This is a genomic window from Pseudocitrobacter sp. 73 (genome assembly GCF_008369545.1).
GTDB classification, from domain to species: Bacteria; Pseudomonadota; Gammaproteobacteria; order Enterobacterales; family Enterobacteriaceae; genus Pseudocitrobacter; species Pseudocitrobacter vendiensis.
Window position 1 is genome coordinate 229,717 of sequence record NZ_VTZO01000004.1, and the last position, 57,671, is coordinate 287,387.

Below are 57,671 nucleotides of genomic sequence, written 5' to 3' on the forward strand. Positions count from 1 at the left end.
CGGTCGGCGAAGGTCAGCGGCAACACCGTGCGGCTTTACGCAGGCGCGGGCATTGTTGCCGGGTCGCAGGCCGATTCAGAATGGCAAGAAATAGAAAATAAAGCAGCGGGGCTGCGTTCTTTATTGTTCTCTGAGTAGAACATTAACGACTCATATCAAAATCTCATTGTTTCGTATTATTTATACTGAGTCGCAATATTGATACCGGACAAACATATGTCAGTAAGCGCTTTCAACCGACGCTGGGCGGCGGTGATCCTTGAAGCTTTAACCCGTCACGGCGTGCGCCATATCTGCATCGCTCCGGGGTCACGTTCCACACCGCTCACCCTGGCGGCCGCTGAAAACCGTACATTTATTCATCACACGCATTTTGATGAGCGTGGGCTGGGTCACCTGGCGTTAGGGCTGGCAAAGGTTAGTCGCCAGCCGGTCGCGGTGATTGTTACCTCTGGAACGGCGGTGGCGAACCTCTATCCGGCGCTGATTGAAGCCGGGCTCACCGGGGAAAAAATCATTCTGTTGACCGCCGACAGGCCTCCGGAGCTGATTGACTGTGGGGCAAATCAGGCGATTCGTCAGCCGGGCATGTTTGCTTCACATCCCACAGAAACGCTTTCTTTGCCGCGTCCGAGCCAGGATATTCCGGCTCGCTGGCTGGTCTCTTCGATTGATCACGCGTTGGGCTCGTTGCATGCGGGCGGCGTACACATTAACTGCCCGTTCGCTGAGCCGCTGTATGGCGAAATGGACGACACGGGCCTCGACTGGCAGCAGGCGCTGGGCACGTGGTGGCAGGAAGACAAACCCTGGCTGCGTGAATCGCTGCATCTTGAAAGCAATAAGCAGCGCGACTGGTTCTTCTGGCGGCAAAAACGCGGCGTTGTGGTTGCCGGGCGCATGAGTGCGGAAGAGGGTAAAAAGGTTGCCGAATGGGCGAAAACGCTCGGCTGGCCGCTGATTGGCGATGTCCTTTCGCAAACGGGCCAACCGTTGCCCTGTGCGGATTTGTGGCTGGGTAATGCGGCGGCAGTGAGTGAACTGGCGCAGGCGCAAATTGTGGTGCAGATTGGCAGCAGCTTGACGGGCAAACGCCTGTTGCAGTGGCAGCAGGCCTGTGAGCCGGAGGAGTACTGGCTGGTGGATAATCTCACCGGGCGATTAGATCCGGCACATCATCGTGGTCGCCGACTGGTATGCGAAATAGATCATTGGCTGGAACTGCATCCGGCAGAAAAACGCACGCCGTGGTGCACGGCGATCCCGCGTCTCGCTGAACAGGCATGGGATAACGTCCGCGCCATTAGCGAAACTTTCGGCGAAGCGCAACTGGCACATCGCATCCGCCATTATTTGCCGCAGCAGGGGCAGCTTTTTGTCGGCAACAGTCTTGTGGTCCGGTTGATTGACGCGCTAAGCCAGCTTCCTGCCGGGTATCCGGTCTACAGCAATCGCGGGGCCAGCGGTATCGACGGCTTGATCTCAACGGCGGCGGGCGTGCAGCGCGCCAGCGCCAAATCAACCCTGGCGATTGTGGGCGACCTCTCCGCGTTATATGACCTCAACGCGCTTGCGCTGCTGCGCCAGGTTTCTGCGCCTTTCGTACTTATCGTGGTGAACAACAACGGCGGGCAGATTTTCTCGCTGCTGCCTACCCCGGTGGAGGAGCGAGAACGCTTCTACGCCATGCCGCAGAATGTGCATTTTGAACATGCGGCGAAAATGTTTGGCCTGAATTATCATCAGCCGCAGGACTGGGCCGCACTTGAAGCCGCGCTCGATAAAGCCTGGCGTACGCCCGCCACCACGGTGATTGAACTGGTGGTGAACGACACCGATGGCGCACAAACCCTGCAACAGCTGCTGGCGCAGGTCAGCCATCTATGATGTTAAATGCCGTTGCGCGCGAAGGCGATGCCGGGCAACCGTGGCTGGTATTCCTGCACGGTTTCTCCGGTGATTGCCGTGAGTGGCAAACGGTAGGCGAGGCGTTCCCACGCGCCTCGCGGCTTTATATTGATTTGCCCGGTCACGGTGGTTCTGCCGATTGCCGGGTAACCCATTTCGCCGACGTGAGCGCGGCGCTGCAGGCAACGCTACTTAGTTACAACATCCTCAACTACTGGCTGGTGGGTTATTCGCTGGGCGGACGTATTGCGATGACGTTTGCCTGTCAGCATCAGTGGCAAGGATTGTTGGGCGTGGTGGTTGAGGGGGGGCATCCGGGGCTGCAAAGCGCCGAACAACGGGCGCAGCGCTGGCAATCGGACAATCACTGGGCGCAGCGTTTTGCCTGTGAACCGCTGAACCAGGTGTTTGACGCCTGGTATCGGCAGCCGGTCTTTGCCAGCCTGACGTCTGCGCAGCGCGACGCACTGGTGGCGCTACGACAAAACAATGACGGCAGCGCGCTGGCGGCTATGCTATTAGCAACGTCGTTAAGCGTGCAGGACGATCTGCGCGATGCCCTGCGCGATCGTAACTTCCCATTCTGGTATCTCTGCGGCGAACGCGACAGCAAATTCAGGGCCATAGCCGATGAGCTTGCCGCGCCTTGCCATGTAATTCGTAACGCCGGACACAACGCGCATCGGGAAAACCCCGAGGGCGTGGTGGCGTGTCTGGCGCAGATTGTGCATCTCTGACTATAGGACACACTATGATCTATCCTGATGAAGCTATGCTTTACGCGCCGATTGAATGGCAAGACTGTTCTGAAGGCTACACCGACATTCGTTACCAGAAATCCGCTGACGGCATTGCCAAAATCACCATCAACCGTCCGCAGGTGCGTAACGCGTTCCGTCCGCTGACCGTTAAAGAGATGATTCAGGCGCTGGCCGATGCACGCTATGACGACAACATCGGGGTCATTGTCCTGACGGGCGAAGGTGACAAAGCCTTCTGTTCCGGGGGCGATCAGAAAGTGCGTGGTGACTACGGTGGATACCAGGATGATGCAGGCACGCACCATCTGAACGTACTCGATTTCCAGCGCCAGATCCGCACCTGCCCGAAACCGGTAGTCGCGATGGTGGCAGGCTATTCCATCGGCGGCGGTCACGTACTGCACATGATGTGTGACCTGACGATTGCGGCAGAAAACGCCATCTTCGGTCAGACGGGCCCGAAAGTGGGCTCCTTCGACGGCGGCTGGGGCGCATCCTACATGGCGCGTATTGTCGGGCAGAAAAAAGCGCGTGAAATCTGGTTCCTGTGCCGCCAGTACAATGCTCAGGAAGCGCTGGATATGGGCCTGGTTAACACCGTTGTGCCACTGGCTGACCTCGAAAAAGAGACCATTCGCTGGTGTCGCGAAATGCTGCAAAACAGCCCGATGGCCCTGCGTTGTTTGAAAGCGGCGCTGAACGCCGACTGTGATGGTCAGGCGGGCCTGCAGGAACTGGCGGGTAACGCTACGATGCTGTTCTACATGACCGAAGAAGGTCAGGAAGGGCGCAATGCGTTTAACCAGAAACGCCAGCCTGATTTCAGCAAATTTAAACGGAACCCGTAATGCGGTACGCGCAGGTTTACCGCTGGCAGATACCGATGGACGCGGGCGTGGTACTGCGCGAACGGCGGCTAAAAACCCGCGACGGATTGTTTGTCTGGCTCCGTGACGGCGAACGCGAAGGCTGGGGAGAAATCTCCCCACTTCCGGGTTTTAGCCGTGAAACGCTGGACGACGCGCAATCCGCATTACTCAATTGGGTGCAAAGCTGGCGACAGGGCGCTGAGACCCCGTTGCCGGACCTGCCCTCGGCGGCGTTTGGCATTAGTTGTGCGCTGGCGGAACTGGACGACACGCTGCCGATGACGGCAGATTATCGTGCTGCGCCGCTGTGTACCGGCGACCCGGATGAACTGGTGCTGGCGCTGGCAGATATGGCCGGCGAAAAAGTCGCGAAGGTGAAGGTCGGACTGTACGAGGCGGTACGCGACGGCATGGTGGTTAATCTGCTGCTGGAAGCGATTCCCGATTTGCAGCTGCGGCTGGATGCTAATCGCGCCTGGACGCCGCTCAAAGCGCAGCAGTTTGCCAAATATGTCAACCCGGCATTCCGCGATCGCATCGCGTTTCTCGAAGAACCGTGTAAAACACGTGATGATTCACGCGCGTTTGCTGCGGAAACGGGCATTGCTATCGCGTGGGATGAAAGCCTGCGCGATGACGATTTCCGCTTCGAAGCTGAGCCCGGCGTGCGCGCGGTGGTGATTAAACCGACTCTCACCGGTAGCCTGCAAAAAGTGCAGGCGCAGGTGGCGGCGGCGCACGCGCTGGGGCTGACGGCGGTCATCAGCTCTTCCATTGAGTCGAGCCTTGGGCTGACGCAGCTGGCCCGTATTGCGGCCTGGCTGACGCCGAATACGATCCCGGGCCTTGATACCCTCAATCTGATGCAGGCGCAGCTGATTCGCCGCTGGCCGGATAACCCGCTGCCGTGCCTGGACATGCTGTCGCTGGAGCCGTTGCTGTGAGTTTTTCTACCTGGCCCTGGCGTGACTGGCGAGAGCAGCGGGGCGTTGCGTCTGCGCTGCGCCTCGACAATGAGACGCTTCACTGGACGCAGTTGTGTGAGCGAATCGACGCGCTGGCCGCCGGTTTTCAGGCGCAGGGCGTACGCGATGGTGACGGCGTAGCGCTGTGCGCGCGCAACCGGGGGGAAACGGTGCTGGCCTGGCTGGCATTGTTACAGTGCGGGGCGCGTGTTTTACCGCTTAACCCGCGTCTTCCCACCTCGCTGATTAACGCCTTACTGCCGGGGTTAACGCTGCGTCACGTGCTCAACCTGGAAAACAGTGAGATTGCCTACTCACTGCCGCGCCTCACGCTGCAAGAATCAAAGGGTTACCATGATATTGGCTGGCGACCTGAACGACTGGCATCCATGACGCTCACTTCGGGCTCCACGGGCCTGCCAAAAGCGGCGGTACACACCTGTGCGGCGCATCTTGCCAGCGCACAGGGTGTGTTAAGTTTGATTTCGTTTTCTGCAGATGACTGCTGGCTGTTGTCGTTGCCGCTGTTCCATGTCTCCGGACAAGGGATTTTTTGGCGCTGGCTCTATTCGGGCGCGCAGATGGCGGTGAGCGAGCGACCACTCGCTCAGGCGCTGCAGGGCTGTACGCATGCCTCGCTAGTGCCAACCCAGCTTTGGCGTTTGTTGAATGATGACCAGCCACTGTCGTTGAAAGCCGTGCTGTTAGGCGGCGCGGCCATTCCTGCCGACCTGACCGAACAGGCAAGCGCGATGGGTATCCGTACCTTCTGCGGCTACGGTCTTACCGAATTTGCCTCTACCGTATGTGCGCGTGAAGCTAACGGCGGCGATGATGTGGGAACGCCGCTTGCCGGGCGTGAGCTCAAACTGGTGAACGGTGAAGTCTGGCTACGTGCGAAAAGCATGGCCTCGGGCTACTGGCGGGATGGCGCGCTTGTGCCGTTGGTCAATGCTGAGGGGTGGTTTGCCACGCGCGATCGCGGCGAGCTCCGTGACGGGAAGCTCTTTATCATCGGACGTATGGATAACCTTTTCTTTAGCGGCGGGGAAGGTATCCAGCCGGAAGATGTCGAGCGAGTGATTGTGGCGCATCCTGCGGTTTCGCAGGTATTTATTGTTCCGCTGGATGACCCTGAGTTCGGACAGCGCCCGGTCGCGGTAGTGGATTGTGAAAGCGATGTCGAACTTTCTGTGCTGGCGACGTGGGTGAAAGGTAGACTGGCGGGCTTCCAGCAACCGTGTCACTGGCTGCGGTTACCGGAAACGATGAAAAATAGCGGAATTAAGGTCTCTCGCCATCAGTTACGAGAGTGGGTTGCGCAAAAATTAAAGTAGCCCTTTCAGCGTCAATGTCTTGCGAGTAGCGACGTTCAGATCGTAGCTCGCAAGATCTTCCTGTTTCACCCACGCGTAATCCTGAAACTCATCGTTCAGTACAATCTCACGGTTGGTGCTGACGCAGTCGAAAATCAGGTAAATCATATAGATCTCTTCCTGATGGCCATCGGCGTAGGTTTTGGTGCGCACGTCGTCGCTAAAGGTCCACGGTGTAATGTGGCTTAACACCAGTTTTTCCCCGAGTTCTTCGCGAATTTCGCGACGTAGCGCCTCTTCAATTTTCTCGCCGGGCTCTACGCCGCCACCCGAAAGCGCCCACTGACCGGGGAAGACGCCACGATCGTCCGCCATTTTGCACAGTAACCAGGCGCCATTATTTTGAATGAGCGGGCATACAATCGTTCTTTGGCGCATAAGTAAATCCTTATATAAGACTGAGTTAATCCTATTGTACGTTTATAATCGTCAGTAATTTGCGAGGTTTCTCCGGAACGAGAGAAAAGACCGCATTAAAGTCCACATTCCCTCACCTTGAGTAATACTTTCAAGTCGCAATTACTTACAATTTGAAGAGTGATCGCCCTTTTAGTTCATGGATTTGGCGATATTCAGCAGTACAATTCGCCTGATTTTTGGTAATTCACACTGTGCTTGCGGGAAAGGATTAAAATGAAAAAGAGCATACTATTTGGCCTGATGGGGATGCTGTTGCTCCCGGTTGCGGCAAATGCAATCAGCATTAGCGGCCAGGCTGGCGAAGAGTATACCAACCTTGGCGTCGGCTTTGGCACCGAATCGACGGGCCTGGCGCTGAGCGGTAACTGGGCGCATAACGACGATCACGGCGATATCGTGGGTGCGGCATTGGGAATGAACATTCCATTAGGGCCGTTCATGGCTACCGCGGGTGGCAAAGGTGTTTATCTGAGCCCGAACTACGGTGATGATGGTTACGCGGCGGCGGTTGGCGGCGGGTTGCAGTGGCAAATTGGTGAACGCTTCCATCTGTTTGGTGAGTATTACTACTCGCCGGACTCGCTTTCCAGCGGCGTAAAAGATTACGAAGAAGCCAACGCGGGTGGTCGTTTTATGCTTATGCGTCCGTTAAGTGTGGAAGCGGGGTACCGCTATATCAACCTCGCCGGCAAAGATGGCAATCGCGACAGCGCCGTGGCGGATGGCCCATACGTCGGCGTCAGCGCTAACTTCTGATTCTCCCCGGCGCGGCACTCTGCCGCGCCAGTTTTCTCGTTTTTATTCCTCGCCTTGCGCTATAGTAAATCGTCCTCTTTTACTGGAGAAAGCGATGATAAACGTAGAGATGCTGTCTACGGGCGATGAAGTCTTATACGGGCAAATTGTGGATACCAATGCGGCCTGGCTTGCTGATTTCTTATTTGAACAAGGTTTACCGCTTTCCCGGCGTAACACGGTGGGCGACAAACTCGATGATCTGGTGTCGATTCTGCGCGAGCGCAGTACTCAGGCTGATGTCCTGATTGTTAACGGCGGTCTGGGGCCGACGAGTGATGATTTAAGTGCGCTAGCTGCGGCAACGGCGAAAGGCGAATCACTGGTACTGCATGAGCCGTGGCTGGCGCAGATGGAGAAATTCTTCAAAGAGCGTGGCCGCGTGATGGCGCCGAGCAATCGCAAACAGGCGGAAATTCCTGCCAGCGCCGAGTTTATTGATAACCCGGTGGGTACGGCCTGCGGTTTTGCCATTAAGCTCAACCGTTGCCTGATTTTCTTCACCCCTGGCGTGCCGTCTGAATTTAAGGTGATGGTTCAGCAAGAAATTTTGCCACGCCTGCGCGCACGTTTTGAGATCCCCGAGCCGCCGCTGTGTCTGCGACTCACCACGTTCGGGCGTTCTGAAAGCGATCTCGCGCAAAGTCTCGATCACCTGACGCTGCCTGCGGGCGTATCGATGGGCTATCGATCATCGATGCCGATTATTGAACTCAAGCTGACTGGCCCGGCGAGTGAACGTCAGGCAATGGAAGCCCTGTGGCCGGAAGTGAAAGAGGTGGCGGGCGATAGCCTGATTTTTGAAGGCACCGAAGGCTTGCCGAAACAGCTCTCTCGCGCATTGCAGGATAAGCAGTTGAGCCTGACGCTGAGCGAACAGTTTACCGGCGGGCTGCTGGCGCTGGAGCTGCAACGCGCGGGTGCGCCGCTGCTGGCCAGTGAGGTGATTCCATCGCAGGAAGAGACGCTGGCGCAAACGGCACGGTGGGCGGAAGAGCGCCGCGAAAACCATTTTGCCGGCGTAGCGTTGTCGGTGACCGGGCTTGAAAACGAGCATCTGAACTTTGCGCTCTCCACCGCAGAAGGTACCTGGGCGCTGCGTGTGAAGTTCAACACCACGCGCCACAGCCTGGTTGTGCGCCAGCAGGTTTGCGCCATGATGGCGATGAATATGCTACGCCGCTGGCTTAACGGGATGGATGTCGCCAGCGAACACGGCTGGATTGAAGTGGTGGAGACGTTGAAGGTATAGCGGTGTGGCATTGCCGGATGCGGCTCCACCTTATCCGGCCTACAGATTTCGCATAAACCGGTAGGCCTGATAAGCGAAGCGCATCAGGCATTGTGCAGGTGGCATTGCCGGATGGCGGCTCCGCCTTATCCGGCCTACAGATTTCACATAAACCGGTATTGTGCAGGCGGAATTGCTTATGTCGATAGCGCTTGTGCCAGCAGCGTAATCGGATGTTCGCAGCGCTTGCTGGTTGACATCTCGATTTGCCATTTACAGGTTTCGCAGTCCGTTACCACAATATCTGCGCCGCTTTCCTCGATCTGGCGGAACAGCGGCGCGCCGACGGCCTGCGAGGTGGGGTAATTCTCCGACTTAAAGCCATAGGTGCCCGCAATGCCGCAGCACTGGGAATCGAGCACCGTAAGCTCCAGCCCTGGGATTTGCCGCAGCAGCTCCAGGGTGTAGAGCGTCCAGCCCATTTTCTCCATATGACACGGCGTGTGATATACCACCTTCAGCGGCAACGGTTTAAGCGGCAGCGTTTTCCCTTCGTCCAGTTTTCGCCACAGCCAGCGTGTAGCCAGGTCGATATGCTCGCGCAGGCCGCCGTTATCAACATTCAACAGATGCGGATATTCATCTCGCAGCGTAAATGTGCAGGTTGAGGACGTCGCGATAACGGGCAGCGATTTATCCTCAATGGCCTCGCGCAGTGACGCGACGTTGCTTTGCGCCTGCTTGCGCGCCTTATCGGTGAAACCGTTCGCAATCAACGGTACGCCACAACATTTCTCTTTACTCAACAACTGAACGCCCGTTCCCAGCGCATTCAGCACCTTAATTAAATCTTTGCCCAATTGAGGATGGTTGTAGTTGACGTAGCAGCCGTGGAAAAAGGCTACCTGCTCGGCAAACTGCGACTGCTCTTTTGCCACGCTGCGATACCAGCGGCGGAAGGTACCGAAGGAGTATTTCGGCAGCGTGCGGCGATGATCAATTTTTAGCGCCGCATCAAGCAGATGACGCACGGGTTTCAGCCCCGTCGCCGCATTCACCAGGGGGGCAAACGGCGTGGACATCTGCCCCATCAGGTCCGTATGGCTGAGTATGCGGTTACGCAGCGACGGGGTGGTGACGTCATAGCGCGCTCGGGCGCGCTGGATGATATCGCCAATTTTGACATCAGACGGGCACGCCACTTCGCAGCGTTTGCAGTTGATACAATATTTCAGCGCCTCATCATACAGTGCGCCGTCTTTCAGGCGGAGCCGTTCGCCGTCCGGGCCCGCTTGTTTCGGCCCAGGATAGCGCGGATTCACCCGACTGATTGGGCAAGCTGTCGTACAGGCAGTACATTTGATGCAATTCTCGAACTGGCCGCTACTCATGCTTCACCTCCTGTCAACAGGGTGATTTGCTGCGCGGCATGAAGCGCCGTCACCGCACACACACCGCCGCCGCAGCCCTGAGCGATGGCATCGCAGCCGCCCAGTACTGAACCAATCACAAACACATTTTCCAGTTGCTGGCCGGCAATGGCCGGGCGCAGCATCGCATCGGTCGCGACGCCAAACTGTTGCCATGGCTGAGAGTCAAAGACATCAGGGCGATACCATAATGCGCGGGTGGCCATCTGCATCACGTCAAGATTAAGCACCGGTTCGCGAATCGTATCTCGACTTGCGACTAACCCATTACTGAAGAAACTGCCGCTCGCCAGCACCACGTAGCGTGCACGTAGGGGAATGTCGGCGTGATTGCGCGTCCAGACGGCGGTGGCGTGTTGATTCTCCAGCGTCACCTTTTGCACTTCGTCGCCTGGCATCCAGACGCCGCCTGCGCGGATAAACTGCCGTTGAAGCTGTGCCTGCAAACGCATGCCGGGCACGGAGGGTGGCAGCGTAGGCAACAGATGTAGCGCACAGCTGAGCTTTGCGCAGAGCCAGTCGTACAGCTGGCTATCACTGGCGCCGAAACAGGCCGGAAGCCACAGGGCATCGTAACCCTCCGCCAGCGGAGCGAGCGCATCGTACAACGGTTGCCACTGTTCCGGCTGGTCCAGCAGGCGAGCGATGTTTGCCGCGCGGAATTCGCTGGCGTTTTCGCGCAGTACATCCAGCTGCGGCAGGTCGATTTCAACCGTATCGACGTCAAGACCCTGTTTGCGTAATGATTCGGTGGCAAGCGGAGCCTGAAAATCGAGAAACCCGGTTATTCCCACAACGCGGACTTTACTGGCTGCTGGCGGGAAGAGTGGTGTCTCGCGAGGACTGAGCCAGGCGCTGCGCAATAAACCCAGCGGGGTCACACGTTGATGTGTTTGCCCTGCGTCGCCCTGAAAGTCGATACCGCAATCGTTGAAAAGCGCTTGCGCCTGACGGGCGTATGACAGGACGTTTTCGCAACCCACTTTGTTGTAAGGATGCTCAGGGGCTAGCCGTGTTAATGCCTGCAAGCCGAGATGAATATCCTCGACCGGCTGCCCGTCGGGCAACATGCTAAGGAGATCCAGCGAACCCGAGGCGAAGTTCAGCGCACTTTGCCCGCGGCTGACAATGGCACAGCGCAAACCTTGTGACTGCAGCGTTAACCCGCACAGTAACCCGGCCAGACCGCCGCCGATGATAACCGTATCAAATTTCATCCTGATGCTCCTTTTGCAGCCCACACAGTCCCTGATAGACCCAGCGAGTCAGTTCGCTTTCGCGCAGCGCATCACCCCAGGCGATAGGCTGCACGCCTTTCCAGCGCTCATTGAGGAAATCTGAGAGCTGTTTTAGCGACTGGCTGGCATTGGTGGCGTGAAAACGGGGCAGCAGCCCCGCCGCGCGGCAGGCGCACAGTTCGCCCTGACAGGTACCCATGCCGACGCGGGTTCGGCGACGCAGATCGAGCAAATTGCGGACATTCAGGTTTTCTACCGCGTACTGTACTTCGCCTGCCGTCACGGCTTCGCATTCGCATACCAGGCTGCGATGCAGACGGTTGTCGCCGATCCAGCCCGGCGTGCGGTCACCGTGGCGATAAATCACGGAACCGCGCAGCGGCGCAGGCAACGAGATGATGCGCTGGAGTGTTTTCTCCTGGCTTTCCCGCGAGCCGGGGAGTGGGGTAGTGGCGGTGGTACACGATGTCGTGTTGCCCACTTTGCGACACACCGCATCGGTGGCCCATTCGGCCATCAGGCGATAGGTCATCAGTTTGCCGCCGGTGATGGTTATGAAACCTTCCATGCCGTCGCGCTCCGCGTGATCGAACAAGACTATGCCACGGCTGACGTTGCGCCCGGTCGGGTCATCATCGCAGGCAACTAACGGGCGTACGCCCGAGTATGCGCGCAGAATACGTGTGCTGCCCATGCGCGGCGCCAGTTTTTCGCCTTCGCGAATCAATGTATCGACTTCCTGCGCGGTAACGCGGTTGTCGTCAATTTCGTCGTAATCGATGTGCATGGAGGTGGTGCCAATCAGCGAAATGGTATCGCCTGGTACCAGAATGTCGGCATCCGCAGGCTTGCGGCAGCGGTTAATTACGTGCTGGTTGATACGGTGATCGAGAATGAGTAGGGACCCTTTGGCAGGGAACATACGGATGCTCAGATCGGCATATTCGGCGATGCGTTGCCCCCAGATCCCGGCGGCGTTGACCACCACCTGCGCACGGAGTTCTCGCGTTTCATGTATTTGATGATTGTGCAACCGCACGCCGCGCACGTTCGCGCCATCGCGAATAAGCCCGATGACTTCATGCCCGGTGAGGATGTCCGCACCGTGTTCGCGCGCATCCAGCATATTGGCTGCGGTAAGCCGGAAGGGATCAACGGTACCATCCGGGACTTTTACCGCGCCTGTCAGCGCCGGGTTAACGCCCGGTTCGATGCGTCGCGCTTCCTGTGGGTCAATCGCCTGCGCGTCAATACCGGCGCTGGCACAGGCATGTAAAAAGGTGGCCTGAAAGTCGAGGTTGTCTTCCGGCAGGGTGATAAACAGCCCGCCAGTGGGTTCGATACAGTGGCGGGCGATATGTTTCAGGATGCGGTTTTCGCTGATGCATTCCCGGGCCGATTCGCTATCGGTGACGGCATAGCGTGCGCCGCTGTGCAGCAGACCGTGGTTACGCCCGGTTGCGCCGGTGGCGATGTCGTGACGTTCAACCAGCACGACCCTGAGACCACGTAGCGCGCAGTCGCGGGCAATTCCCGCGCCGGTTGCGCCACCGCCGATGATGATCGCATCGTACTCCCCTGATTGCTGCATTCTCCTGCCCCTACATAACAATATCCTTGTCTTCAGTAAGCCATAATTTACAGGGAATTTGTTTGATGCTGCGCACATTCGAACTTATTGCTTTCGTTTTCGCGCATTTCACCTGTGAAAATGAGATGAACGGATAAACGCTAAGAGCTTTGACAAAGCTATTATATGATTAACTTTTGGTAATCTTTAAGCGTTAGCGGGCGAGGCAAGTAATGGCTGTATCAAATGGACTGGATGAATTTAATCAGTGGTGGGCAACAGAAGGCGACTGGGTTGAAGAGCCAAACTACCGCCGCAACGGGATGAGCGGCGTCCAGTGTGTTGAGCGTGATGGTAAAAAACTGTACGTGAAGCGCATGACGCAGCATCTGTTCCGTTCGGTTCGCTATCCGTTTGGTCGCCCAACCATTGTGCGTGAAATCGCGGTGATTAAAGATCTGGAAAAAGCGGGCGTTATCGTGCCGAAGATCGTTTACGGCAAAGCGATGAAAATTGATGGTGAGTGGCGCGCGTTGTTGGTCACCGAAGATATGAAAGGCTTTATCAGCATTGGTGACTGGTATCACCAGCATGCCGTTACGCCCTTCCCGGACGACGTGCGCGAAGCCATGCTGAAAGCCGTTGCTGTTGCCTTCAAAAAGATGCACAGCGTGAATCGTCAGCACGGTTGCTGCTACGTGCGTCATATCTATGTGAAAACCGAAGGGACGGTGGAAGCGGGTTTCCTCGACCTGGAGAAAAGCCGTCGTCGTCTGAGCCGCGAAAAAGCGATTAAACACGACTTTTCACAACTGGAAAAATATCTCGACCCGATTCCGAAAGCGGACTGGGAAAAGGTGAAAGCGTACTATTACGCGCTGTAATAAAATGGCCGCCCAAGGGGCGGCCATTTACATTTCTATCTCAATATCACCCTTCGCCCGGCAACAGCAGGGCAAAATTTCCCCTGGCTGGATGAACGCCAGCGGTTCCGTCAGCCAGTCGACCTGGCCTGCAACCAGACGCGTGCGGCATGAACCGCAGTAGCCTTCACGGCACTGATACTCAACTTCAACGTTATGGGATTCCAGCGCGGCCAGCAGGGAAGGGTGTTCATCCTGGCACAACAACTGTGTGCCAGAGATGCGAAGGATAACGCGGCTCATCAGAGCTGGAAATCACTCAGGTCGTCGGTGTTGACTTCAGAATCTATCTGACCGACCAGGTAAGAACTGACTTCCACTTCCTGCGGTGCAACCTGTACGTTATCGGACACCAGCCAGGTGTTGATCCACGGGATTGGGTTAGAGCGCGTCTGGAATGGCAAATCTAAACCTACCGCCTGCATGCGGATGTTGGTGATGTATTCCACGTACTGGCAAAGAATGTCTTTGTTCAGGCCGATCATCGAACCGTCGCGGAACAGGTAATCTGCCCACTCTTTTTCCTGAAGGGCTGCTTGTACAAACAGGTCATAGCACTCCTGTTTGCACTCTTCGGCGATTTCAGCCATTTCCGGATCATCGACGCCGCTGCGCAGCAAATTCAGCATATGCTGAGTGCCGGTCAGGTGCAGCGCTTCATCGCGGGCGATCAGGCGAATGATTTTGGCGTTGCCTTCCATTAGCTCACGTTCTGCGAACGCGAAGGAGCAGGCGAAGCTGACGTAGAAGCGAATGGCCTCCAGCGCGTTAACACTCATCAGGCACAGGTAGAGCTTTTTCTTCAGTTCGCGCAGGCTGACGGTGACGGTTTTACCGTTCACAGAATGCGTGCCTTCGCCCAGCAGATGCCAGTAGCTGGTCATCTCGATCAGTTCGTCGTAATAGCTGGAAATGCCTTCCGCGCGTTTCTGAATCTGCTCGTTGGTCACAATATCATCAAACACAATCGCCGGGTCGTTGACGATATTACGGATGATATGAGTGTAAGAGCGGGAGTGGATGGTTTCAGAAAACGCCCAGGTTTCTACCCAGGTTTCCAGTTCCGGAATAGAAATCAGTGGCAGCAGCGCGACGTTCGGGCTACGGCCCTGAATGGAGTCGAGCAGGGTCTGATATTTCAGATTGCTGATGAAGATGTGTTTTTCGTGTTCCGGCAGCGCCTGGTAATCGATACGGTCGCGAGAAACGTCAACTTCTTCCGGACGCCAGAAGAAGGAGAGCTGCTTTTCAATCAGCTTTTCAAAGATGTCGTATTTTTGCTGATCGTAGCGGGCCACGTTGACCGGTTGGCCGAAGAACATCGGCTCTTTGAGTTGGTCATTTTTCGTCTGTGAAAAGGTGGTATATGCCATGAATGTGTCCTGTGGTTTTAATGCCCCCTCACCCTAACCCTCTCCCGGAGGGAGAGGGAATGGCTCGGTGCGCTTTTCACCCTCTCCCTCCGGGAGAGGGCCGGGGTGAGGGGAATATCATTATCAGATCTTGCACGCGCCGCTTTCGCAGCCATCGTCCTGAATAGACGGCACCAGGTCATCCTGTGCATCTTCAGCCCCGTCGCGGGTGTTCTGATAATACAGGGTTTTCACGCCAAATTTATAGGCGGTGAGCAGGTCTTTCAGTAACTGCTGCATCGGCACTTTTCCTGACGGGAAGCGTGACGGGTCGTAGTTGGTGTTCGCAGAAATCGACTGATCGATAAATTTCTGCATGATGCCCACCAGTTGCAGATAGCCGTCGTTGTTCGGCATATCCCACAGCAGTTCATACGCGTCGTGCAGGTGTTCGTAGTCCGGCACAACCTGACGCAGGATACCGTCTTTCGACGCTTTAATGCTGACGTAGCCACGCGGCGGCTCGATACCGTTGGTCGCGTTGGAGATCTGCGACGATGTCTCGGATGGCATCAGGGCAGAAAGCGTAGAGTTACGCAGGCCATGCGTCTTAATCGACTCACGAAGCGCTTCCCAGTTCAGGTGCAGCGGCTCGCTGGTGATTGCATCCAGGTCTTTCTTATAGGTATCGATCGGCAGAATACCTTTGGCGTAAGTGGTTTCGTTGAACCACGGGCACGCGCCCTGTTCGATAGCCAGCTCGTTAGAGGCTTTCAACAGGTAGTACTGAATGGCTTCGAAGGTTTCGTGCGTCAGGTTATTGGCGCTGCCGTCGGAGTAACGTTTACCGTTTTTCGCCAGCCAGTATGCAAAGTTGATGACGCCAATACCCAGCGTACGACGTCCCATCGCGCCGCGTTTGGCAGCCAGAATCGGGTAGTCCTGATAATCAAGCAGCGCATCCAGCGCACGCACCGCCAGTACGGCAAGTTCTTCCAGCTCGCTCAGATCCTTAATCGCACCCAGGTTGAATGCAGAAAGCGTACAGAGAGCGATTTCACCGTTTTCGTCGTTAACGTCGTTCAGCGGTTTGGTCGGCAGCGCGATTTCCAGGCACAGGTTAGACTGGCGCACCGGCGCAATCGCCGGGTCAAACGGGCTGTGGGTGTTGCAGTGGTCAACGTTCTGAATATAGATACGGCCGGTAGAAGCACGTTCCTGCATCATCAGCGAGAACAGCTCAACCGCTTTCACGCGTTGTTTGCGGATGCTGTCGTCGTTTTCATACTGCACGTACAGGCGCTCGAACTCGTCCTGATCGGCGAAGAACGCATCATACAGACCTGGGACGTCAGACGGGCTGAACAGCGTGATGTCGCCGCCTTTCAACAGACGGGTGTACATCAGTTTGTTGATCTGTACGCCGTAGTCCATATGACGCACGCGGTTGCCTTCGACGCCACGGTTGTTTTTCAACACCAGCAGGCTTTCCACTTCCAGATGCCACATTGGGTAGAACAGCGTTGCCGCACCGCCGCGCACGCCGCCCTGAGAGCAGGATTTTACTGCCGTCTGGAAGTGTTTGTAGAACGGGATACAGCCAGTGTGGAAGGCCTCGCCGCCACGAATCGGGCTACCCAGCGCACGGATACGACCGGCGTTGATACCGATACCGGCACGTTGGGAAACGTATTTCACAATCGCGCTGGAGGTGGCGTTGATGGAATCCAGGCTGTCGCCGCACTCGATCAGTACGCAGGAGCTGAACTGGCGAGTCGGGGTACGCACGCCGGACATAATCGGTGTCGGCAGCGAGATTTTGAACGTGGAGACCGCATCATAGAAGCGTTTCACATAGCTCAAGCGGGTGTCGCGCGGATAGTTTGAGAACAGGCACGCGGCAACCAGAATATAAAGGAACTGCGCGCTCTCGTAGATTTCACCGGTCACGCGGTTCTGTACCAGGTATTTGCCTTCCAGCTGTTTGACGGCAGCGTAAGAGAAGGTCATGTCACGGTCGTGAACAATGAACGAGTCCATCTGCTTGAACTCTTCTTCCGTATAGTCTTCCAGCAGATGATTGTCGTATTTACCCAATTCAACCATTTTCAGTACGTGGTCGAACAGCTTCGGCGGCTCAAACTGGCCGTAGGCTTTTTTACGCAGGTGGAAAATGGCCAGACGCGCGGCCAGGTACTGGTAATCCGGTGCGTCGCGGGAGATCAGATCGGCTGCGGCTTTAATGATGGTTTCATGGATGTCGGAGGTTTTGATCCCGTCATAGAACTGGATGTGAGAACGCAGTTCAACCTGAGAGATAGAGACGTTTTCCAGACCTTCAGCCGCCCAGTCGAGCACGCGATGGAGCTTGTCCAGGTTGATGCGCTCAGTACGGCCATCACGCTTAGTCACCAGCAGACTCTGATTCATGTATGTAGTACCTGTTTGAGTTATCTCCGCAATAGTGCCACCTGAACAACCTGTAGTGAGGTACGTCACAGCGAACACTATATATAGGGGGTGTGTTTACGATTTACTGCAAGATAGTGTGAAAATGGGTCGCTTGCAAGTGCATAACATTGTGGATAAGTCAGGGGGAGAAAACGGGCTCCGGCGCAACTTAGGTCACACAAGGTGTTCAGGAAAGTCAATGGGAAGAGAAAAATTTGTTAAAAATATCTGTTCGTTGATTTCTTGAACGCCTGAATAACACCGCTTATTGATCCAGTCGATTTACTGCCTGTTCATTATGCATTACTAAAATTGATTTTTAACCTGTTTTTGATGCAAAAAAGTGACGCTCATTGCAGTTGTTCATAATATGAACGTATGTAACCGTGTGTTATTTTTCATCAGCCGTTTACTTAAACAGCAAATGTTAACAAGATGTTTATCATGTTTGGCTGTCGGTACAAAAGAAATCTGCACATTAAAATTGCATATATTATTTTCGACTTTTGCGCTCTCCGGTGTAGATTTGCTTAATTTCTTTTTAAATATAATTAAATGCGGCGCGGTAATTCTTATTGTAGTCGTTATTATTTTTACAAATCTTTGTTTCGCTTATTTGTGAGTCCGATTTTAAATGAATTTCTGTATTGACCCATCGGTTTTGGATTATGCGAAATAAAAAAAGGCGAGTTTTTAGAAGGAAAGGATACCTGCTGATACTGCCCCCTGTGCTGGCCTGGCCAGTGATACAGGCGCAGGCGGTACAGACATGCCAGGGAGACCAGGTCATCACCAGTTGTCAGACCAGCCGCCAGAGTCTCTCTGGGGGTAATGCGAACTGGCGCGTAGCCGATGACCAATGGCTCATCTTCGAGGGTGCGAATGAAAACACCAGCGGCGGGGCGGTTTTCCTTGCCGGAGGGGCGAGCTTCAGCGCCGCACCGGAAAATAATAATGGAATGACGCTCTTTGCCAACAACCATGTGAGCGGAGAATATAATAATGGTGGGGCGATTTTCGCTAAAGAAAACACGACGATTAATCTTGACCACGTAATCTTCAGTAATAATATTGCGGGCGGTTATGGCGGGGCTATCTATTCCGGGGGCACGAACGATAGCGGTGATGCGGATCTCATTGCCACAAATACGTTCTTCACCGGGAATATTGCCAACGATGGCAAAGGTGGGGCAATTTATTCTATTAATAACAGCAACTATTTTAGCGATGATGTATTTGATAATAATCAGGCCTATACATCAACCACTTATAGTGATGGCGATGGTGGTGCGCTGGATGTCACGGATAATGAAAGTGATAAATCGCATTTTTCTGGTGTAACTGTCATTAATAATTCCCGCTTTACCAATAATGTGGCGGAAGGAGAAGGTGGCGCAATTTATACTAACAGTGTAAGTGCTCCTTATCTTATTGATATTTCTCTTGATGAAAGTTATGACCAAAATGGCGGTGTGCTGGTTAATGATAACAACAGCGCGCAGGGTTATAGCGGGAGCACATCGGCAGCGGCAGGCGGTTTTATGTATACCGGTCATAGCGCCGTGGAATTTGATATTGCAGCCAATAAGACCATGGTGATTGGCGATATCGATAATGATGGCGCCATTGACTCTATTTCCGGGAACGGGCTTGTTGTTAAAGAGGGGGCGGGAGAACTGGTACTGAATGCCGACAATAATAATTATACCGGCCAAATGGCCATTCAAAATGGCGAGGTAACGCTTGGACGGAGTAATTCGATGATGAATGTGGGCGACTCACATTGCCAGGATGACCCGCAAAACTGTTACGGGTTAAAAGTGGGCAGTCTCCTGCATCAACAGAATCAGGCTGAATTGAATGTGGGAGATACCCAGCAAACTTTCGTGCACTCCCTTACGGGCTTTGAAAACGGAGTACTTAATATTGATGCCGGAGGTAATGTTACCGTCAACAGCGGTATGTTTGCCGGTACGATTCAGGGCGCGGGCCAGTTAACTGTCGCGCAAAACGGAAGTTATACGCTGGCTGGCGCCCAATCGATGGCCTTAACCGGTGATGTGGTGGTGGAGAATGATGCCGTGCTCTCCCTTGTGGGAAATCAAAATGATTTGCAGGCAATGCAGGCCAATCCGCAAGCGATTGTGTTAAACGGTGGCGTCCTGGATCTTTCTGATTTTACAACCTGGAACGGAAATGACGCCCCCGATGATGGCCTTGAAGTCAGCGGAAGCGGGGGGACAGTGATTGGTCGAAATGATGTCGTTGATATCAATGGCGGGGATAATATTCATATTGGTGGCGATGAGGGCGCTGATGACGGCGTCTACGTGGTAATAGAGGCTGGCGACAAACGTGTCACTCTGGCGAATGACAATACCTATCTGGGAAATACGCAAATTGCCTCGGGCATCCTTGAGGTCAGCGATAACACCCAACTGGGCAATACCGATTACAACCGCTCACTGATTTTTACCAACCCTCAGCAGCACAGCGAAATGGACGTCACCGCCGATGTCGATACTCGTTCAGCAACCGCGGGTCACGCAAGAAATATCGAAATGCGCGCCGATGGTGAAGTCCGGGTGGAAGACGGTGTGGATACCCAGTGGGGCGGGTTGATGGCCGACAGTACGGGCGCACACCAGGATAGCACCAGCACGTTCACCAAAACCGGCACTGGGACACTTGAACTGACTGCCAGCGGTACGGCGACGTCGGCGGTGCGGGTGGAAGACGGAACGCTGAAAGGCGATGCGGTAGACATCATTCCCTATGCGTCCTCACTGTGGGTCGGTGAGGGCGCAACCTTTGAAACCGGGAGGGATCAGGATGTGCAATCCATTGACACGACTTCCTCCGGTAGCGTCGATATTACCGACGGTACCGTGCTTCGCCTTACCGATCAGGATACTGCCAGCGCGTTAGATGCCTCGATATTTAGCGGTACGGGGACGCTGGTGAATGCCACTGACGGCGTAACGCTGAGCGGTACGTTAAACACTAATCTTCAGACCGACAGCGTCACCAACCTGGCTGGAGTGACTGTGGACGGCAATCTGACCAATACCTCTGGCACCATCAGCATGGCGAACGGTACGGCGGGCGATACGCTGACGGTCAACGGTGATTATATCGGCGGCGGCACGCTGGAGATGGACAGCGAACTGGATGGCGATGAGTCAGCCAGCGATATGCTGGTGCTTAACGGTAATACCTCCGGCAGCACGACGGTGGTCATTGACCCCATTTCAGGGATTGGTCAACCGACCGCTACTGGCATTAAAGTTGTTGATTTTGCCGCTGACCCTGGCAGCTACCAGAACGAGGCGCAGTTTAACCTGGCAGGAAACGGCTATATCAATATGGGGGCATATGACTACACCCTCGTTGAAGATAACAATGACTGGTATCTGCGTTCACAGGAAATTGTGCCACCGGCTCCCCCTGCCCCTCCTGTGCCTCCAGCACCTCCAGTACCACCCACGCCGCCCGCACCTCCGGCTCCTCCGTTGCCTCCCGAACCGGATCCAACACCTGATCCAACGCCGGACCCTTCTCCTGCGTTCCAGCCTGTGCTCAATGCCAAAATGGGTGGGTATCTGAACAACCTGCGCGCGGCCAACCAGGCATTTATGATGGAACGCCGCGATCATGCGGGTGCGAACGGGCAACCGCTTTATCTGCGGGTCGTGGGGGGACGCAATAATTACACTGCCGCAGGCCAACTGGCGCAGCATGAAGATTTTTCCACCGTGCAACTGAGTGGCACTCTCATGACGCGAAAGGTCGGTGATGATGGAGAGTGGTTGCTGGGTGTCGTAGGGAGCTACAGTGATAATCAGGGCGACAGCCGTTCAAAGGTAACCGATACCCGGGCCGACAATAGCAACCACGGCTATGGCGTAGGTATCACCTCGACATGGTATCAGCATGGCCGCGACCAGCAAGGGGCCTGGCTGGATAGCTGGCTTCAATACGCGTGGTTTGATAATCAGGTATCCGAGCCACAGGCGGGGGAGGACAGCTATCACAGCAAAGGCGTGCTGGCCTCGCTGGAAGGCGGCTATCAATGGAAATTACGTGGAGGGACAATGCTGGAGCCACAGGTGCAGGTTACCTATCAGGGCGTTAAGCAGGATGATTTCACCGCATCGAATCATTCCTGGGTTAAGCAACAGCAGGATGATGATATGCAGATGCGGTTGGGTTTACACAGCGAATGGCATGTACAGCCGGACAATGCGATGCACCTGACTCCGACGCTGGACCTGAATTATATTCGGGAGCCACATGGCATCACGCTTGATGAAGATGGCAGTGAAATTACCGATAACGCCGGGGATAAGCGTGGCGAGATAAAAATGGGTATTCAGGCTCAACTCAGCCAGCGCGTGTCGCTGCGTGCCAATGTAGCATGGCAAAAGGGTACGCAGGATTTCTCACAGACGGTGGGGTATCTTTCGTTAACGGCGAAATGGTAAAAAGCCCGCGCGCAGGCGCGGGCAGACAACTATTTATTTTTGGTATGCACCATGTAATTTACATCGACGCCCGGAGCCAGCTTAAAGGTGTTGGTCAGCGGGTTGTAATGCAGGCCAATCATATGCTGCTCGCGCAGGCCGGTTTCATCGACCCAGCTCAGCAGTTCGGCGGGCTTGATAAACTTTTTAATATCATGCGTCCCTTTCGGCACCATTTTCAGAATGTATTCCGCGCCGATCACCGCCATCAGCCAGGATTTGCTGTTGCGGTTCAGGGTGGAGAAGAAAACATGGCCGCCCGGTTTCACCAGTTGCGCACAGGCTTTTACGACCGACTGCGGGTCCGGCACGTGTTCCAGCATTTCCATGCAGGTGACGACGTCATACTGCTGTGCATGTTTCGCCGCGTGTTCTTCTACGGTTTCCTGCACGTAATCGACGTGAATCCCTGATTCCAGCGAGTGCAAACGCGCCACTTGTAACGGTTCGAAGCCCATATCCAGGCCGGTGACTTCCGCTCCCTCGCGCGCCATGCTCTCGGCGAGTATGCCGCCACCGCAGCCAACATCCAGCACTTTCTTGCCGAAAAGGCCGTCAGCGCGTTCGGCGATATAGCCCAGACGCAGCGGGTTGATCCGATGCAGCGGTTTAAACTCGCCTTCCAGATCCCACCAGCGCGAAGCCACGGCTTCAAATTTGGCGATCTCATCATGGTCAACGTTGGGCGCTAACGTGTTTTTTTCGGCGTTCATGGGCACTCCTGGTCCTTATTTCATTATTACCGCGAGTATATCAGCACAACGATGCGAATAAAGCTCTGGCAGAACGCTATAGGTTTACCTGTCTTTACGCGGTTGTGTTATAATTTGCGACCTTTGAATCCGGGATACAGTAGAGGGATAGCGGTTAGATGAGCGACCTTGCGAGAGAAATTACACCGGTCAACATTGAGGAAGAGCTGAAGAGCTCCTATCTGGATTACGCGATGTCGGTCATTGTTGGCCGTGCGCTGCCAGATGTCCGAGATGGCCTGAAGCCGGTACACCGTCGCGTACTTTACGCCATGAACGTATTGGGCAATGACTGGAACAAAGCCTACAAAAAATCTGCCCGTGTCGTTGGTGACGTAATCGGTAAATACCATCCCCATGGTGATTCCGCGGTGTATGACACCATCGTCCGTATGGCGCAGCCATTTTCACTGCGTTACATGCTGGTTGACGGCCAGGGTAACTTCGGTTCTATCGACGGTGACTCCGCGGCGGCAATGCGTTATACGGAAATCCGTCTGGCGAAAATTGCCCATGAGCTGATGGCCGATCTCGAAAAAGAGACGGTAGACTTCGTGGATAACTATGACGGCACGGAAAAAATTCCGGACGTCATGCCAACTAAAATCCCTAACCTGCTGGTGAACGGTTCTTCCGGTATCGCAGTCGGTATGGCGACGAACATTCCGCCGCACAACCTGACGGAAGTGATCAACGGCTGTCTGGCCTATATCGATGATGAAGACATCAGCATTGAAGGGCTGATGGAACACATCCCGGGGCCGGACTTCCCTACAGCGGCCATCATTAATGGTCGTCGTGGTATTGAAGAAGCCTATCGTACCGGTCGTGGCAAAATTTACATTCGCGCCCGCGCGGAAGTGGAAACGGACGTGAAGTCTGGCCGCGAAACCATCATCGTGCATGAAATTCCGTATCAGGTGAACAAAGCGCGCCTGATCGAGAAAATCGCCGAGCTGGTGAAAGATAAACGCGTAGAAGGCATCAGCGCGCTGCGTGACGAGTCTGATAAAGACGGTATGCGCATCGTGATTGAAGTGAAACGCGATGCGGTGGGCGAAGTGGTTCTCAACAACCTCTACTCCCAGACCCAGCTACAGGTTTCCTTCGGTATCAACATGGTGGCACTGCACCATGGCCAGCCGAAGATCATGAACCTGAAAGATATTCTTTCCGCGTTCGTACGTCACCGTCGTGAAGTCGTGACCCGTCGTACCATTTTCGAACTGCGTAAAGCGCGTGACCGTGCGCACATCCTCGAAGCGCTGGCTGTTGCGCTGGCGAACATCGACCCGATCATTGAACTGATCCGTCGTGCGCCGACCCCTGCTGAAGCAAAAGCAGGCCTGGTCGCACAGCCGTGGGCTCTGGGCAACGTTGCCGCCATGCTGGAACGTGCGGGTGATGACGCGGCGCGTCCTGAGTGGCTGGAGCCGGAATTCGGCGTACGTGACGGTAAATACTACCTGACCGAACAGCAGGCGCAGGCTATTCTGGATCTGCGTCTGCAGAAACTGACCGGCCTGGAGCATGAAAAACTGCTCGACGAATACAAAGAGCTGCTGGAACAGATCGCCGAACTGCTGCACATTCTGGGCAGCGCCGATCGTCTGATGGAAGTGATCCGCGAAGAGCTGGAGCTGGTGCGTGAGCAGTTTGGCGACAACCGTCGCACTGAAATCACCGCTAACACCGCAGACATCAACATCGAAGATCTGATCAGCCAGGAAGATGTTGTCGTCACCCTGTCTCACCAGGGTTACGTCAAATATCAGCCTCTTACCGATTACGAAGCGCAGCGTCGTGGCGGTAAAGGCAAATCAGCAGCCCGTATTAAAGAAGAAGACTTTATCGACCGCCTGCTGGTGGCCAATACCCATGACACGATCCTCTGCTTCTCCAGCCGTGGTCGTCTGTACTGGATGAAGGTTTATCAGTTGCCGGAAGCCAGCCGTGGCGCGCGTGGCCGTCCGATTGTCAACCTGCTGCCGCTGGAAGCCGACGAACGTATCACTGCCATTCTGCCGGTACGCGAGTACGAAGAGGGCGTAAACGTCTTTATGGCGACCGCCAGCGGTACCGTGAAGAAAACGGCGCTGACCGAATTCAGCCGTCCGCGTTCTGCCGGTATCATCGCCGTGAACCTGAACGAAGGCGATGAGCTGATTGGCGTTGACCTGACGTCCGGTTCTGATGAAGTTATGTTGTTCTCAGCAGCCGGTAAAGTAGTGCGCTTCAAAGAAGACGCCGTCCGCGCCATGGGTCGTACGGCAACCGGTGTACGCGGCATTAAACTGGCAGGTGAGGACAAAGTTGTTTCCCTGATCATTCCACGTGGCGAAGGCGCAATCCTGACCGTCACCCAGAACGGTTACGGTAAACGTACTGCGGCGGAAGAGTATCCGACTAAGTCACGTGCGACACAGGGCGTTATCTCGATCAAAGTGACCGAGCGTAATGGTTCCGTTGTGGGCGCGGTGCAGGTTGACGATTGCGATCAGATCATGATGATCACCGATGCCGGTACGCTGGTGCGTACGCGTGTTTCCGAAGTGAGCATCGTCGGTCGTAACACCCAGGGCGTTATCCTCATCCGTACCGCGGAAGATGAAAACGTTGTGGGTCTGCAACGTGTGGCTGAACCGGTTGATGACGAAGAACTCGACGCCATCGATGGCAGCGCCGCAGAAGGTGACGATGAAATCGCACCGGAAACGGACACCGATGACGACGTAGCGGATGACGCTGACGAGTAAATCGTGAGACGTAACAATAAAGGCCGGTTATAAACCGGCCTTTTTTCTGCGTTGCGGCAAATGGGTTTTCCCGTTACCTTAACCACATCCTGTTAGCCTTTGATGGCGGAGTTTCGCCCCTTTGAAATATCTTGTCTCCTTTCGCACGACGCTTAAAGTCTCACGCTACCTGTTCCGGGCCCTGGCGCTGCTACTCTGGTTGCTGATTGCCCTCGCGTCGGTTTTCTATATCGTGAATGCCTTGCATCAGAAAGAGTCAGAGATACGTCAGGAATTTAACCTGAGTTCCGATCAGGCGCAGCGCTATATCCAGCGTACGTCGGATGTCATCAAAGAACTGAAGTACATTGCCGAGAACCGTCTTACGGCAACGAACGGCGTGCTGCCTCCCGCGTCGATAAAAGAGAATACTGAAGTCCCGGACTTCGAGCCTCTGTTTGCCGATTCCGATTGTTCCGCGCTGGACGATGCGTGGCGCGGCTCGCTGGAGTCGCTTGCCTGGTTCCTGCGCTACTGGCGTGACAATTTCTCCGCTGCCTACGACCTCAACCGCGTCTTTTTAATTGGCAGTGAAAACCTGTGCATGGCGAACTTTGGCCTGCGGGATATGCCGATTGAACGTAATCAGGCGCTGAAAACCCTGCACGATCGCATCGTGAAGTATCGTAGTGCGCCGCAGGATGAGAGCGGCAGCAACCTGTTCTGGATAAGCCAGGGCCCGCGGCCGGGCGTCGGCTATTTCTATGCCTTAACGCCGGTGTATCTGGCAAACCGTTTGCAGGCGCTGCTGGGCGTTGAACAAACCATCCGCATGGAAAACTTCTTCACGCCGGGAAGTTTACCGATTGGCGTGACTATTCTTGATGAAAACGGCGATTCGCTGATTTCGCTCACCGGGCCGGACAGCAAATTGCGCATCGATCAGCGCTGGATGCAGGAGCGCGCGTGGTTTGGCTACAGCAGCGGCTTTCGCGAGCTGGTGCTGAAAAAGAATCTGCCGCCATCGTCGCTCAGCATTGTTTATTCCGTACCGGTTGATTTAGTGCTTGAGCGCATCCGCATGCTGATTCTCAACGCCGTACTGCTCAACATCCTGACCGGGGTAGGGCTGTTCACGATGGCGAGAATGTACGAGCGGCGGATATTTATTCCTGCCGAGTCAGACGCCCAGCGTCTGGAAGAGCATGAGCAGTTCAACCGTAAAATCGTCGCCTCTGCGCCGGTCGGGATTTGTATTCTGCGTACTCAGGATGGCACCAATATTCTGAGTAACGAACTGGCGCATAACTATTTGAATATGCTGACGCACGAAGACCGGCAGCGCTTAACACAGATTATCTGCGGTCAGCAGTTTAACTTTGTCGATGTGCTCACCAGTAACAATACCAACCTGCAAATCAGTTTTGTGCATTCGCGATATCGCAATGAAAACGTGGCGATTTGTGTGCTGGTAGATGTCAGCTCGCGCGTCAAAATGGAAGAGTCATTACAGGAAATGGCGCAGGCGGCAGAACAGGCCAGCCAGTCGAAATCGATGTTCCTCGCCACCGTCAGCCACGAACTGCGCACGCCGCTGTACGGCATCATCGGTAACCTTGATTTGTTGCAAACCAAAGAGTTGCCGAAAGGCGTCGGGCGTCTGGTGACGGCGATGAACAACTCCTCTGGCCTGCTGCTGAAAATCATCAGCGACATTCTCGACTTCTCGAAAATTGAATCTGAACAGCTGAAAATCGAGCCGCGCGAGTTCTCGCCGAAAGAGGTGATGAATCACATTACCGCCAACTATCTGCCGCTGGTCGTGCGTAAACGGGTCGGAATGTACTGCTTTATCGAGCCCAACGTGCCGCCGCAGATGCTTGGCGATCCGATGCGCTTGCAGCAGGTTATCTCCAATATCCTGAGCAATGCTATTAAGTTCACCGATATTGGCTGCATTATTTTGCATCTTAAGCGTGAAGGCGATTACCTGAGTATCAGTATCCGTGATACCGGCGTGGGTATTCCGGCGAAAGAGGTGGTACGCCTGTTCGACCCGTTCTTCCAGGTAGGAACGGGCGTGCAGCGCAACTTCCAGGGCACCGGGCTGGGGCTGGCGATTTGTGAGAAGCTCATCAACATGATGGACGGTGATATTGCCGTTGATACTGAACCGGGCATGGGGAGCCAGTTTACGGTACGTATACCGTTGTATGGCGCGCAGGCTGCCACGCCGCTGGTGATTGACGCGCTGGCGCAAAAACGCTGTTGGCTGGCGATTCGCAACGAATCTCTGTATCAGTTTATTGAAACGCTGCTGACCTGGCACGGCGTGGATGTTCAGCGCTACGAGGGCGAGGAACCGACGCCGGATGATTTGCTGATAACAGACGATGACCTGGAAAAACCATGGACGGGCAGGGCGGTAGTAATCTTCTGCCGTCGCCATATCGGTATTCCTCTCGAACGAGCACCGGGTGAATGGGTGCACAGCATTGTTTCGCCGCACGAGTTAATGACCCTGCTGGGGCGTATTTATCGTATTAAAGTGGGTAATGCGGATCACGCAGAGTTGTCATCGGCGCATGATGTGTCTGCCGACAGTAACGACGATATGATGATCCTCGTGGTGGACGATCACCCGATCAACCGTCGTCTGTTGGCGGATCAACTGGGTACGCTGGGTTATCAGTGTATGACAGCGAATGACGGTGTTGATGCGCTCAATGTGCTGAGCAAAAATCATATTGATATTGTGCTGAGCGACGTCAACATGCCAAATATGGATGGCTATCGTTTAACGCAGCGTATCCGTCAGCTTGGCCTGACGCTACCGGTTGTCGGTGTGACTGCCAACGCGCTGGCGGAAGAGAAACAGCGCTGTCTGGAGTCAGGGATGGATAGCTGCCTGTCAAAACCGGTGACGCTGGATGTGCTGAAGCAAACACTGGCGGTCTATGCGGCGCGGGTGAGAAAAACGCGGGAATCATAAGATAAAAAAATCCCCCGGCTGGCCGGGGGATTCATTCTTAGAGTATTACTCTTTATCTGTCGGGGAAAGCGTGACAGAAGAGAGATAGTTCAACAGCGCAATATCGTTTTCCACACCCAGTTTCATCATCGCTGATTTCTTCTGGCTACTGATGGTCTTGATACTGCGGTTCAGTTTCTTGGCAATCTCGGTTACCAGGAAGCCTTCTGCAAACAGGCGCAATACTTCGCTCTCTTTGGGTGACAAACGTTTGTCGCCATAACCGCCCGCACTGATTTTCTCCAGCAGGCGAGAGACGCTTTCCGGGGTGAATTTCTTCCCTTTTTGCAACGCGGCCAGCGCTTTTGGCAGGTCGGTCGGCGCACCCTGTTTCAGGACAATACCTTCGATATCCAGATCCAGCACGGCGCTCAGAATCGCCGGGTTGTTATTCATGGTCAGGACGATAATGGAAATACCCGGGAAATGACGCTTAATGTATTTGATAAGCGTGATCCCATCGCCATATTTGTCGCCCGGCATGGAAAGGTCGGTGATCAGGACGTGTGCATCCAGTTTCGGTAAATTGTTAATCAGCGCGGTGGAGTCTTCAAATTCGCCGACAACATTGACCCATTCGATTTGTTCCAGTGATTTACGAATACCAAACAGAACTATCGGATGATCATCGGCAATAATTACGTTCATATTGTTCATAATAAAGGCTACCTTGCTACAGCAAGCTCTTGACGTAGGCGTCAATGTCGCTGACATATTTTTCTATGGCCGGAGCATCTTTCTCACGAATTAAATGCTCAAGCGTTTCACACAACTGCTTGCCAGGAACCAGGTTAAGCATAGCAAACACCCCCTTCAGGCGGTGGGCTGTCTGTGCCAACGCGGCAAAATCACGCGCGTCGCATTCAGTATACAGCCTGCTAACATCTTCCGGTACCGTATCAACAAACAGCGCATAATAGCCGCTGGCCTGAAGCTCGGCGTTTTCATCGCCGCCAAGAGGTGATTCCGTGACCTCTTCCTGTGCCAGTTGCTCTTCAATAAGCTGAAGGACCGCGTCCTGCATAGCATTACTGATATTGAAGTTAACACGCAATTGGCCGGGGCCAATTTTGCGTATCCCAGCCTCATCATCGCTTAAAAGCAAGCCCGAAGCAGTAAGATTAGACGGATTATCTGTTAAAAAGATATCAAATTCTTGACTCGTCGCCCTTTCGTCCGGCGTGATGCACGTCGCCCCCCAGCTCTCTAACTGGCGGGTCACAATGGAACGAATCTCGTTAGAGGTGATATCCACCATCGCAACGACATCATCCAGCAGACGCTCTTCCTGTTCGCCGTCCTCCTCCCGCGCGGCCATTTTAACGTGCAGTGAGTAACGGGTACCTAACGATTCGCGCGCCTTTATATTCAAATGCCCGCCCAGCTTGCGTGCCAGTTGATCACACAGCCAGAAGGTGAGGGCGTTCGCTTTACCGTAACGGTCGGACTGGGTGTCGTTCAGGTAAGGGAAATGCAGATTATCGATTTCACCGTGCGACACACCGTTGCCGGTGTCCAGAATGCGGAAGGTCAGACGCTCGCCCGCAGACTCATCGGCATTCACTTCCAGCGTGATTTTGCCAATCTGAGTCGTAGTTACCGCGTACTGAATCAGCAGCAACAGAATACGGCGCAAGGCATCGCGATCGCCATGGCGCTGCTCTTTGGCTGGAAGCTGGTTGTTGATCAACAGTTGCAGGCCTTTACGCTTGATGGCGGGCAGGACTTCAGGCACCACTTCATCAATCAAATCCTGTAGCGAGAAGAGTGTGGATGCGCCTTTCCAGCTGTCATTTTCCAGCATATTGGCAAGCTGAATTTCATCAACCAGACGCACCAGCAGATCGGCGTTGTTCGCCAGCTTCTGGCTTTCAGTGGTATCTATCGCGGCGGCCTCGGCGGCCAGCGTCTTGATCGGCTGCTTTAAGGTATCGCTGATATTTTGCATAAAGGCCGCGCGGCCCTGCTGGTTCTTCTCATACAGACGCTGCGCTTGCTTAAGTTTCTTATTCACCAGCACTTCGCGGTCTTGATCGCGAATGATAAAGATCTGCATCCGTGGCGAAACCTGGCTGCGGAACTGGCGAATTTCGTACAGCTCATTATTAATGGTGGCCTGAATCACACCCTGATGCTGATCCGCCATGCTGGTGATGTTTTGCAGGTTCAGGTGCGGCAAGAGGTGATCGGCGATTTTGTTGCTAATTAAGGTGCGATTCGATTCCTGATCGTGCACCAGCAGCCCCAGTGGCAGCAGTGAGACAATCTCTTCATTGATTGCGCGCAGTAAACGCAGTTCGTTGTTGGCACCCGACACCGGCGCGGTAGCGGCGCTTTTGCGGCCCGTCTGATGACGGAACGTGGAGTAACCGAACAGCGCCAGCGCCAGCAGGCTAATATTCAGCAGCAGCGGTAGCATGATGTTCTGGAAGGTATCCAGCAACAGCGTGCCAAACGGGACCTGCCACACCAGACGCATGCCGGTCGAATTCAGCGATGAAGAGATCTCAATACGCGAGCTGTTGAAGTTAATTGCGACACTATCACTGGGCTCTTTATCCTGACTGCGCAGGGCGTTCTGCGACGGGTCCTGTTCGAGGCGGAAACTGTCCAGAGACATCGCCGGCGGCACCAGATCGTTAATCGGCAGGTCGAACGCCACTACCGTCGCAAGATGCCCCGGCTGGTTAAAAGTGGTGCGTAAAGTGAAGTAATGACCGTTTTGCCAGGCCAGACGCCGCAAAGAGGAGAAGGTTTCACGTTCGTCCAGCGTATTCGCTTGCTGGAGCATCTCGGCGCGGCGCGAATCGACGATGCTACCCACCGTAGATTCTTTAAACCCGGAAGAGAGATCTTTTAGCGGCAGCGTAGAAATCAGGATCAGGCTGTTGTCCTGACCGTTCAGGTAATACATCGACCACGGGATGGTTTCTGCGCCCCAAAGCGTATCGAGATAGGTGGACATGCGCTGGGTAATTTCCAGCGTCGAGCTGTCGTGGGAGCCGAAAATTAGCGCCTCGGTTTTACGTCGCGGCTTTTCCAGATAGTAGACGTCCTGTTTAAGACGCGTTTCCTGTAACCCTTCGCTGGACGTTGCTGTAGAGGGGGCGGCGGCAATGTTGTCGTAGATCTGCCAGGTTGCATAACGCCAGGTATCAATGCGCTTATGCACGGCATGGGTCATGTCGACTATCTGATAGCTCTTGTCCTTCAGCCACGCGTTAACCGCGCTCTGAATCATCACGCCCATCGTTACCAGCAACACGATGATCATTAACAGGAAGAAGCGGGTGATGCTGCCCGGCAGCAGGGAAAATTTACCGGACGTTTTCTTGTCAGACTGACTCATTGGCGTGTGTAACCCATCATAACGGCATCTGAATGAGAATATGCTCAGACATAGGTGAGCGTGGGACGTCTTAACCTGTTTTGCGTGGCGAACCCACGTCAAATTCTCTGTAACAGGTGACAGTACAGCAGGCAGTATAAAGGGAACTGTGCCAATTGCCACACTTCAGCGGTTTTCAGCCCCTGAAAGGGGGGAGAAATAGGGGAAATAAAGAGGTGATGGAGAGGCAACATCGCGTTTGCGCCAGGTAATGCCAGCAGGAATTAACCCGAAATTATTACGTGAAAATTATGTTATTAATTTGTTATTGATTTTGTTGGTGATTAATTAATGACCGTTATAATTCCCGAGGGTTAGCATACAGGGATTAAAGTTACGTAAAGAAAGGTAAAAAAAAACCGGATGCGATGCATCCGGTGGAAATAGGGGTAAACAGACATTCAGAACTGAATGACGGTAATAAATAAAGTTAATGATGATAGCGATATCTATTTTAGTTGCGGGTGAAACTTTTGTTTTACCATTCAGTGCTAAACCCGTAACCAATTTTAATGCATTGATTATCAACAACTATTTCAAAATTCTTTGTTTATCTGTGCTATTTATCTTACCCATTTGTGCGAAAAAAAGTTCCGCGATTTTTACATTTTGAAACATCTATGTGGATAAATGAAACACCTTTAAGGTTTTAGTATCATTTTGGTGTTGGATTATTCTGCATTTTGCAGCACAATGGGTTTGCCGACTGGTTAATGAGGGTTGACCAGTAAGCAGTGGCATATAAAAAGGCATATAACAGAGGGTTATTAACATGAAAGTTAAAGTACTGTCCCTCCTGGTACCAGCACTGCTGGTAGCGGGCGCAGCAAATGCGGCTGAAATTTATAACAAAGACGGCAACAAATTAGATCTGTACGGTAAAATCGCTGGTCTGCACTACTTCTCCGATGATAACAGCGCTGACGGCGACCAGACCTACATGCGTGTTGGCATTAAAGGTGAGACTCAAATCCAGGACCAACTGACCGGTTACGGCCAGTGGGAATACAACGTTCAGGCGAACAACACTGAAGACTCCGGCAATCAGGCATGGACTCGTCTGGCATTCGCCGGTCTGCGCTTCGGTGATGCAGGTTCCTTCGACTACGGTCGTAACTACGGCGTTGTTTACGACATCACTTCCTGGACCGACGTTCTGCCGGAATTCGGCGGCGACACCTACGGTTCTGACAACTTCCTGCAGCAGCGTGCTAACGGCGTTGCTACCTACCGTAACTCTGACTTCTTCGGTCTGGTTGATGGCCTGAACTTTGCTCTGCAGTATCAGGGTAAAAACGGCAGCCAATCTGGCGAAGGTCAGACCAACAACGGTCGTAAAGAACTGAAACAGAACGGTGACGGCTTCGGTGGCTCCCTGTCTTATGACATCGGCGAAGGCTTCAGCGTCGGTGGTGCGATTGCCAGCTCTAAACGTACTGACGATCAAAACACCAACCTGGCATTTGGCCGTGGCGACAAAGCGACGACCTACACCGGTGGTCTGAAATATGATGCGAACAACATCTACCTGGCCGCACAGTACACCCAGACTTACAACGCGACTCGTTTCGGTGACGTTAACTTCGGTGGCTACGCTGATAAAGCGCAGAACTTCGAAGTTGTTGCACAGTACCAGTTCGACTTCGGTCTGCGTCCGTCCGTTGCTTACCTGCAGTCTAAAGGCAAAGACCTCGTAACTGCTGGTGGTCGTGACTTCGGCGACCAGGATCTGGTTAAATATGTTGATGTTGGCGCGACCTACTACTTCAACAAAAACATGTCTACCTATGTTGATTACAAAATCAACCTGCTGGATGACAACACCTTCACCCGCGCTGCTGGCATCTCTACCGATGACATCGTAGCACTGGGTCTGGTTTACCAGTTCTAATCGACTGTTAACCTGTAGAAAAGGAGCCGAAAGGCTCCTTTTTTTATGCCTTGTTTAAGTTAATTGGTGTACTCTTGCGCGCATTGCAGGAGAAATAATACCGGATGGAAATGAATATCTTACGTGCGGCTCTGGTGAGCGCCGCGTTACTGCTTGCTGGCTGCGATAACGCCAGTACCACCGCGCCGTTAAAAGAAACCGCAACGGTGCTCGAAGGCAAGACCATGGGCACCTTCTGGCGTGTGAGCGTGGTGGATATCGATAAAAAACGCGCTGATGAACTGCGTGAAAAAATCCAGACGCAGCTTGATGGTGATGACCAGCTACTCTCGACGTGGAAAAACGACTCCGCGCTGATGCGATTTAACGTCTCCTCCAGCACCGCGCCGTGGCCGGTTACTGAAGCCATGGCGGATATCGTCACCGAATCTCTGCGCATCGGGCAAAAAACCCGGGGCGCGATGGACATTACTGTAGGCCCACTGGTGAATCTGTGGGGCTTTGGTCCGGATAAACAGCCGGTCAGCACGCCAACACAGGAACAAATCGATACGGCAAAAGCCAAAACCGGCTTGCAGCATCTGACGGTGATTAACACCGCAGGTCGCCAGTATCTGCAAAAAGATCTCCCGGAACTCTATGTTGATCTTTCGACCGTTGGCGAAGGCTATGCGGCGGATCATCTTGCGCGCCTGATGGGCCAGGAGGGGATCTCGCGTTACCTGGTCTCCGTTGGCGGCGCGCTGTCGAGTCGGGGCATGAACGCGGAAGGTCGCCCGTGGCGCGTGGCGATTCAAAAACCGACGGATAAAGAGAACGCCGTACAGGCGATTGTCGATATCAACGGTCACGGGATCAGCACATCCGGCAGCTACCGTAACTATTATGAGCTGGACGGGCAGCGAATCTCTCATGTCATCGATCCACAAACCGGCCGACCCATTACCCACAAACTGGTTTCTGTGACGGTGATTGCGCCGACGGCGCTGGAAGCCGATGCCTGGGATACCGGCCTAATGGTTCTCGGCCCGGAAAAAGCCAAAGAAGTGGTGCGCGAGCAGGGGCTGGCGGTGTATATGATCATGAAAGAGGGTGATAACTTCACCACCTGGATGTCGCCGCAGTTCAAAGCATTTTTGGTAAACGGTAAAAATTAAAAAGCAAGATTGCTGGTTTTTTGCTGTCTCCTCCAGGGCAAAGTCGTCGTACACTTACTGGAGGAGCCTGATATGACATCTCACACTTTCCATACTGATGAGCGCCGCTGGCAGGCGGTGCTTGAGCGCGATGCCGGTGCCGACGGGCAGTTTGTCTTTGCGGTCCGCACCACCGGTATTTTTTGTCGTCCCTCCTGCAAAGCGCGTCATGCGTTGCGCCAGAATGTGCAATTTTATCCTGATGCTGATGCGGCGCTGCAGGCGGGTTTTCGCCCCTGCAAACGCTGTCAGCCGAATACGCTCGATCCCCAGTTGCAAAAAGTGAACAAAGTGGCGATAGCCTGCCGGATGCTCGAACAGGATGCGCCCGTCACCCTTGATACGCTAGCCGAGGCGGTCGCTGTCAGTCCCTACCATTTCCACCGTCTGTTTAAGTCGGTCACCGGCGTCACGCCAAAAGCGTGGCAGCAAGCGTGGCGCGCCCGACGTTTGCGTGAAGCGCTGGCGGAAGGCGAGGCGGTGACCCATGCCGTACTCAATGCCGGTTTTCCGGACAGCAGCAGCTACTATCGCCATGCCGACCAGCTTCTGGGTATGACGGCAAAACAGTATCGACGCGGTGGTGAAGAGGCCGTTATTCATTATGCGCTGGAAGAGTGCCGTTTCGGTCGCTGCCTCGTGGCGTTGAGTGCACGTGGTATCTGCGCCGTGCTGCTGGGCGATAGCGATGCGCAACTGACGGCAGAGCTTCAGCAACTTTTTCCCTCGGCGCAATCACAGCAGGGGAGCCCGGCTTTTCATCAGCAAATTCATGAGGTGGTGAGGCGTCTGGATTTTCAACAGTTAACGCTGAATTTGCCGCTGGATATTCGCGGCACCGCCTTTCAACAGCAGGTCTGGCAGGCGTTACGCGCGATTCCGCTGGGTGAAACGCGCAGCTATCAGCAAATTGCCACGGCCATTGGCAATCCGAAGGCCGTTCGCGCGGTGGCCGGTGCTTGCGCAGCGAACAAACTGGCGATTATTATTCCATGCCATCGCGTGGTACGTGAAGATGGCAGCCTGTCGGGATACCGCTGGGGCGTGGGGCGAAAAGCCGCGCTGCTGGCGGATGAGAAAAATGCCGGAGGAAAATAATGCTCGATCTCTTTGCTGATGAAGCCCCCTGGCAGGAACTGCTGGCGGCAGGCGCAGTCATCCTTCGTCGTCAGGCGCTAAGCCAGGCCGGTGAACTGCTGGCGGCGATTGAACAGATCGCCGCGTTGTCACCGTTTCGCCAGATGGTAACGCCCGGCGGCTATACCATGTCGGTGGCGATGACCAACTGCGGCCCGCTGGGCTGGAGCACCGACCTCCACGGTTACTGCTACACGCCGCGCGATCCGCTGACGGGTAAATCCTGGCCGTCCATGCCGGATGTTTTCCGCAGGCTGGCGCTGGAGGCGGCGACGCAGGCGGGCTATGCTGATTTTTCGCCGGACGCCTGCCTGATTAACCGCTATCTTCCGGGTGCGAAACTGTCGCTGCATCAGGATAAAGACGAAGCCACGCTGAGCGCACCGATTGTGTCGGTTTCGCTGGGCTTGCCTGCTGTGTTCCAGTTTGGCGGCCTTAAGCGTAACTGTCCGCTCCAGCGCGTGTTGCTGGAACATGGCGATGTGGTGGTGTGGGGCGGCGAATCGCGCCTCTTTTATCATGGCATTCAGCCGCTCAAACCGGGCCACCATCCACAGGTTGGCCCACTGCGCTATAACCTCACCTTTCGCCATGCGGGTAATAAAGAATAAAAATAAGAATTATTCTTGATGTACTCGCGCGGCAGTTTACACTGCACGCTGTTTTTCTTTTCCGGGTTGCTGTTTTATGGAACTTCTCCTGCTTGTCTGGCGCCAGTACCGCTGGCCATTTATTGCCGTTATGGCACTGAGTTTGCTGAGCGCGGCGTTAGGGATTGGGCTGATTGCCTTCATTAACCTGCGTTTAATCACGACGGTCGATATGTCGCTGACGGTGCTGCCAGAGTTTCTCGGGCTGCTGCTATTGCTGATGGCGGTTACGCTGGGTTCGCAACTGGCGCTGACCACGCTCGGACATCACTTTGTTTACCGTCTGCGCAGCGAATTCATTAAACGTATTCTGGACACCCAGGTCGAACGCATCGAAAAACTCGGCAGCGCGGCGCTGCTGGCGGGCCTGACCAGCGATGTGCGTGCGATCACCATCGCTTTCGTCCGCCTGCCGGAACTGGTGCAGGGGATTATCCTGACCTTTGGCTCCGCCGCTTACCTGGCATTTCTGTCGACGAAAATGCTGCTGGTGACCGCACTGTGGATGGCGCTGACCATCTGGGGCGGTTTTGTGCTGGTGGCGCGGGTCTACAAACATATGGCGATTCTGCGTGAGACGGAAGATGCGCTGTATCAGGATTATCAGACCGTGCTGGAAGGGCGCAAAGAGCTCACCCTCAACCGGGAACGCGCAGAGTATGTCTTTAATCAGCTCTATATTCCGGACGCAAAAAGCTACCGTCACCATATTGTGCGTGCCGACACCTTCCATCTGAGCGCCGTGAACTGGTCGAATATTATGATGCTGGGCGCCATCGGCCTGGTCTTCTGGATGGCGAACAGCCTGGGCTGGGCGGATACCGCCGTGGCGGCGACGTACTCGCTGACACTGCTGTTCCTGCGCACACCGTTGTTATCGGCCGTTGGCGCGCTGCCGACGTTGCTCAGCGCCCAGGTGGCGTTCAAAAAGCTCAACACCTTCTCGCTTGCACCTTACCAGGCGGAATTCCCGGTGCCAAAAGCGTATCCAAACTGGCAAACGCTCGAACTGCGCGATGTGGAGTTTCACTATGAAGACAACACCTTCGCCGTGGGCCCGATTAACCTGACGCTCCATCGCGGCGAACTGGTGTTCCTGATTGGCGGCAACGGCAGCGGTAAATCGACGCTGGCGATGCTGCTTACCGGTCTCTATCAACCGGTTAAAGGACAGATACTGCTGGACGGTAAACCGCTGGCTGCGGACAAACCGGAAGATTACCGTAAGCTGTTCTCAGCGGTCTTCACCGACGTCTGGCTGTTTGACCAGTTGCTGGGGCCGGAAGGAAAACAGGCCGACCCGGCGCTGGTGGATAAGTGGCTGGAACAGCTGAAAATGGGGCATAAGGTGAAGCTGGAAAACGGCAAAATCCTTGACCTTAAACTCTCGAAAGGGCAAAAGAAGCGTGTGGCGCTACTGCTGGCATTAGCGGAAGAGCGAGACATCATTATGCTGGATGAGTGGGCCGCCGATCAGGATCCGCACTTCCGCCGCGAGTTCTACCAAATATTGCTCCCGCTGATGCAACAGATGGGCAAAACTGTTTTCGCTATCAGCCACGACGACCACTACTTCATCCATGCCGATCGTCTGCTGGAGATGCGCAATGGTCAATTGAGTGAGTTGACCGGCGAGGAGCGCGACGCCGCCTCGCGCGATGCGGTCGCCCGAACGGCATAACCTGATGAAAAAAGCGGCATTCGCCGCTTTTTTTATGGGTTTTAAAATGCTGTTTATTATTATTTACATTACTCCACGCTATGCTTAATGCTCCCGGCTGACCTGCCGGGCATTCACATGACCGAAAGGATGACCGGCAATGTCCGCAATAATGAAAAACAGCGCAAAGCTGCGTGATGAAGAGCGTGCGCGCCTTATCTGGCTCTTAACCACCGATAAAGCCATTACTTCTGTTCTGCTGGGTAAACTGACGCTCGCCGAGCAGTATGATGAAAGTACGCTTATCGACGATCTTGCGGAAGTGAGCGCGCTGGTGGCGCATCTTCCTGGCCCGGACCTGGCGGACGTTCTGGAGGCATTGCCCTCCGATGAGCGTCACGCGTTATGGAACGTGGTGGAAGATGACAAGCGCGGTAAAGTGTTGCTTGAAGCATCGGAGAACGTCTGGGACGACCTCATTGACGATATGAGCGACCGGGCGTTGCTCGATGCACTGCAAACGCTGGACATCGATGAACAGATTTACCTGGTTCAGCATCTGCCACGCGATTTAACCGGACGCCTGCTGGCAACGCTCCCGCCGTCCGAGCGCGCCCGCGTGCGTCAGGTGATGAACTACGCCCACGATCGCGTCGGCTCGATCATGGAGTTCGAAGTCATTACCGTGCGCCCGGAAGTGACGCTGGCGACCGTCCAGCGCTACCTGCGGCGGCTCGGAAAAATGCCGGAAAACACCGATAAACTGTTCGTCACCCGGCGCGATATGACGCTGGTAGGCGAACTTGAACTGACCACCATTTTGCTCAGCCCGGCACAAAGCACCGTTGAAGCGGTAATGGAATCCGAACCGGTGGCTTTCCACCCGGAAGAAGAGTCGGAAAAGGTGGCCCGTACCTTCGAACGTGACAACCTGGTCAGCGCCGCGGTTATCGATCAGCAGGGCAAACTGATGGGACGTTTGACCATCGATGAGATCGTTGACGTGGTTTATGAAGAAACGGATAGCGATCTGCGTCGCATGGGTGGCCTGAGTGCCGAAGAGGACGTATTTGCGCCAGTGACCAAAGCGGTGAAAACCCGTTGGGCGTGGCTGGCCATCAACCTCTGCACCGCCTTTATTGCTTCGCGCGTCATCGATGGCTTCGAACATACCATCTCACAACTGGTGGCGCTGGCGTCGTTGATGCCGATCGTCGCAGGCATTGGCGGTAACACCGGAAACCAGACGATTACCATGATCGTGCGCGCGCTGGCGCTACAGCAGATCCAGCCGGGCAACTTCTCATTTCTGATCCTGCGTGAAATGGGCGTGGCGTTGATTAATGGCCTGGTGTGGGGCGGGATCATGGGCTGCGTCACCTGGCTGCTCTACAGCGACCCGCACCTGGGTGCGGTGATGACGCTGGCGATGGTGCTGAATCTGCTGGTCGCGGCGCTAATGGGCGTACTGATCCCGATGATCATGGTGAAGTTTGGCCGCGACCCGGCGGTAGGCTCCAGCGTGATGATCACCGCGATCACCGACACCGGCGGCTTCTTTATTTTCCTTGGGCTGGCGACGATTTTTCTGCTTTAGCAGCCAGTTTCGCTTTCAGGCGGGCAGGGATCAGCACCATGCAGACCACGCCCGCCAGCACGCCAATCGCCAGATTGCCGGTGCTGACGGTTGCCGCGACCGTGACCACCATCACCACGGTTTCTGGCCATGGAGCGCGTTTCAGTGTTGCAGGCTGGATGCTGTGCCAGCTAAAGGTTTTGAACGCCACAATCACCATAATACCGGCCAGTACCGACATCGGAATATCAGCCATCACCTTGCTTAATGCCGTCACTAACAACAGTAATACCAGGCCTGCCATGATTGTTGAAACGCGGCTACGGCCTTTTCCCATCTCCACGTTGACGATCGTCTGACCAATCATCGCACAACCCGCGATGCCACCGTAAAAACCGGCCAGGATGTTGGCGATGCCAAGCCCGGCGCTTTCGCGTGCTTTATTTGACGGCGTCGCGGTCAAATCATCAACCAGCTTTGCCGTCAGCAACGACTCCATTAAGCCGACAAACGCAATGCTCAGCGCGCAGGGCCAGATGATGTTCAGGGTGTCGAGATTTAGCGGCACCAGTAACTGCGTCAGGCCTGGCAGGCCGCCGCTCATCGAACCTTCATCGCCTACGGTGGGCAGTAGCTGACCGCTGGTGACGGTGAAAAGGGTTAACAGCACGATGGCAATCAGCGGTGATGGCACGCTCTTAATCACCCGCGGCACCCACAGCACAATCAATAGGGTCGCGACGAACAGCGCGATAATCAGCGGATTACGGCTCCAGAAATGCGGCACTTGCGCGAAGAAGATCAGCACGCCTAGCGCGTTGACAAAACCGGTCATCACCGGATGAGGAATAAAACGCATCAACCGTGCCATACCGCACAGGCCGAACAGAATTTGAATCACGCCAGCCATCACCACGGCGGGCAAGATGTATCCCACGCCGTGTTGATGCACCATTGGCCCGATGACCAGCGCCACAGAACCGGCGGCGGCAGTCACCATCGCCGGACGCCCGCCGAGAAAGGACATTGCCAGGCACAGCACGACCGAGGCGATCAAACTGACTTTGGGGTCAACGCCAGCAATCACGGAAAAAGAGATGACTTCGGGGATCAATGCCAGCGCGGTAATGACGCCAGCCAGCGTTTCACGTAGCAGCAGTTTGGGCGAGCGCATTACGGAAAGGAGGCGATCATCCTGGGGAGCAAAAGGGGTGTCTGACATAGGATCTTCATTGGTTATCGATAGCCGGTTTTCTATAAGCCGTACTTTCGTGCTATTTATCACAAAACGGAGCAGTTTACCGCTCTATGTCACAGAATGCCAATACAAAAATTTAATTGACGTATACATTTATTAAACATTTTGATAACAGGTCTCAAAACACAACTTAAAATTTAAACAATATTTAATTTTTTTGTTGCTGGTGATACCGTATACCCACGAATTGTTTTTACCTGCGTGTAACAAATCGCATTTCAAGTAAGGCCTCCCTACAATGAAGAAAAAGACAGCTGTACCCAATGCACAGAAAGCGGGTTCCGATACTGCTTCTGATGTGGCCAAAACCAACTCCCGCGTTATACACGAGACGGATGTTTTGTTGATCGGTGGTGGTATTATGAGCGCTACGCTGGGTACCTGGCTGCAAGAGCTGGAACCGAACTGGTCGATCACCATGGTCGAGCAAATGGAAAGCGTCGCGGAAGAGAGTTCCAACGGCTGGAACAACGCAGGCACCGGCCACTCGGCGCTGATGGAACTGAACTACACGCCACAGAAAGCGGACGGTTCTGTCAGCATCGAAAAAGCGATTGATATAAACGAAGCATTCCAGGTTTCTCGTCAGTTCTGGGCGCATCAGGTGAAGCGCGGCGTCCTCACGCAGCCGAAATCCTTTATTAACACCGTTCCGCATATGAGCTTTGTCTGGGGCGATGCGAACGTCAACTTCCTGCGCGCGCGCTACCGTGCGCTGCAGCAGAACCCGCTGTTCCGCGGTATGCGCTACTCCGAAGATCATCAACAGATTAAAGAGTGGGCGCCGCTGGTGATGGAAGGGCGCGATCCGCAGCAAAAAATTGCCGCGACACGCACCGAAGCCGGTACCGATGTGAACTATGGCGAAATTACCCGCCAGCTGATTTCCTCGTTGCAGGCGCATAAAAACTTCAGTCTGCAACTCAATACGGTGGTGCGTCGTTTCCGTCAGAATGCGGACAAGAGCTGGACCATCACCGTATCCGATGCCAATAACAGCCACGCGAAACGCACGATTAAAGCCAAATTTATCTTTATCGGCGCGGGTGGCGCGGCGTTGAAACTGCTGCAACAGACCAAAATTCCTCAAGCGAAAGAGTATGCCGGCTTCCCGGTTGGCGGCCAGTTCCTGGTGTGTGAAAACCCCGAGGTGGTGAATCATCATCTGGCGAAAGTATATGGTCAGGCCGATGTTGGCGCGCCACCGATGTCGGTGCCGCACATTGATACCCGCGTGATTGACGGCAAACGCGTCATTCTGTTCGGGCCATTCGCGACCTTCTCAACGCGCTTCCTGAAAAACGGATCGCTGTGGGATCTGCTGGCGTCGATCAACAAATCGAACATCATGCCGATGATCAACGTCGGAATGGACAACTTCGATCTGGTGAAATATCTGGTTAGCCAGGTGCTGCAGAAAGATAAGGATCGTCACGCCGCGCTGCGTGAATACTATCCGATGGCGCAGAAAGGCGACTGGCGCTTGTGGCAGGCGGGGCAGCGCGTGCAGATTATCAAGCGCGATGCGCAGAAAGGCGGCGTTCTGCGTCTGGGCACAGAAGTGGTGAGCGACGATGAAGGTACCGTGGCGGCACTGCTCGGTGCGTCGCCGGGTGCCTCCACCGCTGCGCCAATCATGCTGCAACTGCTGGAAAAAGTGTTCCACGAGAAAATGCAGACCGCAGCCTGGCAGACGAAAATCAAAGCCGTAGTGCCGACTTACGGCTCGCGCCTGAACGAACATCCGCAGGCGATTGAAGAGACTCTGGCGCACACCAGTGAAGTGCTGGAACTGAGCTACGTGCCGGTTCGTGATGCCGATCCTACCCCGCAACCGCAGACAAAATCGCAGCCGGTGGTGGTGAATGAGATGGCGGATATTGCGCTGTAAATGATAAAAAGCCCCGAATACGGGGCTTGAGATTTCTGACAAACTGGCTCAGACGTTAATATGGGCACGGTTTTCCCCCTCGCCCTTCCAGGGAGAGGGCCGGGGTGAGGGTAAATATCCGCATCAGTGCTGGCCTGTTCCCCTCACCCTAACCCTCTCCCCAAAGGGGCGAGGGGACTGTTTGCGCTCTTTTTGAACGTTGTCATCAATATGAAGCCGATATTTTCAGGGCTTCTTGCAACTTATTAACGCTCTACAGCGTTATGAACTTCTTCTTCGGCTTTCCAGACGCGGTATTTCACTTCCACGTTATCCGGGGTGTAGACCACGATCGGCAGTTTGCTGTTGTAACGCAGCATGCCGTCGTCACCGAGATACGCCGCAACGAACTGTTTGGTCTTCGTTTTGTCCGGGCAGGCCATCATGGTGGAGACCGGTTCGCCAACTTTATCAAAAACATAGTAGTCGTAACCCCAACCTTCCAGCGTTTTGCTTTCCAGCTTGCCACCCAGGCGGTGACGGTTACAGTCGACTTCCAGCGTTTTACCAATCATCAGCTCAACTTTCAGCGCTGATTCGTCCTGCTGCGCAGGTAACTGAATCACCTGGCGCTTCATGCCTTTTTCCGCTTGCGGATAAGGCGCAACTTTTTCCAGCGGTTGCTCTGCCGCCGTGGCAGAAAGCGAAACAGCGGTCAGTAGTAAAGCAGCGAGCGTAAATGTGTTTTTCACTGTGAATCCTTTTTATCAGTAGTTCATCGGCAAGATTATCATCATTGTCGTGAATGTTAAGTGCCATTTACTGATTTTTGCATTAAGAGTAGTGAACTGTTTTGCGTATTAATCCGAAAACGAAGTTTCTCGCTGTCAGGATCAAAGCAGTTCTATCTGCTGTTTTGCACAGGCTTCGCGTAACGTGGCATCGGGTTCCCCATCGATGATAATCGCGCTGGCAAGGGAAAGCGGGCCGATGGCAAAAGCGGAAGCGGCGTTCATCTTTTCAGTCGAGGCCATGACTACTGTTTCTGCCGCGCGCTGCGACAGGGCGCGTTTCACACAGGCTTCTTCGTAATCACCCGTGGTAAAGCCTGCGCTGGCATGAATGCCCGTCACGCCCATAAAAAAGAGGTCGGCATTGATATGACTGATGGCATCGATCATTGCCGATCCCACTGTCACAACAGAATGTTTAAACAATCTCCCGCCGATGACGATCACCTCCACCAGTGGGTGATCGATCAGACTGACGGCAATCCCTGGGCTGTGAGTGACGACGGTAAAGGCGATATCCCGTGGTAGGCGCGCCACCAGTTCATGGGCGGTGGTTCCGCCATCAATCATCACCACCTGACCTGGTTGTATCAGTTTTACCGCTTTTTCTGCCACTATCTGCTTTGAACGGTTTTGCACGTTTTTGCGTGTTTCGATTGGCGCTATTGCGGCTGATGCGGGCAGTGCACCACCATGAACGCGCTGCAACAGACCTTCAGCCGCCAGTTCCCGTAAATCACGCCGGATAGAGTCCTCTGAAATCAGGAACCTTTGGCTCAGTTCGCTGGATAAAACTTGCTTATGTTGCGCGAGCAGTTCGAGAATTGCTTTTTTACGTTGGCTGGCGAGCATGAATATTTCTCTTCACGTTTTATCTTGATATTGCACGATTGTGCATGACATTATCGTTTTTGTCATTCACCTGAGGAATAAAAATGCACAATAACACGCCACGCCTTCGCAACGTTCAGGAACAGCTTCTATCTGATAACTGGTACGTACTGAAAAAATATACCTTCGATGTACAGCGCCGTGACGGCAGCTGGCAGACGCAGAGCCGTGAGGTCTATGACCGGGGCAATGGCGCAACGATCCTGCTCTATAACCGCGAGAAAAAAAGTGTGGTACTGACCCGACAGTTTCGCTTCCCGGTTTCGGTGAACGGCCACTCAGGTCTGTTGATTGAGGCGGCGGCGGGGCTGCTGGATCAAGCGTCGCCGGAAGCGCGGATTCTGGCGGAGGCTGAAGAAGAAACCGGCTTTAAAGTGAGCCACCTGGAAAAAGTTTTTGAAGCCTATATGAGCCCCGGTTCGGTCACGGAGAAACTCTACTTTTTCATCGCGGAATACAGCGAGCGCGACCGTACCGGTGACGGTGGTGGGCTGGCGGAAGAGGGCGAAGACATTGAAGTGCTGGAGTGGCCCTTTGAGCAAGCGCTGGCGGCGATTACGCGCGGTGAAATTGTGGACGGGAAAACCATCATGTTGTTGCAGCATCTGGCGCTGAAGGATGTCTTTCACGAAATACGGGGCTGAATCGAGGTTTTAAACACTCAGCCAGGCGGGATGCGGAAATCCTGCCTATAAAAGAGTCTTTTATACAAACTTCCGGGTGACCTATGTTAATTGACTGGCCGCGTCGTCGTGCGCTACCTAACTACGCGCTCTATGGTGCGGAACCCGGACAGTCGTCGCTGGATATGGTGCATTATGAGCGCATTCCCTCGCGCGCCAGCCGCTTTGGTTTTGATATCGAGCCCCACTTCCACGATGTTCTGATTCAGACACTGTATGTTACGCGCGGCAGCGGCGAAGCGACCATTGACGGCGAAGTCTGGGCCTTTAACGCACCGTGCCTGGTCGTCGTTCCCGCTCGCGCAGTACACGGATTTCGTTTTAGCGACGATGTTGATGGTCACGTTATTACCACAGCGCAATCGGCAATCGAATCGGTCGCGCTGACCGCCGCCCCGGATTTACTGGACTTTGTGCGTACGCCCGCGATGCTGACGGTAGATACCGCCCATCGGCGCGGGGTGCGTCTTGAAACGCTCTTTGACGCGATTGGCCGGGAAGCGGAGAACAGCGAGCGCTGGCAATACACCGCCGGGCTGGCGCTGACCATTGCGCTGTTTGTGCAGATCGCGCGTTTAAGTGAAAAAGCGGAGCTGGCGGGCAACCCTGCAAGGGCGGCGCTGGTCGCCAGGATTGAACGTTTTCGTGCCTTACTGGATGAACGTTGTCGACAGCGACAACCCGTGGCTCATTATGCGGCGGCAATGGGAATTTCCACCGGGCAACTGACGCGAATCTGTCGGGAAGCATTCGGTATTTCGGCGATTGAAGCCATCGATCGGCGTGCGGTGCACGAAGCGCGGCGTCTGCTGGTCTACTCCTCGTTTAGCGTCAAGCAAATCTCGGCGGAATTAGGATTTCGCGATGAAGCCTATTTTGGCCGCTTCTTTCGCAAGCAAACTGGCCTGCGGCCTACGGAATATCGCCTGCGAGAGCAGGGGCGGTTATCGCAGAGAAAACCGGCTTCCATAAAGAAAGCCGGTCTGGCTGATTAGCGCAGCTTCACAAACAAATGCGCGGGCCCGGAGTTAGTCAGATTATTGCCGCGAACGTACTCGATAGGCTGCGCGGGATCGAGCGCAATAGCTGAGACTTTACGCGCTACCAGTCGGGTGGCGATCAGCGTTTCAAGCTTCGCCAGCGGCTGGCCGAGACATTTATGCATCCCGTTGCCAAAACCCAAATGACCGGAAGTATCACGGTCGATATTAAAGGTATCGCCGTCCGCGAACTTACGGCTGTCGCGATTGGCGGACGAGAGCAACAATCGCACCACCGCACCTTTGGGCAACTCAACGCCTGCCACAGTGGTGGCTTCGGTGGTCATGCGGCTGACGCGCTGCACCGTCCCGCGATAGCGCGCCACCTCCTCGACAAATTTATCCGCATCCGCTTCGTTTTCGCGAATACGCTGCACCAGATGCGGATGTTCCGCGAACATGCGAAAGGCATTCGCAACCAGAATGGTAGTGGTGTCGTGCCCGGCGATAAAGACGAAGGCGCACAGCTCTTTAGCTTCTTTTTCACTGAGCAGACCCTCCTTCCACATGCGGGCGATATGGCCACCAATCGACTGGCTATTACTGAGGTAAAGTCGCTCCATGGCCTCTTTCAGATAGGCAAAGAAGGCCATGGCGCTTTGTTCATCGGTGCCGGTGCCGGGGGCGTTACGCGCCAGGCGGCCGAAGTAGCTGAAGGTTTCGTCCGACCAGAACTTCATCTTTTCTTCGTCTTCATTCGGCACATCGATCATCGCCGAGATGGTGGCGATGCTGAGCGGAATGGCGAACTCTTCCACCACATCGCCACCGCCTTTGGCGATCAACGCATCGATTAATACCTCCGCGCGGCGCTCGATCTCGGCGGCAAACGGCTCAATGGCCAGCGGCATAAAGGAGGGCTGAGCAATCTTACGCAGGCGCGTATGATCGGGCGCATCATACAGCGTCAGAAAAGTGAGCGGCGGCGGGCTAACCACTTCTGATGAGAAGAGTTTCGGGTTGCGAATGGCCTGCCAGACGTCATCGTAGCGCGACAGGAACCAGACATCCGAGGTGGCAGACTGGCAGCGTAACACCGGGGCATGCTCGCGCATCCAGCGATAATGTTCGTACGGATCGCCCTGCGAACCGTCGTCCACCACTTTGAAGGGTTGCAGTTCTTGTGGCCAGCTCAGCTCATGAGAGTAGGGCGGCTGTTCAGCCATTGCCGCGAACGGGCAACGAGCGGGCTCCGGTTGCGGCACGTGTGCTAAGGCAGCAGGCGCGGATTTTTTGCCCAACGCACGGCTCATGGTCGCTTTGGAATGAAGGGCATGTTGTGCAATGACTTCGCGCGCGGCATTGATGTCGCCATACTCAAATGCGCTAACCAGATCCCGGTGCTGCTGAACGATATCGCCCACGATCTCAATGTCATCCCGCAGTGCCCGACCAATGTAGTCCTGTACCGCGAGTTGCTTATAGAGGGCAATCAACGGGGCGTTGTTTGATGCTTCAATCAGGAACAGGTGAAACGCATGATTGGCCTGCGCGTAGCGCGTGACATCGCTAAAACGCTTACCGACAACAAACGGCGCGGTAGCGTCGGCCAGCCGGCGGAATTCAAGCAACTGTGCGCCTGATAAGCGCCCCAGGGTGAGCTGTACCGCACCCAGCTCCAGCGCCAGACGTAGATCAAACGTGTCATCGACGTCCTCCGGGGCAATATGTTCTTCCCCCGTCTGCACCACCTGTCCGGCTCCGGCAAACTTTTCATAATAGAAGTTACGCGGGCTAACGCCTTCCGCAGCCAGCCAGTCACGTACAGCTTCCACCATTGGCGGCGGCCCGCAGAGATAAATATCGACATCGCCGCCGTTAAGCTGCGAGGCAGTAATATGTTGCGTGACGTACCCTTTGTGCGGCGACGCACTTTCAGGGCTGGCGACCGTGCAGAGATAGCTAAAATTAGGCAGACGCCGGGCGTACTCCTCAAGCCGATCCAGCTCAACCCGATCCTCGTCGTGGGTGACGCCGAAGATCAGATGGACAGGCTGCGTTACATCACCTTCTTCAGCGATCTTATCCAGCATGGACAAAAACGGCGCGAGCCCCGTGCCGCCCGCGAGGAATAACAGCGGGCGTTCGATGGGGCGCAAATAGAAACTCCCCATCGGCCCGCGAAAGGTAATGGCATCGCCGGGTTTGGCCTGCTCGCGGAGATAGCCGGACATTAAGCCCTGCGGAACATTGCGGATCAGAAAAGACACTTTGTTGGACGAAGGGCCTGAGCTAAATGAGTAGGAACGCGTTTGCGTGCTGCCAGGCACCTGGATATTGACGTACTGACCCGGCAGGAAGCGGAGCGCGCTGCGGTTTTCCAGTTCTGCCGAGAACGTGATTGCCGTGGGCGAGAGCGCTTCGCAGGTGGTGATACGCCCGGTAAACGCGGTGCTGTTGATTCCTGCCGCATCAGACGTAGCGGCAATCTGCACCACGCAGTCGCTTGACGGACGCATCTGGCACGTCAGCACGTGTCCGGCATTCACTTCATCGTCGGAGAGTGCGTCAGGCACATAATCGCCGAGCGCAAACTGACCTGATTCACAGGTCGCTTTGCAGGTGCCGCACACGCCGTCGCGGCAGTCGAGTGGAATAGCAATTTTTGCACGCAGCGCCGCATCGGCGACAGACTCACCGGTAAGACATTGAATAAAATGCGTCGCGCCGTCTTCAAAACGTAGGGTGACCTGATGGCTCATTGTTTTTATCCTCGGGTTGCAGGTGGTTCCAGCCTCTGGCGGACTGGTATGAAACTCGAGGCTCCATATCATGCCGGAAGCCCTTTTCAGTCAACGGACAGAAATGACGTAAAACAGGACAAACCCTGCATTAGGCGAGGTTGGTGAGCGGGGACACATTTTGGGAAGAGAGGTGAAAAGCAGGCATTAAAAAACCCGCAAACTCAGAGAGAATGCGGGCTCTTAAGGGGTACTGTACGTTTAAAAACGTATCAGAAAATTCTTTTGGTCGGCACGAGAGGATTTGAACCTCCGACCCCCGACACCCCATGACGGTGCGCTACCAGGCTGCGCTACGTGCCGACACGTGGAGGCAATAGTACCCTTTTCGTTGCTGATTGCAAGCCAGCGAACGCGCGATTGATGCATAAGTAATCAATCAGTTAGCGATGAATCGTTTTTCCTCAGTCAGCACCTGCAGCAGCAGGCTCAACTGCGGTTTTTGCTCGCGCTCTTTCTCGCCGTCGCTGTTCCATGTCTGGTAATGACCATTATGGTCGAGCACCACGGTAAAGCGCGGGGTCGTAATCGCCAGCGTGTTGTTATCTGCAGCAGTTACCCAAACGTGGCGACGCGTGGCGCTGAAGAGATCCTGCCCTTGCGAATACTCATTTGCTGGCGTGCTGACGTGCAACAAACGTTGCATCAGGGTGGTCATCACGTCTTTATGCTCGGTCAGGGCGTCGATACGCTGCGCCGGGGTGCCTGGCCAGTGAACGACCAGCGGTACCTGGAGGCGCGCGCGTGACCAGTCGAACTGCTCACGTTCATCGCCCAACGGCACGCCGTGACCTGCGGTAATAATCACCACGGTGCTATCCAGCTTGCCGGAATCACGCAGCGCGCTCAGCACGCGGTTAATTTGTGTATCGACATCGGCGGCGGCCGCGGCATAGCGGCGGGTGAAGCCTTGCTGCTGACTGTCGTCGAGGTTGGTGCCGTTAAAGGATACCCACGAGAACCAACGGTTTTCTTCCTGAGCGTAGCGGCCCAGCCAGTTAATCCACTGATTTGCCGTCTGCGCGTCGTTTTGCGATTTACTTGGCGGCAGCGAGAAGTCCGACAGCAGCGCCTGACGGTAAACCGGGCTGTTGAAGCCATCGGATGAGAACAGACCCAGCTGATAACCCTGCTGATTCAGCGCAGTTATCAACGCCGCCGGAATACGCGCCGAGAGCACGCCATCCATATAAGCAGGTGAAATGCCGTAGAACAGGCCAAAGGTGCCGTTGTCTGCGGTATTGCCCGAGCTCATATGCTGGGTAAAGTTGACGTTTTCACCGGCGAACTGGGCCAGAGAAGGCATCTGTTTTTCGAAGCGTGAATAGTTCAGACCATCGACGGTGATCAGCAGGACGTTTTGCCCCGCGCCCATATCACGGTAGCGCAGTTCGCTCAGCGGATACTGCACCGATACCGCTTCCGGATCGCCTTGCTCAACCAGACGACGCTGGTAATCCTGTGCATCCAGCAAGCCGTGTTTCTCCAGGAAGCGGCGCGCGGTCATCGGATAAGAGAGCGGCAGGTTTGCTTTCTGCATGGTAATCGGGCGATAGAAGTTGGCATCCGCCCAGATGTACATGACGTGCGAGCTGATAAAGGCCACAAAAAAGAGCCAGGCGACGGGGCGGAAATAGCGGCGTCGGCGCATCAGGCTGCGCAGCTTTTGCCAGCTCCAGGTAGCGAACAGCATTTCGATAAGCAATATCACCGGCACGCTGATAAACATCAGCTGCCAGTCGCGGGCCATTTCGTTTTGGTCCGGGTTGATAACCAGCTCCCACACCACCGGGTTAAGGTGCAGGTGGAAGCGGGTGAAAACTTCGGTATCGATAAGCAGCAGCGTCATTCCGGCGGTCGCCAGAATCGCGGACAGGAACCGCATTAGCCGCTGCGAGCCGACGATAAACGTCAGCGGAAAGAGGATCAGCAGATAGGCGGCGAACACCAGAAAACTGAAATGCCCGACAAGGCTCAGGTACGAGTAGACGCGACCGGTAAGCGTTGTCGGCCAGTCGGCAACAAAAAGATAGCGGCTGCCGAGCACCATGGCCAACAACATGTTGAACATAGCAAACCAGTGCCCCCAGCTAACCATCTGGGAGACTTTTTCTCGGTAGGGCTGACGATGAGTCACCATAAACTGTTGTGTGTATCCCTTAGTGCGCCGGGTCGTCGTTAATAGAAGACTGTAACGCCTGAGCAAACGAGCGGGCGATAGCCTGGCGCTGAGCCGGGGCGACGCTGCTGTTAATCAGGTTCGTCACCATGTTCCCCAGAACCATCAAAGAGAGGTCTGTTGGAGTCTTGTGTTGTTCCAGTACGTTGACCAGTTCACTGAGCAGTCGTTCAACGTGTTCATCACTGTAGCGGGAATGTTGTGGCATAAATCAAATCTGTCTATATATGGAAGGGCAATATATTACCGTAGCACCAGCATTTTTTCCGCATTTTTTCGCCTTAAACGTCATCCTTTCCTCATGGGCGAAAGGATTAGGCGTTGGAAGAAAGAGCAAGTTGCACAGCAGCCTAAGGGGTGGTTGAATACACCCGATCTAAAAGGAGAGTTTAACATGAGTCTGGATATCGACCAGATTGCGCTGCACCAGCTTATCAAACGCGATGAGCAGACGCTTGAACTGGTACTGCGTGATTCGCTGCTGGAGCCCACTGCGCCCGTCGAAGAGATGATGGCGGAGCTGCATCGGGTCTACAGCGCTAAAAATAAGGCCTACGGGCTGTTTAACGAAGAAAGCGAGCTGGCGCAGGCGTTGCGCCTGCAGCGTCAGGGCGAAGAAGATTTTCTGGCATTCAGCCGGGCGGCGACCGGTCGTTTGCGCGATGAGCTGGCAAAATATCCGTTTGCGGACGGCGGCATTGTGCTGTTTTGTCATTATCGCTATCTGGCGGTGGAATACCTGCTGGTGGCGGTGCTGAATAATCTCAGCAGCATGCGCGTCAACGAACAGCTGGATATCAGCTCCACGCATTATCTCGATATCAATCATGCGGATATTGTGGCGCGTATCGATTTAACCGAGTGGGAAACTAACCCGGAATCGACCCGTTACCTGACGTTCCTGAAAGGGCGAGTCGGGCGTAAAGTCGCGGATTTCTTTATGGATTTCCTCGGCGCCAGCGAAGGGTTGAATGCTAAAGTGCAAAACCGTGGTCTGTTGCAGGCGCTGGATGATTTCTCGGCCGAAGCACAGCTCGATAAAAACGAGCGTCAGACCGTGCGCAAGCAGGTTTACGACTACTGCAATGAGCAGTTGCAGGCGGGCGAAGAGATTGAACTGGAATCACTTTCCAAAGAGATTTCCGGCGTTAGCGAAGTGAGCTTTAGCGAGTTTACGGCTGAAAAAGGCTATGAACTGGAAGAGAGCTTCCCGGCGGACCGCAGTACTTTGCGTCAGTTGACGAAGTTTGCCGGTAGCGGTGGCGGTTTGACGATTAACTTTGACTCTCTGCTGCTGGGTGAGCGTATTTTCTGGGACCCGGCAACCGACACGCTGACCATTAAAGGCACGCCGCCGAACCTGCGCGATCAGCTTCAGCGTCGCGTTGGCGGCAAATAAGCACCGCCCACAAAAAAGCCCCGCAATGCGGGGCTTCTTCACAACTTGTCAGCGATTACGCGCGAACGAAGTCGATGTGAGTCAGTTTCGGTTTGTAAGCGTGACGCTGTACAGCCTGAACTTTCACTTTTTCTTCTTTGCCATCGATTACGATGGTAACAACTTCTGCGTAAAACTCAGCTTTGTCCTGCATGTTCCACAGTTTGTCGTGATCCAGTTCGATTGCAACCGGAGCAGCTTCACCACCATAGATGATAGCCGGGAACTTGTTAGCTGCGCGCAGGCGGCGGCTCGCACCCTTACCCTGCTCTTTACGTGCTTCTGCATTGATAGTAAACATTTAAATCTCTCTTAATTGTTCCTGCTACAGGCGACCCAGCAGCAGGCAAATGATCTGCTTCACGGATGTGAAAGCGGGCGGCATTTTATACTTAAATGCGCCCCGCATCAATCAAAAGCGCGCTTATCCGCGTAATTCATTGGCGCGACGGAAGCGGCCTTCGTAGTCGAAAACCTTCTCGCGCACCTGCCAGAACTGTCCCTTTTGACGGGCGACGACAAAATCAGGGTGACGTAATAACGCCTGTTGGGCAATGATGTCGGAAGGAGTTATCCAGCGTAGCGGCACGCCCGGTACGCGGGTATGCGGGCGCATAAACAATTGCTCAAAGGCGGTACGTTGCGCTGGTGTGTGCAGACGGAAGCGCTCACTTACATCGGCACCGTCTTCATCGTAGTAGGTAATTTTTAGCCACGCGCCTTTGTCATCCGCGCCGTCCTGAAGCACCATGCCGCTACAGCGCAGCACCAGCGCATCTTTCAGCTTTAACGCCGCTTTCAACATATCGTCCGGGTCGACCAGTATGGTGTCACACTCCCGACAGCGGCGGGCGGCGATATCATTTTCCGCATTACACTGCGGGCAATTTTTGAAGCGGAAGCGGTAGTCGCACTGCTCCCGGTGCCCTTCGTCATCTTCCAGCCAACCCTGACAGCGGCGGCCAAAGTGTTCAATCAACGTGCCGTCAGCGGTGGTTTTGCCCCAGAAGGTATTGGCAAAGCCGCAGCCGGGGCAGAAAACCTGGACTGGCACGTTGTCACTTTTGCCTTTTGGCGCGCCAACTTCCGGGGCGTAAAGGTCATGAGGATTTCCGGCGTAGTCCAGAATCAGACAGTCCGTTTTTCCCGGCGACAGGCGCAGGCCGCGACCGACAATTTGTTGGTAAAGACTCACTGATTCGGTTGGCCGCAGGATAGCGATGAGATCAACATGCGGGGCGTCAAAGCCGGTGGTTAATACCGACACGTTCACCAGATAACGAAACGTCTGCGCTTTGAAGGCTTCAATCAGTTCATCACGCATCGGGCCGGGCGTTTCACCGGTAATCAGCGCCGCATCGTTCGCGGGCAGCAGCCCGGTGATTTCGCGTGCGTGCTCAACGGTGGCGGCGAAAATCATCACCCCTTTGCGGTCCTGAGCAAACTCTTCAATCTGGCTGATGATGTGCGGCGTAATGCGTTTTTGCTGCTTCAGTTCGCGATTGAGATCCGTTTCGCTGAACAGGCCGTTGCTGTTCGCCTGCAGGCGGCTGAAATCGTACTGTACTACCGGCATATCAAGTTGCTCGGGCGGTGTCAGATAGCCGTGTTTAATCATATAGCGCAGCGGTAGCTCATAGATGCAATCACGGAAAAGGGCTTTTTCGTCGCCGCGTACCATACCGTGATAATGGAACTGATAAATCCAGCCTTTTCCCAGGCGGAAGGGCGTGGCGGTCAGCCCTAGCAGGCGTACCGTTGGGTTTACGCTCTTCAGGTGGGCAAGGATTTGCTGATACTGGCTGTCGTCGTCATCGCTGATACGGTGGCACTCGTCGACGATCAACAGCGAAAATTCACTCCTGAAATGGTCGAGATTGCGCGCGACGGACTGTACGCTACCAAACACCACTTTGCCGTGGCTCTCTTTTTTCTTCAGGCCCGCCGCGTAGATATCGGCCTCAAGGCCCAGCGCGCAATATTTGGCGTGGTTCTGCGCGACCAGCTCCTTAACATGCGCAAGGACTAACACACGTCCACGCGCCAGTCTTGCCAGTTCGGCAATCACCAGGCTTTTGCCTGCGCCGGTAGGCAGCACAATTACGGCAGGGTGCTGATGGTGGCGAAAGTGGTTAAGGGTGGCGTCGACGGCTTCCTGCTGATAGGGGCGAAGTGTAAAAGTCATGGGGCTCGTTTATTGGTTTTGCTCGCGATTAGTATGCCACGAATCTTTTCGCTTGAGTGGTATAACAACCCCGTTATACTTGATTGTTGTTAAAACTCCATTTTTCGGGCGCGTCGCCCGACACCCGGCATCATACAGGCTAAAAATTTTCATGCGACTTGATAAGTTTATCGCTCAGCAACTCGGCGTCAGCCGTGCTATTGCCGGGCGTCAAATCCGCGGCAACCACATTACCGTGGATGGCGAAATTGTGCGAGATACGGCGTTTAAACTGCTTCCTGAACATGAGGTGGCTTACGAGGGGAACCCTCTGGCCCAGCAGCACGGCCCGCGCTACTTTATGCTCAACAAACCGGAAGGGTATGTCTGCTCAACCGACGACCCGGATCATCCTACTGTGCTCTATTTCCTTGATGAACCCGTGGCGCACAAACTGCATGCTGCCGGGCGTCTGGATATCGACACCACCGGCCTGGTACTGATGACCGATGACGGCCAGTGGTCGCACCGTATCACTTCACCGCGCCACCATTGTGAAAAAACCTATCTCGTGACCCTGGAAAACCCGGTCAGCGACGATACCGCAGCGCAGTTCGCCAAAGGCGTTCAACTGCACAACGAGAAAGATCTCACCAAACCGGCGGTGCTGGAAGTGATTACCCCGACGCAGGTGCGACTGACCATCAGCGAAGGCCGCTATCACCAGGTGAAACGTATGTTCGCCGCCGTGGGCAACCATGTGGTGGGTCTGCATCGTGAACGTATCGGTGAGATTGCACTCGACGACGACCTTGAGCCGGGCGAATACCGTCCGTTAACTGAAGAAGAAATCGCAAGCGTCGGCCTACCGCCACGCTAACATTGAGGTAACTTGTGACATCCAGGCAGCCTTCATCATTCAATATCGTGTTTATCCTTGGCCTGTTGGCCATGCTGATGCCGCTTTCTATTGATATGTATCTCCCGGCGCTGCCGGTTATTTCACAACAGTTTGGCGTACCGGCCGGAAGCGCACAGATGACCCTCAGCACCTATATTCTGGGGTTTGCTGTCGGACAACTGCTGTACGGCCCGATGGCCGATAGCCTTGGGCGTAAGCCGGTTATCCTTGGCGGGACGCTGATTTTTGCGGTTGCCGCCATGGCCTGCGCGCTGTCAAAAAGCATCGATCAGCTCATTGTGATGCGCTTCTTCCACGGCCTGGCGGCAGCGGCGGCAAGCGTAGTGATTAACGCCCTGATGCGCGATATCTACCCGAAAGAAGAGTTCTCAAGGATGATGTCGTTTGTCATGCTGGTCACGACGATTGCGCCGCTGTTGGCACCAATGGTCGGTGGGGCAGTGCTGGTTTGGTTTAGCTGGCGGGCGATCTTCTGGATACTGGCGGCGGCTGCACTGTTGGCGTCGCTGGCTATCTGGTTCTTTATCGCGGAAACGCTGCCCGTTGAGAAGCGGCAGAAGTTTCATTTGCGCACGGTGCTGGGCAACTTCGCCTCACTGTTCCGTCACAAACGCGTACTCTCGTATATGCTGGCGAGCGGTTTTAGCTTTGCCGCGATGTTCTCGTTTCTGAGTGCTGGGCCGTTTGTTTATATTGAGCTTAACCATGTTTCGCCTCAGCATTTTGGCTACTACTTCGCGCTGAATATCGTCTTCCTGTTCATCATGACCACCATCAACAGCCGTATTGTGCGCCGGGTCGGGGCATTAAATATGTTTCGCGCCGGGTTGTTTGTACAGTTTGCCATGGCGGTGTGGATGGTGGCGTGCGCATTGCTGGACGTCGGATTCTGGTCGCTGGTGTTAGGGATTGCGGTATTTGTCGGTTGCGTGTCGATGGTCTCCTCAAATGCGATGGCCGTTATTCTCGACGAGTTCCCGCATATGGCAGGCACGGCGTCGTCGCTTGCCGGAACCTTCCGCTTCGGTATTGGCGCTATCATTGGCGCGCTGCTGTCGCTGGCAACCTTCAACTCCGCCTGGCCGATGATTCTCTCCATTGGGCTGTGTGCAAGCTGTTCGCTCTTTTTCCTGCTTTACGCCAGCCGTCGGAGAAAATGTGCGTAGTACAAACATTTTGATAAAGGGGCGATTTTTCGCCCCTTTTTTTTGATGCATATCAACCGAAGTACTATTCATGGTACTTATGTATGTTTCTTTTATGTAAAATCTAATAATGTAAAAAGTCACATTGTTGTAGATAAAAAGGTTGTGTTGGATCACAGAAACGGGTACATATAGCGCCGAAAAGCATGACCCAATTCGCTTGTCGCGACAAAAATAATCACTCAGTCAATGAATAAGCCGTAGTTACAGGCGTTTTTTTCTGGATGCAGGACGATTTGTCAACAATGTGTTAATATGGATGTAAAATAATTGTGAAGTAAATTGCTTCCGGGGAAAAAAACGTGACCACATTACAGCTTTCAATAGTACATCGACTGCCTCAGGATTATCGCTGGGCAGCGGGTTTCGCAGGTTCAAGAGTTGAACCGATTCCGCAAAGTGGCGATAGCAACGAAAATGCCCTGGTGGCCCTTAAGCTGCTGAGCCCGGATGGTGATAATGCCTGGCCGGTGATGCATACCTTAAGCCAGGCGCTGTCGGATATCTCGCTGGAAAGCTCCGTTCTGGAGTGTGAAGGGGAGCCATGCCTGTTTGTTAAACGTCAGGACGAATGTGCCGCAACTTGTCGGTTGAAAAATTTTGGCGTGGCGATTGCCGAAACGTTCTCTGGCAATAATCCATTTTAATCGTCAGCTCAGCG

The 57,671-nt window shown here is 54.6% G+C and carries 44 protein-coding genes and 1 tRNA gene (2 of these 45 only partly in view); 25 read left to right on the plus strand and 20 right to left on the minus strand.

Going from position 1 to position 57,671, the window contains the following annotated elements:
- The 6 genes from menF to menE form a co-directional block, all read left to right on the plus strand.
- A protein-coding gene (menF, locus tag F0Q32_RS03750) for an isochorismate synthase MenF (protein WP_149462024.1) crosses the window boundary here: on the plus strand, positions 1-138 show its 3' end. Its footprint begins 1,155 nt before the window's first position; 138 of the gene's 1,293 nt are visible here — the last part of the coding sequence; the start codon falls outside the window, past its left edge; it ends in the stop codon at positions 136-138.
- A gap of 78 nt (positions 139-216) precedes the next feature.
- Positions 217-1,887 carry a 2-succinyl-5-enolpyruvyl-6-hydroxy-3-cyclohexene-1-carboxylic-acid synthase gene (gene menD, locus F0Q32_RS03755; RefSeq protein ID WP_149462025.1) on the plus strand — a complete coding sequence of 557 codons (1,671 nt, stop codon included), beginning with the start codon at positions 217-219 and terminating at the stop codon, positions 1,885-1,887.
- Complete coding sequence (menH, locus tag F0Q32_RS03760) at positions 1,884-2,645, plus strand: 2-succinyl-6-hydroxy-2,4-cyclohexadiene-1-carboxylate synthase (RefSeq protein ID WP_149462026.1); 762 nt, start codon at positions 1,884-1,886, stop codon at positions 2,643-2,645. Before menD ends, menH begins: the two co-directional genes overlap by 4 nt.
- A gap of 14 nt (positions 2,646-2,659) precedes the next feature.
- On the plus strand, positions 2,660-3,517 hold the full coding sequence (menB, locus tag F0Q32_RS03765; RefSeq protein ID WP_108473603.1) for a 1,4-dihydroxy-2-naphthoyl-CoA synthase: 858 nt from the start codon (positions 2,660-2,662) through the stop codon (positions 3,515-3,517).
- The gene (menC, locus tag F0Q32_RS03770) at positions 3,517-4,482 is read left to right on the plus strand and encodes an o-succinylbenzoate synthase (RefSeq protein ID WP_149462027.1); all 966 of its coding nucleotides are present in this window, start codon (positions 3,517-3,519) and stop codon (positions 4,480-4,482) included. Before menB ends, menC begins: the two co-directional genes overlap by 1 nt.
- Positions 4,479-5,840 carry an o-succinylbenzoate--CoA ligase gene (gene menE, locus F0Q32_RS03775; RefSeq protein ID WP_149462028.1) on the plus strand — a complete coding sequence of 454 codons (1,362 nt, stop codon included), beginning with the start codon at positions 4,479-4,481 and terminating at the stop codon, positions 5,838-5,840. The genes menC and menE overlap by 4 nt, the downstream gene beginning before the upstream one ends.
- On the opposite strand, the gene nudI is transcribed toward menE, so the two are convergent.
- The gene (gene nudI / locus F0Q32_RS03780; RefSeq protein WP_149462029.1) at positions 5,832-6,257 is read right to left on the minus strand and encodes a nucleoside triphosphatase NudI; all 426 of its coding nucleotides are present in this window, start codon (positions 6,255-6,257) and stop codon (positions 5,832-5,834) included. The genes menE and nudI overlap by 9 nt on opposite strands.
- Positions 6,258-6,512: 255 nt before the next feature.
- Here nudI and F0Q32_RS03785 point away from each other — a divergent pair, with 255 nt between their 5' ends.
- Positions 6,513-7,055, plus strand: a complete 543-nt coding sequence (locus tag F0Q32_RS03785) for a YfaZ family outer membrane protein (RefSeq protein WP_149462030.1) — start codon at positions 6,513-6,515, stop codon at positions 7,053-7,055.
- A 94-nt stretch (positions 7,056-7,149) separates the two neighbouring features.
- The gene (locus F0Q32_RS03790) at positions 7,150-8,346 is read left to right on the plus strand and encodes a nicotinamide mononucleotide deamidase-related protein YfaY (RefSeq protein WP_149462031.1); all 1,197 of its coding nucleotides are present in this window, start codon (positions 7,150-7,152) and stop codon (positions 8,344-8,346) included.
- Positions 8,347-8,522: 176 nt separating this feature from the next.
- Here F0Q32_RS03790 and glpC read toward each other — a convergent pair whose 3' ends face one another.
- From glpC to glpA, 3 genes are read right to left on the minus strand one after another with little or no spacing between them, the layout of a single operon-like run.
- Positions 8,523-9,716 (minus strand): anaerobic glycerol-3-phosphate dehydrogenase subunit GlpC, encoded by a 1,194-nt coding sequence (glpC, locus tag F0Q32_RS03795; RefSeq protein ID WP_149462032.1) that lies wholly within the window; start codon positions 9,714-9,716, stop codon positions 8,523-8,525.
- A complete protein-coding gene (glpB, locus tag F0Q32_RS03800; RefSeq protein WP_149462033.1) occupies positions 9,713-10,972 on the minus strand; it encodes a glycerol-3-phosphate dehydrogenase subunit GlpB in 1,260 nt (419 codons plus the stop codon). The genes glpC and glpB overlap by 4 nt, the downstream gene beginning before the upstream one ends.
- Entirely contained in the window at positions 10,962-12,584 is a 1,623-nt protein-coding gene (glpA, locus tag F0Q32_RS03805) for an anaerobic glycerol-3-phosphate dehydrogenase subunit A (RefSeq protein WP_149462034.1), read from the minus strand. Before glpA ends, glpB begins: the two co-directional genes overlap by 11 nt.
- Before the next feature lie 212 nt (positions 12,585-12,796).
- Between glpA and inaA the strand changes: the two genes are divergently transcribed.
- On the plus strand, positions 12,797-13,447 hold the full coding sequence (inaA, locus tag F0Q32_RS03810; protein WP_149462035.1) for a lipopolysaccharide kinase InaA: 651 nt from the start codon (positions 12,797-12,799) through the stop codon (positions 13,445-13,447).
- A 27-nt stretch (positions 13,448-13,474) separates the two neighbouring features.
- Here inaA and yfaE read toward each other — a convergent pair whose 3' ends face one another.
- The 3 genes from yfaE to nrdA all read right to left on the minus strand — a co-directional run bounded on the left by yfaE (position 13,475) and on the right by nrdA (position 17,268).
- Positions 13,475-13,729, minus strand: a complete 255-nt coding sequence (yfaE, locus tag F0Q32_RS03815; protein ID WP_015963680.1) for a class I ribonucleotide reductase maintenance protein YfaE — start codon at positions 13,727-13,729, stop codon at positions 13,475-13,477.
- On the minus strand, positions 13,729-14,859 hold the full coding sequence (nrdB, locus tag F0Q32_RS03820) for a class Ia ribonucleoside-diphosphate reductase subunit beta (RefSeq protein ID WP_015963681.1): 1,131 nt from the start codon (positions 14,857-14,859) through the stop codon (positions 13,729-13,731). The genes yfaE and nrdB overlap by 1 nt, the downstream gene beginning before the upstream one ends.
- Positions 14,860-14,982: 123 nt before the next feature.
- Positions 14,983-17,268, minus strand: a complete 2,286-nt coding sequence (nrdA, locus tag F0Q32_RS03825) for a class 1a ribonucleoside-diphosphate reductase subunit alpha (RefSeq protein ID WP_149462036.1) — start codon at positions 17,266-17,268, stop codon at positions 14,983-14,985.
- A gap of 689 nt (positions 17,269-17,957) precedes the next feature.
- On the opposite strand from nrdA, the gene yfaL reads away from it, so the two are divergent.
- Positions 17,958-21,773 carry an AIDA-I family autotransporter adhesin YfaL/EhaC gene (yfaL, locus tag F0Q32_RS03830; protein WP_149462037.1) on the plus strand — a complete coding sequence of 1,272 codons (3,816 nt, stop codon included), beginning with the start codon at positions 17,958-17,960 and terminating at the stop codon, positions 21,771-21,773.
- Between the two features lie 29 nt (positions 21,774-21,802).
- On the opposite strand, the gene ubiG is transcribed toward yfaL, so the two are convergent.
- A complete protein-coding gene (ubiG, locus tag F0Q32_RS03835) occupies positions 21,803-22,525 on the minus strand; it encodes a bifunctional 2-polyprenyl-6-hydroxyphenol methylase/3-demethylubiquinol 3-O-methyltransferase UbiG (RefSeq protein ID WP_149462038.1) in 723 nt (240 codons plus the stop codon).
- Between the two features lie 158 nt (positions 22,526-22,683).
- Between ubiG and gyrA the strand changes: the two genes are divergently transcribed.
- The gene (gene gyrA, locus F0Q32_RS03840; protein ID WP_149462039.1) at positions 22,684-25,320 is read left to right on the plus strand and encodes a DNA topoisomerase (ATP-hydrolyzing) subunit A; all 2,637 of its coding nucleotides are present in this window, start codon (positions 22,684-22,686) and stop codon (positions 25,318-25,320) included.
- Positions 25,321-25,441: 121 nt separating this feature from the next.
- Positions 25,442-28,291 (plus strand): two-component system sensor histidine kinase RcsC, encoded by a 2,850-nt coding sequence (rcsC, locus tag F0Q32_RS03845; RefSeq protein ID WP_149462040.1) that lies wholly within the window; start codon positions 25,442-25,444, stop codon positions 28,289-28,291.
- Positions 28,292-28,336: 45 nt separating this feature from the next.
- Here the strand turns inward: rcsC and rcsB are convergent, their stop codons facing one another.
- Positions 28,337-28,987: a response regulator transcription factor RcsB gene (gene rcsB / locus F0Q32_RS03850; protein WP_015963687.1), complete on the minus strand. Its 651-nt coding sequence runs from the start codon at positions 28,985-28,987 to the stop codon at positions 28,337-28,339.
- A gap of 16 nt (positions 28,988-29,003) precedes the next feature.
- Entirely contained in the window at positions 29,004-31,679 is a 2,676-nt protein-coding gene (gene rcsD / locus F0Q32_RS03855; protein WP_149462041.1) for a phosphotransferase RcsD, read from the minus strand.
- Between the two features lie 811 nt (positions 31,680-32,490).
- On the opposite strand from rcsD, the gene F0Q32_RS03865 reads away from it, so the two are divergent.
- The 6 genes from F0Q32_RS03865 (at position 32,491) to mgtE (ending at position 39,849) form a co-directional block, all read left to right on the plus strand.
- Positions 32,491-33,609: a porin OmpC gene (locus tag F0Q32_RS03865; RefSeq protein WP_149462043.1), complete on the plus strand. Its 1,119-nt coding sequence runs from the start codon at positions 32,491-32,493 to the stop codon at positions 33,607-33,609.
- Positions 33,610-33,713: 104 nt separating this feature from the next.
- Positions 33,714-34,766, plus strand: a complete 1,053-nt coding sequence (gene apbE, locus F0Q32_RS03870; protein ID WP_149462044.1) for an FAD:protein FMN transferase ApbE — start codon at positions 33,714-33,716, stop codon at positions 34,764-34,766.
- 72 nt (positions 34,767-34,838) lie between these two features.
- Positions 34,839-35,903 carry a bifunctional DNA-binding transcriptional regulator/O6-methylguanine-DNA methyltransferase Ada gene (gene ada / locus F0Q32_RS03875; RefSeq protein ID WP_149462045.1) on the plus strand — a complete coding sequence of 355 codons (1,065 nt, stop codon included), beginning with the start codon at positions 34,839-34,841 and terminating at the stop codon, positions 35,901-35,903.
- Positions 35,903-36,553: a DNA oxidative demethylase AlkB gene (alkB, locus tag F0Q32_RS03880; RefSeq protein ID WP_149462046.1), complete on the plus strand. Its 651-nt coding sequence runs from the start codon at positions 35,903-35,905 to the stop codon at positions 36,551-36,553. The genes ada and alkB overlap by 1 nt, the downstream gene beginning before the upstream one ends.
- A gap of 76 nt (positions 36,554-36,629) precedes the next feature.
- Positions 36,630-38,273, plus strand: a complete 1,644-nt coding sequence (locus tag F0Q32_RS03885; protein ID WP_149462047.1) for a multidrug ABC transporter permease/ATP-binding protein — start codon at positions 36,630-36,632, stop codon at positions 38,271-38,273.
- 139 nt (positions 38,274-38,412) lie between these two features.
- Entirely contained in the window at positions 38,413-39,849 is a 1,437-nt protein-coding gene (mgtE, locus tag F0Q32_RS03890; RefSeq protein WP_108473624.1) for a magnesium transporter, read from the plus strand.
- Here the strand turns inward: mgtE and F0Q32_RS03895 are convergent.
- Entirely contained in the window at positions 39,812-41,050 is a 1,239-nt protein-coding gene (locus F0Q32_RS03895; protein WP_149462048.1) for a SulP family inorganic anion transporter, read from the minus strand. The two genes, mgtE and F0Q32_RS03895, sit on opposite strands and share 38 nt — an antisense overlap.
- A 274-nt stretch (positions 41,051-41,324) precedes the next feature.
- Between F0Q32_RS03895 and mqo the strand changes: the two genes are divergently transcribed.
- Positions 41,325-42,977 carry a malate dehydrogenase (quinone) gene (gene mqo / locus F0Q32_RS03900; protein WP_149462049.1) on the plus strand — a complete coding sequence of 551 codons (1,653 nt, stop codon included), beginning with the start codon at positions 41,325-41,327 and terminating at the stop codon, positions 42,975-42,977.
- Positions 42,978-43,222: 245 nt separating this feature from the next.
- Here the strand turns inward: mqo and eco are convergent, their stop codons facing one another.
- Both eco and F0Q32_RS03910 read right to left on the minus strand, forming a co-directional pair.
- On the minus strand, positions 43,223-43,708 hold the full coding sequence (gene eco, locus F0Q32_RS03905) for a serine protease inhibitor ecotin (RefSeq protein WP_015963697.1): 486 nt from the start codon (positions 43,706-43,708) through the stop codon (positions 43,223-43,225).
- 141 nt (positions 43,709-43,849) lie between these two features.
- Positions 43,850-44,599, minus strand: a complete 750-nt coding sequence (locus tag F0Q32_RS03910) for a DeoR/GlpR family DNA-binding transcription regulator (RefSeq protein WP_149462050.1) — start codon at positions 44,597-44,599, stop codon at positions 43,850-43,852.
- 83 nt (positions 44,600-44,682) lie between these two features.
- Here F0Q32_RS03910 and F0Q32_RS03915 point away from each other — a divergent pair, with 83 nt between their 5' ends.
- A complete protein-coding gene (locus F0Q32_RS03915; protein WP_149462051.1) occupies positions 44,683-45,282 on the plus strand; it encodes an NUDIX domain-containing protein in 600 nt (199 codons plus the stop codon).
- Positions 45,283-45,365: 83 nt separating this feature from the next.
- A complete protein-coding gene (locus F0Q32_RS03920) occupies positions 45,366-46,316 on the plus strand; it encodes a helix-turn-helix domain-containing protein (protein ID WP_149462052.1) in 951 nt (316 codons plus the stop codon).
- Here the strand turns inward: F0Q32_RS03920 and benC are convergent.
- The 4 genes from benC to F0Q32_RS03940 all read right to left on the minus strand — a co-directional run bounded on the left by benC (position 46,313) and on the right by F0Q32_RS03940 (position 51,489).
- Positions 46,313-49,063 carry a benzoate 1,2-dioxygenase electron transfer component BenC gene (benC, locus tag F0Q32_RS26730; protein WP_149462053.1) on the minus strand — a complete coding sequence of 917 codons (2,751 nt, stop codon included), beginning with the start codon at positions 49,061-49,063 and terminating at the stop codon, positions 46,313-46,315. The genes F0Q32_RS03920 and benC overlap by 4 nt on opposite strands.
- A gap of 265 nt (positions 49,064-49,328) precedes the next feature.
- Positions 49,329-49,405, minus strand: a tRNA-Pro gene (locus F0Q32_RS03930).
- Positions 49,406-49,481: 76 nt separating this feature from the next.
- On the minus strand, positions 49,482-51,242 hold the full coding sequence (gene yejM / locus F0Q32_RS03935; RefSeq protein WP_149462054.1) for an LPS biosynthesis-modulating metalloenzyme YejM: 1,761 nt from the start codon (positions 51,240-51,242) through the stop codon (positions 49,482-49,484).
- A 19-nt stretch (positions 51,243-51,261) separates the two neighbouring features.
- Complete coding sequence (locus tag F0Q32_RS03940) at positions 51,262-51,489, minus strand: YejL family protein (RefSeq protein WP_015963703.1); 228 nt, start codon at positions 51,487-51,489, stop codon at positions 51,262-51,264.
- Positions 51,490-51,675: 186 nt separating this feature from the next.
- On the opposite strand from F0Q32_RS03940, the gene yejK reads away from it, so the two are divergent.
- Positions 51,676-52,680, plus strand: coding sequence for a nucleoid-associated protein YejK (gene yejK / locus F0Q32_RS03945; RefSeq protein WP_015963704.1), 1,005 nt, complete (start codon positions 51,676-51,678; stop codon positions 52,678-52,680).
- A 55-nt stretch (positions 52,681-52,735) separates the two neighbouring features.
- Here yejK and rplY read toward each other — a convergent pair whose 3' ends face one another.
- Both rplY and F0Q32_RS03955 read right to left on the minus strand, forming a co-directional pair.
- The gene (gene rplY, locus F0Q32_RS03950) at positions 52,736-53,020 is read right to left on the minus strand and encodes a 50S ribosomal protein L25 (protein WP_149462055.1); all 285 of its coding nucleotides are present in this window, start codon (positions 53,018-53,020) and stop codon (positions 52,736-52,738) included.
- 123 nt (positions 53,021-53,143) lie between these two features.
- A complete protein-coding gene (locus tag F0Q32_RS03955; protein ID WP_149462056.1) occupies positions 53,144-54,904 on the minus strand; it encodes a DEAD/DEAH box helicase in 1,761 nt (586 codons plus the stop codon).
- 151 nt (positions 54,905-55,055) lie between these two features.
- Between F0Q32_RS03955 and rsuA the strand changes: the two genes are divergently transcribed.
- The 3 genes from rsuA to F0Q32_RS03970 all read left to right on the plus strand — a co-directional run bounded on the left by rsuA (position 55,056) and on the right by F0Q32_RS03970 (position 57,657).
- Positions 55,056-55,763, plus strand: coding sequence for a 16S rRNA pseudouridine(516) synthase RsuA (gene rsuA / locus F0Q32_RS03960; RefSeq protein ID WP_108473635.1), 708 nt, complete (start codon positions 55,056-55,058; stop codon positions 55,761-55,763).
- A 14-nt stretch (positions 55,764-55,777) separates the two neighbouring features.
- Positions 55,778-56,971, plus strand: a complete 1,194-nt coding sequence (locus F0Q32_RS03965; protein ID WP_149462057.1) for a Bcr/CflA family multidrug efflux MFS transporter — start codon at positions 55,778-55,780, stop codon at positions 56,969-56,971.
- 341 nt (positions 56,972-57,312) lie between these two features.
- Positions 57,313-57,657 (plus strand): YejG family protein, encoded by a 345-nt coding sequence (locus F0Q32_RS03970; RefSeq protein WP_015963709.1) that lies wholly within the window; start codon positions 57,313-57,315, stop codon positions 57,655-57,657.
- 3 nt (positions 57,658-57,660) lie between these two features.
- On the opposite strand, the gene yejF is transcribed toward F0Q32_RS03970, so the two are convergent.
- Positions 57,661-57,671, minus strand: the final stretch of a protein-coding gene (gene yejF / locus F0Q32_RS03975) for a microcin C ABC transporter ATP-binding protein YejF (protein WP_149462058.1). 1,579 nt of this gene lie beyond the right edge of the window; only the last 11 of its 1,590 coding nucleotides appear in the window; its start codon lies off the right edge, out of view; it ends in the stop codon at positions 57,661-57,663.

What these genes read in the sequence shown, in the direction of transcription:
- menD (WP_149462025.1), top strand. Translation starts at nt 217, where the DNA reads ATGTCAGTAAGCGCTTTCAACCGACGCTGGGCGGCGGTGATCCTTGAA.
- menH (WP_149462026.1), top strand. Translation starts at nt 1,884, where the DNA reads ATGATGTTAAATGCCGTTGCGCGCGAAGGCGATGCCGGGCAACCGTGG.
- menB (WP_108473603.1), top strand. Translation starts at nt 2,660, where the DNA reads ATGATCTATCCTGATGAAGCTATGCTTTACGCGCCGATTGAATGGCAA.
- menC (WP_149462027.1), top strand. Translation starts at nt 3,517, where the DNA reads ATGCGGTACGCGCAGGTTTACCGCTGGCAGATACCGATGGACGCGGGC.
- nudI (WP_149462029.1), bottom strand. Translation starts at nt 6,257, where the DNA reads ATGCGCCAAAGAACGATTGTATGCCCGCTCATTCAAAATAATGGCGCC.
- F0Q32_RS03785 (WP_149462030.1), top strand. Translation starts at nt 6,513, where the DNA reads ATGAAAAAGAGCATACTATTTGGCCTGATGGGGATGCTGTTGCTCCCG.
- F0Q32_RS03790 (WP_149462031.1), top strand. Translation starts at nt 7,150, where the DNA reads ATGATAAACGTAGAGATGCTGTCTACGGGCGATGAAGTCTTATACGGG.
- glpC (WP_149462032.1), bottom strand. Translation starts at nt 9,716, where the DNA reads ATGAGTAGCGGCCAGTTCGAGAATTGCATCAAATGTACTGCCTGTACG.
- glpB (WP_149462033.1), bottom strand. Translation starts at nt 10,972, where the DNA reads ATGAAATTTGATACGGTTATCATCGGCGGCGGTCTGGCCGGGTTACTG.
- glpA (WP_149462034.1), bottom strand. Translation starts at nt 12,584, where the DNA reads ATGCAGCAATCAGGGGAGTACGATGCGATCATCATCGGCGGTGGCGCA.
- inaA (WP_149462035.1), top strand. Translation starts at nt 12,797, where the DNA reads ATGGCTGTATCAAATGGACTGGATGAATTTAATCAGTGGTGGGCAACA.
- yfaE (WP_015963680.1), bottom strand. Translation starts at nt 13,729, where the DNA reads ATGAGCCGCGTTATCCTTCGCATCTCTGGCACACAGTTGTTGTGCCAG.
- nrdB (WP_015963681.1), bottom strand. Translation starts at nt 14,859, where the DNA reads ATGGCATATACCACCTTTTCACAGACGAAAAATGACCAACTCAAAGAG.
- nrdA (WP_149462036.1), bottom strand. Translation starts at nt 17,268, where the DNA reads ATGAATCAGAGTCTGCTGGTGACTAAGCGTGATGGCCGTACTGAGCGC.
- yfaL (WP_149462037.1), top strand. Translation starts at nt 17,958, where the DNA reads ATGCGAAATAAAAAAAGGCGAGTTTTTAGAAGGAAAGGATACCTGCTG.
- ubiG (WP_149462038.1), bottom strand. Translation starts at nt 22,525, where the DNA reads ATGAACGCCGAAAAAAACACGTTAGCGCCCAACGTTGACCATGATGAG.
- gyrA (WP_149462039.1), top strand. Translation starts at nt 22,684, where the DNA reads ATGAGCGACCTTGCGAGAGAAATTACACCGGTCAACATTGAGGAAGAG.
- rcsB (WP_015963687.1), bottom strand. Translation starts at nt 28,987, where the DNA reads ATGAACAATATGAACGTAATTATTGCCGATGATCATCCGATAGTTCTG.
- rcsD (WP_149462041.1), bottom strand. Translation starts at nt 31,679, where the DNA reads ATGAGTCAGTCTGACAAGAAAACGTCCGGTAAATTTTCCCTGCTGCCG.
- F0Q32_RS03865 (WP_149462043.1), top strand. Translation starts at nt 32,491, where the DNA reads ATGAAAGTTAAAGTACTGTCCCTCCTGGTACCAGCACTGCTGGTAGCG.
- apbE (WP_149462044.1), top strand. Translation starts at nt 33,714, where the DNA reads ATGGAAATGAATATCTTACGTGCGGCTCTGGTGAGCGCCGCGTTACTG.
- ada (WP_149462045.1), top strand. Translation starts at nt 34,839, where the DNA reads ATGACATCTCACACTTTCCATACTGATGAGCGCCGCTGGCAGGCGGTG.
- alkB (WP_149462046.1), top strand. Translation starts at nt 35,903, where the DNA reads ATGCTCGATCTCTTTGCTGATGAAGCCCCCTGGCAGGAACTGCTGGCG.
- F0Q32_RS03885 (WP_149462047.1), top strand. Translation starts at nt 36,630, where the DNA reads ATGGAACTTCTCCTGCTTGTCTGGCGCCAGTACCGCTGGCCATTTATT.
- mgtE (WP_108473624.1), top strand. Translation starts at nt 38,413, where the DNA reads ATGTCCGCAATAATGAAAAACAGCGCAAAGCTGCGTGATGAAGAGCGT.
- F0Q32_RS03895 (WP_149462048.1), bottom strand. Translation starts at nt 41,050, where the DNA reads ATGTCAGACACCCCTTTTGCTCCCCAGGATGATCGCCTCCTTTCCGTA.
- mqo (WP_149462049.1), top strand. Translation starts at nt 41,325, where the DNA reads ATGAAGAAAAAGACAGCTGTACCCAATGCACAGAAAGCGGGTTCCGAT.
- F0Q32_RS03910 (WP_149462050.1), bottom strand. Translation starts at nt 44,599, where the DNA reads ATGCTCGCCAGCCAACGTAAAAAAGCAATTCTCGAACTGCTCGCGCAA.
- F0Q32_RS03915 (WP_149462051.1), top strand. Translation starts at nt 44,683, where the DNA reads ATGCACAATAACACGCCACGCCTTCGCAACGTTCAGGAACAGCTTCTA.
- F0Q32_RS03920 (WP_149462052.1), top strand. Translation starts at nt 45,366, where the DNA reads ATGTTAATTGACTGGCCGCGTCGTCGTGCGCTACCTAACTACGCGCTC.
- benC (WP_149462053.1), bottom strand. Translation starts at nt 49,063, where the DNA reads ATGAGCCATCAGGTCACCCTACGTTTTGAAGACGGCGCGACGCATTTT.
- yejM (WP_149462054.1), bottom strand. Translation starts at nt 51,242, where the DNA reads ATGGTGACTCATCGTCAGCCCTACCGAGAAAAAGTCTCCCAGATGGTT.
- F0Q32_RS03940 (WP_015963703.1), bottom strand. Translation starts at nt 51,489, where the DNA reads ATGCCACAACATTCCCGCTACAGTGATGAACACGTTGAACGACTGCTC.
- yejK (WP_015963704.1), top strand. Translation starts at nt 51,676, where the DNA reads ATGAGTCTGGATATCGACCAGATTGCGCTGCACCAGCTTATCAAACGC.
- rplY (WP_149462055.1), bottom strand. Translation starts at nt 53,020, where the DNA reads ATGTTTACTATCAATGCAGAAGCACGTAAAGAGCAGGGTAAGGGTGCG.
- F0Q32_RS03955 (WP_149462056.1), bottom strand. Translation starts at nt 54,904, where the DNA reads ATGACTTTTACACTTCGCCCCTATCAGCAGGAAGCCGTCGACGCCACC.
- rsuA (WP_108473635.1), top strand. Translation starts at nt 55,056, where the DNA reads ATGCGACTTGATAAGTTTATCGCTCAGCAACTCGGCGTCAGCCGTGCT.